This window comes from Streptomyces silvisoli, from assembly GCF_029269905.1.
Taxonomy (GTDB): Bacteria; Actinomycetota; Actinomycetes; order Streptomycetales; family Streptomycetaceae; genus Streptantibioticus_A; species Streptantibioticus_A silvisoli_A.
This window is the reverse complement of record NZ_JARJBC010000007.1, coordinates 1-55,374: the sequence shown is the minus strand read 5'-3', so window position 1 is coordinate 55,374 and position 55,374 is coordinate 1. Positions and strand designations below refer to the sequence as shown.

The 55,374-nt window shown below is 71.1% G+C and carries 55 protein-coding genes and 4 pseudogenes (1 of these 59 only partly in view); 30 read left to right on the top strand and 29 right to left on the bottom strand.

Annotated features, from left to right (window positions below):
- Positions 1–343: the 3' end of a geranylgeranyl reductase family protein gene (locus tag P3G67_RS13490; protein WP_269856299.1), read on the top strand. Its footprint begins 884 nt before the window's first position; the window shows 343 of its 1,227 coding nt (coding positions 885–1,227); the start codon falls outside the window, past its left edge; the stop codon is at positions 341–343.
- A gap of 155 nt (positions 344–498) precedes the next feature.
- Here P3G67_RS13490 and P3G67_RS13485 read toward each other — a convergent pair whose 3' ends face one another.
- A complete protein-coding gene (locus P3G67_RS13485; RefSeq protein WP_276093685.1) occupies positions 499–951 on the bottom strand; it encodes a nitroreductase family deazaflavin-dependent oxidoreductase in 453 nt (150 codons plus the stop codon).
- Positions 952–1,099: 148 nt separating this feature from the next.
- Between P3G67_RS13485 and P3G67_RS13480 the strand changes: the two genes are divergently transcribed.
- From P3G67_RS13480 to P3G67_RS13470, 3 genes are all read left to right on the top strand, one after another.
- Positions 1,100–1,792, top strand: a complete 693-nt coding sequence (locus tag P3G67_RS13480) for a TetR/AcrR family transcriptional regulator (protein WP_269856301.1) — start codon at positions 1,100–1,102, stop codon at positions 1,790–1,792.
- A 92-nt stretch (positions 1,793–1,884) separates the two neighbouring features.
- Positions 1,885–3,147, top strand: coding sequence for a sensor histidine kinase (locus P3G67_RS13475; protein ID WP_276093684.1), 1,263 nt, complete (start codon positions 1,885–1,887; stop codon positions 3,145–3,147).
- Positions 3,144–3,809 carry a response regulator transcription factor gene (locus P3G67_RS13470; RefSeq protein ID WP_276093683.1) on the top strand — a complete coding sequence of 222 codons (666 nt, stop codon included), beginning with the start codon at positions 3,144–3,146 and terminating at the stop codon, positions 3,807–3,809. The genes P3G67_RS13475 and P3G67_RS13470 overlap by 4 nt, the downstream gene beginning before the upstream one ends.
- An 11-nt stretch (positions 3,810–3,820) precedes the next feature.
- Here P3G67_RS13470 and P3G67_RS13465 read toward each other — a convergent pair whose 3' ends face one another.
- Both P3G67_RS13465 and P3G67_RS13460 read right to left on the bottom strand, forming a co-directional pair.
- Entirely contained in the window at positions 3,821–4,579 is a 759-nt protein-coding gene (locus tag P3G67_RS13465) for a maleylpyruvate isomerase family mycothiol-dependent enzyme (RefSeq protein WP_276093682.1), read from the bottom strand.
- Positions 4,580–4,625: 46 nt separating this feature from the next.
- Entirely contained in the window at positions 4,626–5,840 is a 1,215-nt protein-coding gene (locus P3G67_RS13460; RefSeq protein WP_276093681.1) for an MFS transporter, read from the bottom strand.
- Between the two features lie 17 nt (positions 5,841–5,857).
- On the opposite strand from P3G67_RS13460, the gene P3G67_RS13455 reads away from it, so the two are divergent.
- The 4 genes and pseudogenes from P3G67_RS13455 to P3G67_RS36315 form a co-directional block, all read left to right on the top strand.
- Entirely contained in the window at positions 5,858–7,081 is a 1,224-nt protein-coding gene (locus P3G67_RS13455) for an ROK family protein (RefSeq protein ID WP_276093680.1), read from the top strand.
- A 168-nt stretch (positions 7,082–7,249) separates the two neighbouring features.
- The gene (locus tag P3G67_RS13450; protein ID WP_276093867.1) at positions 7,250–7,531 is read left to right on the top strand and encodes an SHOCT domain-containing protein; all 282 of its coding nucleotides are present in this window, start codon (positions 7,250–7,252) and stop codon (positions 7,529–7,531) included.
- A gap of 68 nt (positions 7,532–7,599) precedes the next feature.
- A pseudogene (locus P3G67_RS13445) lies at positions 7,600–8,288 on the top strand (ABC transporter ATP-binding protein); the annotation flags it as partial.
- 506 nt (positions 8,289–8,794) lie between these two features.
- Positions 8,795–10,010: pseudogene (locus P3G67_RS36315) on the top strand (FtsX-like permease family protein); the annotation flags it as partial.
- On the opposite strand, the gene P3G67_RS13435 reads toward P3G67_RS36315, so the two are convergent.
- A complete protein-coding gene (locus P3G67_RS13435) occupies positions 9,892–10,392 on the bottom strand; it encodes an ATP-binding protein (RefSeq protein WP_269856415.1) in 501 nt (166 codons plus the stop codon). The pseudogene P3G67_RS36315 and the gene P3G67_RS13435 overlap by 119 nt on opposite strands.
- A 392-nt stretch (positions 10,393–10,784) precedes the next feature.
- On the opposite strand from P3G67_RS13435, the gene P3G67_RS13430 reads away from it, so the two are divergent.
- Positions 10,785–11,873 (top strand): PLP-dependent cysteine synthase family protein, encoded by a 1,089-nt coding sequence (locus P3G67_RS13430; RefSeq protein WP_276093866.1) that lies wholly within the window; start codon positions 10,785–10,787, stop codon positions 11,871–11,873.
- A 97-nt stretch (positions 11,874–11,970) separates the two neighbouring features.
- Positions 11,971–13,290, top strand: coding sequence for a hypothetical protein (locus P3G67_RS13425; protein WP_276093678.1), 1,320 nt, complete (start codon positions 11,971–11,973; stop codon positions 13,288–13,290).
- 4 nt (positions 13,291–13,294) lie between these two features.
- Here P3G67_RS13425 and P3G67_RS13420 read toward each other — a convergent pair whose 3' ends face one another.
- From P3G67_RS13420 to P3G67_RS13395, 6 genes are all read right to left on the bottom strand, one after another.
- Positions 13,295–13,777 (bottom strand): SRPBCC family protein, encoded by a 483-nt coding sequence (locus P3G67_RS13420; RefSeq protein WP_276093677.1) that lies wholly within the window; start codon positions 13,775–13,777, stop codon positions 13,295–13,297.
- A gap of 57 nt (positions 13,778–13,834) precedes the next feature.
- Positions 13,835–14,689: a DeoR/GlpR family DNA-binding transcription regulator gene (locus P3G67_RS13415; protein ID WP_276093676.1), complete on the bottom strand. Its 855-nt coding sequence runs from the start codon at positions 14,687–14,689 to the stop codon at positions 13,835–13,837.
- A gap of 80 nt (positions 14,690–14,769) precedes the next feature.
- Complete coding sequence (locus P3G67_RS13410; RefSeq protein ID WP_276093675.1) at positions 14,770–17,211, bottom strand: right-handed parallel beta-helix repeat-containing protein; 2,442 nt, start codon at positions 17,209–17,211, stop codon at positions 14,770–14,772.
- A gap of 193 nt (positions 17,212–17,404) precedes the next feature.
- A complete protein-coding gene (locus tag P3G67_RS13405) occupies positions 17,405–18,007 on the bottom strand; it encodes an Rv1733c family protein (protein ID WP_276093674.1) in 603 nt (200 codons plus the stop codon).
- A gap of 120 nt (positions 18,008–18,127) precedes the next feature.
- Positions 18,128–18,952: an MOSC domain-containing protein gene (locus tag P3G67_RS13400; RefSeq protein WP_276093673.1), complete on the bottom strand. Its 825-nt coding sequence runs from the start codon at positions 18,950–18,952 to the stop codon at positions 18,128–18,130.
- Between the two features lie 64 nt (positions 18,953–19,016).
- Positions 19,017–19,502, bottom strand: a complete 486-nt coding sequence (locus tag P3G67_RS13395; RefSeq protein ID WP_276093672.1) for a DUF6643 family protein — start codon at positions 19,500–19,502, stop codon at positions 19,017–19,019.
- A gap of 196 nt (positions 19,503–19,698) precedes the next feature.
- On the opposite strand from P3G67_RS13395, the gene P3G67_RS13390 reads away from it, so the two are divergent.
- Positions 19,699–20,946 carry a TerD family protein gene (locus tag P3G67_RS13390; RefSeq protein WP_276093671.1) on the top strand — a complete coding sequence of 416 codons (1,248 nt, stop codon included), beginning with the start codon at positions 19,699–19,701 and terminating at the stop codon, positions 20,944–20,946.
- 226 nt (positions 20,947–21,172) lie between these two features.
- The gene (locus P3G67_RS13385; protein ID WP_276093670.1) at positions 21,173–21,949 is read left to right on the top strand and encodes a hypothetical protein; all 777 of its coding nucleotides are present in this window, start codon (positions 21,173–21,175) and stop codon (positions 21,947–21,949) included.
- A 112-nt stretch (positions 21,950–22,061) separates the two neighbouring features.
- Here the strand turns inward: P3G67_RS13385 and P3G67_RS13380 are convergent, their stop codons facing one another.
- On the bottom strand, positions 22,062–23,240 hold the full coding sequence (locus P3G67_RS13380) for a glycosyltransferase (protein WP_391858259.1): 1,179 nt from the start codon (positions 23,238–23,240) through the stop codon (positions 22,062–22,064).
- Positions 23,241–23,428: 188 nt separating this feature from the next.
- On the opposite strand from P3G67_RS13380, the gene P3G67_RS13375 reads away from it, so the two are divergent.
- The 3 genes from P3G67_RS13375 (at position 23,429) to P3G67_RS13365 (ending at position 25,367) form a co-directional block, all read left to right on the top strand.
- Positions 23,429–24,214, top strand: coding sequence for a glutamate racemase (locus P3G67_RS13375; protein WP_276093668.1), 786 nt, complete (start codon positions 23,429–23,431; stop codon positions 24,212–24,214).
- Positions 24,215–24,269: 55 nt separating this feature from the next.
- The gene (locus P3G67_RS13370; RefSeq protein ID WP_276093667.1) at positions 24,270–24,824 is read left to right on the top strand and encodes a hypothetical protein; all 555 of its coding nucleotides are present in this window, start codon (positions 24,270–24,272) and stop codon (positions 24,822–24,824) included.
- Between the two features lie 66 nt (positions 24,825–24,890).
- On the top strand, positions 24,891–25,367 hold the full coding sequence (locus P3G67_RS13365) for an NUDIX hydrolase (RefSeq protein ID WP_276093666.1): 477 nt from the start codon (positions 24,891–24,893) through the stop codon (positions 25,365–25,367).
- A 10-nt stretch (positions 25,368–25,377) separates the two neighbouring features.
- Here the strand turns inward: P3G67_RS13365 and P3G67_RS13360 are convergent, their stop codons facing one another.
- The 5 genes from P3G67_RS13360 to P3G67_RS13340 form a co-directional block, all read right to left on the bottom strand.
- Positions 25,378–25,782, bottom strand: coding sequence for a PTS-dependent dihydroxyacetone kinase phosphotransferase subunit DhaM (locus tag P3G67_RS13360; protein WP_276093665.1), 405 nt, complete (start codon positions 25,780–25,782; stop codon positions 25,378–25,380).
- Positions 25,779–26,450: a dihydroxyacetone kinase subunit DhaL gene (dhaL, locus tag P3G67_RS13355; RefSeq protein ID WP_276093664.1), complete on the bottom strand. Its 672-nt coding sequence runs from the start codon at positions 26,448–26,450 to the stop codon at positions 25,779–25,781. The genes P3G67_RS13360 and dhaL overlap by 4 nt, the downstream gene beginning before the upstream one ends.
- Before the next feature lie 50 nt (positions 26,451–26,500).
- Entirely contained in the window at positions 26,501–27,493 is a 993-nt protein-coding gene (gene dhaK / locus P3G67_RS13350) for a dihydroxyacetone kinase subunit DhaK (protein ID WP_276093663.1), read from the bottom strand.
- 757 nt (positions 27,494–28,250) lie between these two features.
- Positions 28,251–28,559: an SDR family NAD(P)-dependent oxidoreductase gene (locus P3G67_RS13345; RefSeq protein WP_276093662.1), complete on the bottom strand. Its 309-nt coding sequence runs from the start codon at positions 28,557–28,559 to the stop codon at positions 28,251–28,253.
- 372 nt (positions 28,560–28,931) lie between these two features.
- Positions 28,932–30,503: a Na+/H+ antiporter gene (locus tag P3G67_RS13340; protein ID WP_276093661.1), complete on the bottom strand. Its 1,572-nt coding sequence runs from the start codon at positions 30,501–30,503 to the stop codon at positions 28,932–28,934.
- A 359-nt stretch (positions 30,504–30,862) separates the two neighbouring features.
- On the opposite strand from P3G67_RS13340, the gene P3G67_RS13335 reads away from it, so the two are divergent.
- Together P3G67_RS13335 and P3G67_RS13330 are read left to right on the top strand one after the other, a co-directional pair.
- A complete protein-coding gene (locus P3G67_RS13335; RefSeq protein ID WP_269856326.1) occupies positions 30,863–31,165 on the top strand; it encodes a hypothetical protein in 303 nt (100 codons plus the stop codon).
- 113 nt (positions 31,166–31,278) lie between these two features.
- Positions 31,279–31,587 carry an ArsR/SmtB family transcription factor gene (locus P3G67_RS13330; RefSeq protein WP_269856327.1) on the top strand — a complete coding sequence of 103 codons (309 nt, stop codon included), beginning with the start codon at positions 31,279–31,281 and terminating at the stop codon, positions 31,585–31,587.
- A gap of 246 nt (positions 31,588–31,833) precedes the next feature.
- Here P3G67_RS13330 and P3G67_RS13325 read toward each other — a convergent pair whose 3' ends face one another.
- Positions 31,834–32,616 (bottom strand): SDR family NAD(P)-dependent oxidoreductase, encoded by a 783-nt coding sequence (locus P3G67_RS13325; protein WP_276093660.1) that lies wholly within the window; start codon positions 32,614–32,616, stop codon positions 31,834–31,836.
- A gap of 86 nt (positions 32,617–32,702) precedes the next feature.
- Here P3G67_RS13325 and P3G67_RS13320 point away from each other — a divergent pair, with 86 nt between their 5' ends.
- Complete coding sequence (locus P3G67_RS13320) at positions 32,703–33,554, top strand: helix-turn-helix transcriptional regulator (RefSeq protein ID WP_276093659.1); 852 nt, start codon at positions 32,703–32,705, stop codon at positions 33,552–33,554.
- 216 nt (positions 33,555–33,770) lie between these two features.
- On the opposite strand, the pseudogene P3G67_RS13315 reads toward P3G67_RS13320, so the two are convergent.
- Positions 33,771–33,985: pseudogene (locus P3G67_RS13315) on the bottom strand (telomere-associated protein Tap); the annotation flags it as partial.
- A gap of 94 nt (positions 33,986–34,079) precedes the next feature.
- Between P3G67_RS13315 and P3G67_RS13310 the strand changes: the two are divergent.
- Positions 34,080–34,439: a hypothetical protein gene (locus P3G67_RS13310; RefSeq protein WP_276093658.1), complete on the top strand. Its 360-nt coding sequence runs from the start codon at positions 34,080–34,082 to the stop codon at positions 34,437–34,439.
- Positions 34,440–34,500: 61 nt separating this feature from the next.
- Here the strand turns inward: P3G67_RS13310 and P3G67_RS13305 are convergent.
- The 4 genes and pseudogenes from P3G67_RS13305 to P3G67_RS13290 all read right to left on the bottom strand — a co-directional run.
- Positions 34,501–34,803: pseudogene (locus tag P3G67_RS13305) on the bottom strand (SCO5918 family protein); the annotation flags it as partial.
- Between the two features lie 50 nt (positions 34,804–34,853).
- The gene (locus P3G67_RS13300) at positions 34,854–35,258 is read right to left on the bottom strand and encodes a CBS domain-containing protein (RefSeq protein WP_276093656.1); all 405 of its coding nucleotides are present in this window, start codon (positions 35,256–35,258) and stop codon (positions 34,854–34,856) included.
- 45 nt (positions 35,259–35,303) lie between these two features.
- Positions 35,304–36,800 carry a DEAD/DEAH box helicase gene (locus P3G67_RS13295; RefSeq protein WP_276093655.1) on the bottom strand — a complete coding sequence of 499 codons (1,497 nt, stop codon included), beginning with the start codon at positions 36,798–36,800 and terminating at the stop codon, positions 35,304–35,306.
- Positions 36,801–37,138: 338 nt separating this feature from the next.
- On the bottom strand, positions 37,139–37,342 hold the full coding sequence (locus tag P3G67_RS13290) for a cold-shock protein (RefSeq protein ID WP_037861485.1): 204 nt from the start codon (positions 37,340–37,342) through the stop codon (positions 37,139–37,141).
- A gap of 1,129 nt (positions 37,343–38,471) precedes the next feature.
- On the opposite strand from P3G67_RS13290, the gene P3G67_RS13285 reads away from it, so the two are divergent.
- From P3G67_RS13285 to P3G67_RS13275, 3 genes are all read left to right on the top strand, one after another.
- Positions 38,472–38,816 (top strand): MerR family transcriptional regulator, encoded by a 345-nt coding sequence (locus tag P3G67_RS13285; protein WP_276093654.1) that lies wholly within the window; start codon positions 38,472–38,474, stop codon positions 38,814–38,816.
- A gap of 216 nt (positions 38,817–39,032) precedes the next feature.
- Positions 39,033–39,356, top strand: a complete 324-nt coding sequence (locus P3G67_RS13280) for an STAS domain-containing protein (protein ID WP_276093653.1) — start codon at positions 39,033–39,035, stop codon at positions 39,354–39,356.
- Between the two features lie 146 nt (positions 39,357–39,502).
- Positions 39,503–39,706, top strand: coding sequence for a hypothetical protein (locus P3G67_RS13275; protein ID WP_276093652.1), 204 nt, complete (start codon positions 39,503–39,505; stop codon positions 39,704–39,706).
- Between the two features lie 59 nt (positions 39,707–39,765).
- Here P3G67_RS13275 and P3G67_RS13270 read toward each other — a convergent pair whose 3' ends face one another.
- Together P3G67_RS13270 and P3G67_RS13260 are read right to left on the bottom strand one after the other, a co-directional pair.
- A complete protein-coding gene (locus P3G67_RS13270; RefSeq protein ID WP_276093651.1) occupies positions 39,766–40,227 on the bottom strand; it encodes an SRPBCC family protein in 462 nt (153 codons plus the stop codon).
- Between the two features lie 1,446 nt (positions 40,228–41,673).
- On the bottom strand, positions 41,674–41,949 hold the full coding sequence (locus tag P3G67_RS13260) for a helix-turn-helix domain-containing protein (RefSeq protein WP_276093649.1): 276 nt from the start codon (positions 41,947–41,949) through the stop codon (positions 41,674–41,676).
- A 60-nt stretch (positions 41,950–42,009) separates the two neighbouring features.
- Between P3G67_RS13260 and map the strand changes: the two genes are divergently transcribed.
- A complete protein-coding gene (gene map, locus P3G67_RS13255; RefSeq protein WP_276093865.1) occupies positions 42,010–42,777 on the top strand; it encodes a type I methionyl aminopeptidase in 768 nt (255 codons plus the stop codon).
- Positions 42,778–43,076: 299 nt separating this feature from the next.
- On the opposite strand, the gene P3G67_RS13250 is transcribed toward map, so the two are convergent.
- The 3 genes from P3G67_RS13250 to P3G67_RS13240 form a co-directional block, all read right to left on the bottom strand.
- Positions 43,077–43,232, bottom strand: coding sequence for a DUF6131 family protein (locus P3G67_RS13250; RefSeq protein ID WP_269856343.1), 156 nt, complete (start codon positions 43,230–43,232; stop codon positions 43,077–43,079).
- 161 nt (positions 43,233–43,393) lie between these two features.
- Positions 43,394–43,873, bottom strand: coding sequence for a hypothetical protein (locus tag P3G67_RS13245; protein ID WP_276093648.1), 480 nt, complete (start codon positions 43,871–43,873; stop codon positions 43,394–43,396).
- Between the two features lie 28 nt (positions 43,874–43,901).
- A complete protein-coding gene (locus P3G67_RS13240; protein ID WP_276093647.1) occupies positions 43,902–44,459 on the bottom strand; it encodes a hypothetical protein in 558 nt (185 codons plus the stop codon).
- Between the two features lie 560 nt (positions 44,460–45,019).
- Here P3G67_RS13240 and P3G67_RS13235 point away from each other — a divergent pair.
- Together P3G67_RS13235 and P3G67_RS13230 are read left to right on the top strand one after the other, a co-directional pair.
- On the top strand, positions 45,020–45,679 hold the full coding sequence (locus P3G67_RS13235) for a hypothetical protein (protein ID WP_276093646.1): 660 nt from the start codon (positions 45,020–45,022) through the stop codon (positions 45,677–45,679).
- A 270-nt stretch (positions 45,680–45,949) separates the two neighbouring features.
- Complete coding sequence (locus P3G67_RS13230) at positions 45,950–46,621, top strand: Pr6Pr family membrane protein (RefSeq protein ID WP_276093645.1); 672 nt, start codon at positions 45,950–45,952, stop codon at positions 46,619–46,621.
- Here P3G67_RS13230 and P3G67_RS13225 read toward each other — a convergent pair.
- Together P3G67_RS13225 and P3G67_RS13220 are read right to left on the bottom strand one after the other, a co-directional pair.
- Positions 46,596–47,297, bottom strand: coding sequence for a hypothetical protein (locus tag P3G67_RS13225; protein ID WP_276093644.1), 702 nt, complete (start codon positions 47,295–47,297; stop codon positions 46,596–46,598). The genes P3G67_RS13230 and P3G67_RS13225 overlap by 26 nt on opposite strands.
- Before the next feature lie 13 nt (positions 47,298–47,310).
- Positions 47,311–47,892 (bottom strand): RNA polymerase sigma factor, encoded by a 582-nt coding sequence (locus tag P3G67_RS13220; RefSeq protein WP_269856349.1) that lies wholly within the window; start codon positions 47,890–47,892, stop codon positions 47,311–47,313.
- Between the two features lie 201 nt (positions 47,893–48,093).
- On the opposite strand from P3G67_RS13220, the gene P3G67_RS13215 reads away from it, so the two are divergent.
- The 5 genes from P3G67_RS13215 (at position 48,094) to P3G67_RS13195 (ending at position 55,296) form a co-directional block, all read left to right on the top strand.
- Positions 48,094–48,921 (top strand): SAM-dependent methyltransferase, encoded by an 828-nt coding sequence (locus P3G67_RS13215; protein WP_276093643.1) that lies wholly within the window; start codon positions 48,094–48,096, stop codon positions 48,919–48,921.
- 180 nt (positions 48,922–49,101) lie between these two features.
- Entirely contained in the window at positions 49,102–50,280 is a 1,179-nt protein-coding gene (locus P3G67_RS13210; protein WP_276093642.1) for an acyl-CoA dehydrogenase family protein, read from the top strand.
- Between the two features lie 156 nt (positions 50,281–50,436).
- A complete protein-coding gene (locus P3G67_RS13205) occupies positions 50,437–52,587 on the top strand; it encodes a serine/threonine-protein kinase (protein WP_276093641.1) in 2,151 nt (716 codons plus the stop codon).
- A gap of 70 nt (positions 52,588–52,657) precedes the next feature.
- Complete coding sequence (locus tag P3G67_RS13200) at positions 52,658–53,776, top strand: NAD(P)H-dependent flavin oxidoreductase (RefSeq protein WP_276093640.1); 1,119 nt, start codon at positions 52,658–52,660, stop codon at positions 53,774–53,776.
- Positions 53,773–55,296, top strand: a complete 1,524-nt coding sequence (locus tag P3G67_RS13195) for an acyl-CoA synthetase (protein WP_276093639.1) — start codon at positions 53,773–53,775, stop codon at positions 55,294–55,296. Before P3G67_RS13200 ends, P3G67_RS13195 begins: the two co-directional genes overlap by 4 nt.
- Positions 55,297–55,374: the final 78 nt, after the last annotated feature.

Here is a 55,374-nt window from a genome sequence, read left to right as displayed (position 1 = left end):
GCCGTGGACCCGCGAGGGCATCTCGTACGCGCTGCGCTCGGGGCGGATGGCGGGTGAGTGGGCGGTCCGCATCGCCGAGGCGCAGGACGCGGTGGACGCGCGGCGCCAGGCGCTCAACTACGCGTTCGCCGTGAAGGCCGGTCTGGGTGTGGAGATGGCGGTGGGCCGCCGGATGCTGTCGGTCTTCGAGCGCCGCCCGGGTCTGCTGCACTCGGCGCTGATCTCGCTGCCGCCCGCCTGGAACGCCTTCGCCGGGATCACCAACGGTTCGACGTCGCTGGCCGAGATCGTGCGCAACCACCCCATGGCCGGGCGGCTGCTCTCCGGCCTGGGCCGCCCGTAACGTCGCCTGGGGCGACGACGCCGTGGCTCCTGGGTCGCGGGGTTCGGCGGCCTCGGGTGGGACGCTGGTGTCGACGGGTGTTGCAGGGTGGGTCAACTGGCCATTGGCTAGGTCTCGTTGGGAGGTCGTGGCCGACGGCGTCCTGGGTGGCCGGGTCAGGCTTGCTCGGTTATGCGGAAGACCGGGTGGTCGGGGGCTATGCGCAGTAGCTCCTCGTCCGAGGAGTTGGGATTGACTCCCTTGAAGAACGCTCCGACCTGCCACTGCCATCGGGCGAGGTAGGTGCGGAGCAGTTCCGGCTTCTCGGCGTCGGGCACCTCCTGCGCGGTGAACCGCTCGATGTGGTTGCCCACCCGCAGTTCGCCGCCTCCGGCCGCGCGCAGGTTGCGCACCCACTGGGTCTGGCCGCGGGGCGCGACCAGGAAGCGCTGTGCTCCGACGGTCACCGGGTTGACCGGATTGCGCCGCCACTCACCGCTTTTGCGTCCGCGCACCGCCAGTTCGCGGGAGCCCGCGATGCTGATGCCGTGCCGCGTCAGCCAGCCGACGGCGTTGTGCAGGAGCTGGACCTGGATCCGGCCGGGCTTGAGATAGCGCTGCTCAGTCATGGCGGTTCCCCATCACATTGGTGAGAGCGGTGCTCTCGTTCCAGATCAGTGTGGCAGCGCCGACGCTCCTCACGCAAGAGCACTGCTCTCATTTATGTCCTCCGATCCGGTTGTTGGCTGCCGCTCCGTGAAATGGCAGACTGTGGCCATGAGTGTGATCCGAGGGGCCAGGGAACGCGCACGCATCGAGGTAACCGCCGCCATCAAGGACGAGGCCAGGCGCCAGCTGGCCGCCGAGGGCGCCGCCCGGCTGTCCCTGCGGGCCGTGGCGCGGGAGCTGGGCATGGTCTCCTCCGCGCTCTACCGATACTTCCCGAGCCGGGACGAGTTGCTGACGGCGCTCATCATCGACGCCTACGACGCCGTCGGCGAGGCCGCCGAAGCCGCCTTGGGCGAGACCGCCGGTGACGCTCCCGTCGCACGCTGGACGGCGGTGTGCCGTGCGGTGCGAGCCTGGGCGCTGGCGCATCCGCACGAGTACGCCCTGCTGTACGGCTCGCCCGTGCCCGGATACACAGCTCCGCAGGACACCGTCGCGCCCGCCTCCAGAGTCGGTCTGGCCCTGGTGGCCATCGCCCGTGACGCCCAAGCCGCGGGCGAGTTGACCCCACCTGCCGACGAACCGCTGCCCGATGAACTGCGCACCGATGTGGAACGGTTCGCCGCCCTGCTGGCGGCCGATCTGCCGGAGCCAACGCTGGCCGGGCTGACCGCCGCGTGGTCGCAACTCTTCGGCCTGATCGGCTTCGAGGTCTTCGGTCACTTCCATCGCGTGGTGGAAGCCCGCGACGCGTTCTTCGACCACTCGTGCGCCGTGCTCGCCCGGCAGGTGGGGCTGTAGGGCACGGGGCCGCCACCTACTTCCCCGGGAGTACGGACGATCACCTCGTGCGCGGGACGCCGCGGCGGCCCCGCCCGGTCTAGCGTTGCGGCATGAGCGACGATCAGGTGCCCCGGCGCGAGTGGCCCGGTGACGCCGCACTGCGGGGTGGCCCGCCATGGGGCGTTGGCCCCTGGCTGCGGCACGGGCCGGACTCGCCGCTCCGCTGGCCCGTGCGGTCCTCGCTCGTCGTCGCCTTCATCCAGGTGATGGCCTCGACGTTCGCCAGCCGCCACGCTGTCGACCAGGTCCACCTCAACGCGCTCGGCTATGCCCTGCTGCTCGCCGGGCCAGCACTGCTCGTGCTGCGACTACGGCTGCCGCAGGTCGCGGTGTACGGAACGATGGTCACGACCCTTGGCTATCTGGCCGGCGGTTTTGCCCGGGGGCCGTTCTTCCTCTGCTTCCTGGTCGCCTTCTGCTCCGCCGTCGTCCACGGCCGCCGCCGGGATGCCTGGGCCGCCGCGACCGGGCTGTACGCGGGTCACCTGCTGGTCGGCAACTGGCTCTACCGCTGGCTGCCGCCCGCCGGCCAACCTGCCCAGGGCTGGGGCCAGGAGTTCGGGATCGCGGCCTCGCTGCTGGCGTTGGGCGCCGTCGCCGAACTGATCAGGGTGCGCCGGGAACAGTTCGTCCGGGCCCGCCGGGACCGCGCCGAGGCCGAACGGCACCGGGCCGACGAGGAGCGGCTGCGGATCGCCCGTGAGCTGCACGATGTGATCGCGCACAGCCTGTCGGTCATCAACGTCCAGGCTGGCGTGGGCCTGGCGCTGATCGACGAGCGCCCGGAGCAGGCGCGGATCGCGCTGACCACCATCAAGGCCGCGAGTAAGGAGGCGCTCGGCGAGGTGCGGCAGGTGCTCGGGACGCTGCGCTCCCCGGGCTCGGCGCCACGTACCCCCGCACCGGGCCTGGACCGGATTCCGGAACTCGCCGGGCAGGCGGCGGCTGCTGGGCTTCAGGTCAGCGTTGACATCGACGGAAGGGCACGGACGCTGCCGCCAGGCGTGGACCTCGCCGCGTTCCGGATCGTTCAGGAGGCGTTGACCAACGTGGTGCGGCACTCGGGCGCCCGTACCGCCCGGGTGCGGATCGGCTACCGGCCGCGGGAGGTGGAGTTGCGGATCGACGATGATGGGCCCGCCACCGGGGGCGGCGACTCCGGAGGCGGCAACGGACTGATCGGTATGCGCGAGCGGGCGGCGGCCCTCGGCGGCAGCGTCGAGGCCGGTCCGCGCGGTGACGGCGGATTCCGGGTGGTCGCCACGCTTCCGGTGACCGGGCTGGACGGCGTGGTGACGGAGGAGGACCGATGACACGGGTGGTGCTGGCGGACGACCAGGTGCTGGTGCGTGCCGGATTCCGTGCGCTGCTGGACGCGCAACCCGATATCGAGGTGGTCGGCGAAGCTGCCGACGGCCAGGAGGCGTTGCGTCAGGTCGCCCGGCTCAAACCAGATGTCGTGCTGATGGACATCCGCATGCCGGTGCTCGACGGGCTCGCCGCCACCCGCCGGATCACCGGCGATCCGGCGCTGGCCGACGTCAAGGTCGTCATCCTCACCACCTTCGAGCTGGACGAGTACGTCTTCGAGGCGATCCGCTCCGGCGCCACCGGGTTCCTGGTCAAGGACACCGAACCGGACGAACTGCTGCGGGCGGTACAGGCCGCGGTGGCCGGGGACGCCCTGCTGTCGCCCGGCGTGACACGGCGGCTGATCGCCGAGTTCGCCGCCCGCTCCAAGGAGCCGGCGGCGGCCGAGGGCATGGAGCAACTCACCGAGCGCGAGCGTGAGGTGATGGCGCTGGTCGGCATCGGGCTGTCCAACGACGAGATCGCCCGCCGCCTGGTGGTCAGCCCGCTCACCGCCAAGACGCATGTGAGCCGGGCCATGGTCAAGCTCGGCGCCCGGGACCGCGCCCAACTCGTCGTGCTGGCCTATGAGTCCGGCCTGGTGCGGCCCGGCTGGCTTGGCTGAGCCGACATGGCTCAGGTGACCGACGAGGCGTCGCGCAACAGCTCGGCCAGCGAGCCGTCGCCGGTCACCTCGATGCCGTCGTACGGTCCCCGGTTCCACAGTGCGAGGTAGAGCGCGGTGGCCGGGCCGCTGAAGGCGCAGTCGGGCGTTCCGATGCCGACGGGCGGCGCGCCGTCCGTACGCTCCACGCGCGGCGGGTCCTGGGACAGCCGAAGCCACCAGTCGACCGGGCCGGAGGGGCCGTCCGCCGCTCGTATTCGCAGCACCCGCGGCGTCTGGCAGCGCAGTCGGCTGCGGGATCCGGCCAGGAAGCCGGTCAGCAACTCGTCGATGCCATCGAGGGCGAAGTCGGTGCGGTACGGGGAGTGGCCCTTGCCCAGCGCGGCCTCCGCGTCGAAGCGGTGGATCGCCGTCTCGTGCGCCTGGCGACGGGCCCAGAACTCCAGCGGGGAAGGGGCGGGCAGGAAGGCCCAGCACTCCAGGTCGGCCGGGGCCGCGGTGAGCCGGTCCAGCAACTGCCGGTGGCCGTCCCTGTACCAGGAGGCGAGCGCCTCGTCCGGCGGGGCGTCGACCACCAGCCGCGCGGGCTGCGTCGCCCCCGCGACGAAGCCGGTCGCCCAACGGTGCACGCCGCCCAAGTGCGCGACCAGGTCGCGTACCCGCCAGTCGGGACACGGCGGCACGGGCGCGTCCCACCCGGCCGCCTCCGCCGCGTCCGCCAACAACTCGCCGTCCTGGCGGAGGATTTCGATGAACTCGGCTGTTTCCATGACCACATGGTGGCACCGGGGTCTGACAACGGCCCTCGGGGTGGCGTCACGCCGTGCGTGGCTCCGCGTTGCGCACCGTGAAGGCGATCAGGGCGGCGGCCGCCGCCAGCAGCGCCACCGTGGTCAGCGCCAGTGGCAGCCCCACCGCCTCGGCGAGGAAGCCGATCGAGGGCGGCCCGAGCAGCATGCCGCCGTAGCCGAGCGTGGACGCGGCGGCGACCCCGCCGGGTCCGGCCAGTGCCCCGGCCCGAGCGATGGCGACCGGGAAGATGTTGGCCAGGCCCAGGCCGGTCACCGCGAACCCGGTCAGCGCCAGCCACGGCAGTGGGGCGAGCGCTCCCAGCAGCATCCCGGACGCGGCGGTCAGCCCGCCGAGGACCAGGGTGCGGGTTTGACCGAAACACTCCAGCAGTGCGGTGCCCGACAGCCGTCCCACGGCCATGGCCAGCGCGAACGGCGCGTAGGCCGCCGCCGCGAGACCGGGTCCGCTGTCCAGGTCCTGGGTCAGGTGCAGCGCGCTCCAGTCGGCCAGCGCCCCCTCCCCGTACGCGGTGCACAGGGCGATCAGGCCGAACACGCCGACGAGCCAGCGGGTTCCGGTACCGGCGCGCGGGCGCACAGGCGCCGATTCCACCGCCTGGGTGCGGGGCGCCGGGTGCCGCAGCAGTACCCGGCCCGCGACCGCCGACACCACCAGGGCGACCGGGGTGAGCAGGAGCAGGTGCCGGGTCGGGGACAGGTGCGGCGCGACCAGTCCGCCGAGCCCGGCGCCCACCAGTCCGCCGAAGCTGAACGCCGCGTGGAAGCCTGGCATGACCGGGCGCCGTAGCGCCCTGACCAGGTCGACGGCGGCACTGTTCATGGCGACGTTCAGCCCGCCGTACGCGGCGCCGAAGACCAGCAGGACCAGTCCCAGGGCCAGCGCCGAGTGGGTGAGCGGCGGCAGCGCTACGCTGAGCGCCAGCAGCGCCGCGCACCCCACGGTGACCGGATGGCTGCCGAACCGGTGGCACAGCCGCCCGGTGATGACCATCGTGGCGACCGCCCCGGCGGACACGCCGAGCAGCGCGAGGCCCAACGCGCCTGAGGAGGCGCCCACTTGGGCCTTGATGGCAGGGATGCGGACCACCCATCCGGCGAAGACGAATCCGTCCACGGCGAAGAAGGCGGTGAGCGCGGTGCGCAGGGCGGTCAGAGGGGTACCGGACGGCCTGTGGGCGGTTCCAGTGAGGGCCGTCCGTATTTTGTTTAGCGTCGGCACAAAGTAAGAATAGGACCGTGACGCAGACTCGGACAAGGCTTGAGAGGGGGCGCGCGGCGCTGGGCCCCGCGCTGGCGCTCGTACACACCGGGCGCGCGCCCACCCGTGCGGTGCTCACCGCGGAGCTCGGGGTGACCCGGGCGACCGCCGGTGCGGTGGCCGCCGAACTCGAAACCCTCGGGCTGATCCGGGTGGACACCCGCCCCACTGTGGAGGCCGGTTCGCAGGGCCGCCCCTCGCACCGGCTCCAGGTCGCCCCCGACGGGCCGGTGGTCCTTGCCGCCCAGGTGCACGCCGACGGCTTCCGGGCAGCCCTGGTCGGCCTCGGCGGGCGCATCATCGCCACCACGCCCGGCTGCATGACGGTGCCCGCCGACCCGGCACACGTACTCGGTCTGGTCGTCGAGGCCGGGGTGGAACTGCTGAAGTCCTCCGGACGCGACTGCGTCGGCGCCGGACTCGCCGTGCCGTCCGCGGTGGCCGAGCCCGAGGGCACCGCGCTCAACCCGCTCCACGTCGCCTGGCCCGCCGGTGCGCCGGTGAGAGATGTCTTCGCCGAGCAGATCAGGGCACACGGTGTCACCAGCCCGAGCGGCGCTCCGGTGGCTTCCTTCGTGGGTAACGATGTCAACGTGGCCGCGCTAGCCGAGCACCGGCACGGCGCGGGACGCGGTGCCCAGCACCTGCTCGTGGTCGCCACCGGGCACCGTGGTGTGGGCGGCGCCCTGGTGCTCGACGGCCGGCTGCACACCGGCAGTTCAGGCCTCGCCCTGGAGGTCGGCCACCTCACCGTCCACCCCGAGGGACGCCCCTGCCACTGCGGCAGCCGCGGCTGCCTGGACGTCGAGGTCGACCCGGTGGCCTTCCTTGAGGCCGCCGGACGGCCGACGAGCCCCGAGGTGTCGCTGCTGGACAGCTCGGCCCGACTGCTGCGCACGGAGTACGACGATCCGCTGGTGCGCTCCGCCGCCGAGGCGCTCATCGACCGGCTCGGTTTGGGACTCGCCGGACTGGTTAATGTGCTCAACCCCGACCGCATCGCCCTGGGTGGACTGCACCGGTACCTGTTCGAGGCCGATCCGGAGCGGCTGCGCGCCGTCGTCGCCGACCGAAGCCTGTGGGGGCGCAGCGGCTCGGTGCCGATCCTGAGCTGCTCGCTGGACCACAACAGCCTGGTCGGCGCCGCGGAGCTGGCCTGGCAGCCGGTGCTCGACGACCCGCTGGAGGCACTCGCCGGGTAGCAGCCGCAGCCGATGCCGGTACTTCTGGCGGAGTACGCACACTGGCGCCTGCCATACGACGACCAGAACTGCCCGACGCGCGACGCTCGATGGTGTCCGCGACCACCCATGGCCGCGGACCGGAAACCGGTCAACGAACGGACCGGTGGCATCGAGGAGTTGAACGTCATGAACCTCCTGGCAGCCCCCTGGCACGAGGGTGGACCCGGCCCCTGGATCCTGCTGTTCCCACTGGTGTGGACGGCGGGGGTTATCGGCGTGGTGACGGTGCTGCGGCGCACCGTGTGGCGGGGCCGGGGCGGCCCTTGGGCGCGGCCGTTCCCGCCGCGGTCGGACGAGCAGTCACCGGTGGCCGTGCTCGGGCGCCGGTTCGCGGCCGGTGAGATCGACGAGGACGAGTACTGGCGCAGGCTGTCCGTGCTGGACGAGCGGTTCGGCGGTGCGCGATGACCGCCGCCAGCGCGGTACGTACCGTCGCGCACGCCGCCCAAGTTCGCGACGGGTGAAGGTTTAAGGGCATCTGCGACACAGAGGCGCGGGCACTCGACGGAGTGATCGTGGGGCTTCCCCGGATGCGCTTCACCACGACCACGGGACCCTCGGGCTCCGGCAAGTCCACGCTGATGCGCTGCGCGGCCGGGGCTCGGCATCCTCACCTCCGGCTCCGGGTACATCGGCGACCGAGAGCTGGGGGTCGCCGATCGACGGCCAGTTGACGCTGCTGCGGTGGGAACGCGTCGGGTTCGGCTTCCGGTCGTTCAATCTGGTGCCCGCCCTCACTGTCGCTGAGAACATCACCCTGCCGCTGGACCTCGCCGAAAAACCCGGCCCGAGCCCGGCCTGAACGACGAGTTGGTCAACATCCATCGGGCTGCGCGACCGACTGCGGCACCGCCCCAGCCAGCTCTCCGGCGGCCAGCAGCAACCCGCCGCGGTGGACCGGCCGTTGGCCGGATGGCCCGAGGCGGTCTTCGCCGACGAGCCGATCGGCAACCTCCACTCGCGCTCCGGCGCGGAGGTGCGCGCACTGCTCGGCGATGCCGCGCACAAGTTGGCCGCACCGTGGTGGTGGTCACCGCGCCCCCGGTGGCCACCGGTCAGGCGACGTGATGTTGTTCCTCGCCGACGGACGGCTGGTCGACTGCATGTAACGCCCCACCTCGGCCGGGTAGTTGACCGGATGAAGGCGTTTGACGGGCCGCCGCGACAGAGGCACGCTCATGACCGTCACCAACGGCGGCCGGGTCGGCCTGAGGCTGAGCCTCGCCTCGTTGCGGACGTACAAGCGCCGGTTCGCCGGAACGCTCCCCGCGGTACTGCTCGGGGTGTCGGTCCACTGGGGCCGGGACGCCACGTCCGCAGCTCGAACGTCGTCGCCGTGGCCGGAAGAGCCAGGGTGTTCGGCAGCCGGTGGACACCGCGCCCGTGCGCACGGTCCTCGGTGTGCCAGGGGTCGCCGCCGCCGAGCCCGGCATTGAGGGCGCCGGGTAGTTGATCGGCGATATGCGCTCGGCGTGTCCAGCAGCCAGGTCATCGGCTCGACGCTGGGTGAGGCGCTGGACGTCGCCGTGGTCACATCAACCGCCGGGCTGTTCGGCGGAACCGCAGTGTGGCCGGGTCGCAGGCGCTGTTTCCTGGTCATCGCGGTCGGGGCGACGGCCACGGGGGAGGGGGCCGCGTTCATCGTCGTGATATCCGGTCTCGGTCGGCTAAGCCGTTCGGGTACTCGGCGCCGCGCTCGCCCGGCTGCGCGGCGTCACGCGGGCGCTGGCCCGGTGCAACGCGCTGCGCGGCCCCAAACGGACGGCGGCCACCGCGACCGCGCTGCTGACCGGGGTGGCTGTGGTGACCCTGTTCACGGTGTTCGGCGCCACGCCGAAGGCCACCTTGCACCAGACCGTCTCGCGGTCCTTCGCGGGCGATGTGGCGGTCTGCGCACCGGCGTTCGGCGCGGGCGGCAGCGGACTGAGCCCGCGGCGGGCCCCGCCCTCGCGAGGCTTCCGCAGGTAGCCACCGCCGTCGGGCTCGGCAAGGGGACGGCCCAGGTGAACGGCGCCGGTGCGCAGTTGACGGTCGCGGATACGGCCGGGGCTCAGGTGGGTGCCGGACCTCGGGAAGGCCGACGGCGCACTCAACGAGCTGGGCGCGCGGAGCATCGCGGTATGTGGCGATCAGGCCGTCAAACATGGTTGGCGGGTCGGTTCCAGTACGACATCGCTGTTCACCGACGGCAGCGCGCAGCGGTTCACGGTCGGCGCGATCTACCAACACGCCGATCGCATGGGCGACTACGTGATCCCACCTCAGACGTGGGAGCCGCACCGTACCCAGGACAGACACACTCGGCGCGGTCTCCCTCCGGCCCGGGGTTGTTCGTGTCCGATGGCAAGGCCGTGGTGACACGCGTCGCCGCCGGGCACGGGAACCCCACGGTGCGGACCCGCGCCGAGAACGCCAAGTCCTCGGCGTCCGGCATCGACACCATGGCCGCCCTGATCCACGCGCTGCTGGCACTGGCCGTCCTCATCGCGCTGCTCGGCATCACCAACGCGCTCACCCTCGCGGTGCACGAGCGGACACGGAAAGGGGGCTGCTGCGCGCGGTCGAGCAGACCCGGGCGCACCCGCGGGCGGTGGTCCGCTGGCAGTCGGTGCCGGTGGCCGCGTTCGGCACGGTCGGCGGTCCGGGGCTCGGCGCGTACCTGCGCAGGGCGCTGGTGCGTGGCGCCGACTCCTCGGGAGTCAGCGCCTTTTCGGTACCGCCGGTGCGGTCGGCGGCGCCCACGCCACCGGTGGCCCCGTCGGTGGCCTCTACGCCAGCGAAGCCGCGATCGGCACGCCGCGTTTACCAATCGGTAGCACCGTTGCGGTGTGGACCGGTGCCGCCGTGCGGACCCGTGGGGTGGTGGGGGCACGTTTGGCGAGGGTGAACCAGACGACCTTGCCGCCGCCTTCGCCGTTGGGCCGTGTACCCCAGCCGTCGCTGAGGGCGGCCAGCATGGCCAGCCCGCGGCCCGAGGTGTCCAACGCGTCCGCCCCCAGGGCGATCGAGGGCGGGCGCGGATCGTTGTCGGTGACCGACACGGTCAGTCGGCCCCGGTCGTAGGACAGCTCTACGGTGCACTGCTTGTCGGGCTGGGCATGGCGGTGCACATTGGCGAGCAGCTCGGTGATGCCGAGCAGCGTGGTGTCGAGGAGCGGTTCCAGATCCCAGTACCGAAGCTGTGCTGAAACGATTCGGCGGACCTGTCCGATCCGATGCGGCAGTGCCTCCAGTCGTACGGCGCACCGCAGGCTGTGCTGGGTAGAGATCACGGCTGCGACTCCCTCCGCGGTGGGGCCGACCTCCGGGACCGTGCCCCGTCCCGCTCGATTGGGAAAGCCTGTGCGGGAACACTCAGAGTGACCGTTTCTGTACTCCGTGTGCGGGACCAGGTTCGCCCCGGGAGGCGCATTCCGCAACTCCCGCAGCGCGCTCCCTCGCCATTCCGGTGGCGTGCACCCCGTATGGTGCGTACCCCGGACCACCCGGCGCCGTCGCGTCGACGTGCCGCGGCGCGCCCGTCGGTCAGCGGCTGCCTATGATCGACGAGTGCCCGGCAGCGTGGCCGGGAACGGCTACGAGCGGGAGGCGGAGGCCAGTGGACACCGTCGAACACACCGGCAGCGGTGGTGCCGACAGCCCCCGCGAGCCCCTTCCCACCATGGACGTGGACCGCTCCGACCAGCAATACCGCATCTGGCTCAAAGAAGCCGTCCGCCAGGTCCAAGCCGACGCCAACCGCAGCGCGGACACCCATCTGCTGCGCTTCCCGCTCCCCGAACACTGGGGAATCGACCTGTACTTGAAGGACGAGTCCACCCACCCCACCGGCAGCCTCAAGCACCGGCTGGCCCGCTCGCTTTTCCTGTACGGGCTGTGCAACGGCTGGATCCGGCCCGGCCGTCCGGTGATCGAGGCGTCCAGCGGATCCACGGCGGTCTCCGAGGCCTACTTCGCCAAGCTGACCGGCGTGCCGTTCGTCGCGGTGATGCCGCGTACCACCAGCCGCGAGAAGCAGCGGCTCATCGAGTTCCATGGCGGCCGGTGCCATCTGGTGGACGACCCGCGCACGATGTACGAGGTCTCCGCGCGGCTCGCGCAGGAGACCGGCGGCCACTACATGGACCAGTTCACCTACGCCGAACGCGCCACCGACTGGCGGGGCAACAACAACATCGCCGAATCGATCTACCAACAGCTGCGCAGGGAACGCTATCCGGAACCCGCCTGGGTCGTGGCCACCGCGGGCACCGGCGGCACCTCGGCGACCATCGCCCGCTATGTGCACTACATGCAGTACGACACCAGGGTGTGCGTCGCCGACCCGGAGAACTCCTGCTTCTTCGACGGCTGGGTCAGCGGCGACCCCGACGTCTCCTGTGAGCGGGGCTCCCGCATCGAGGGCATCGGCCGTCCCCGGATGGAGCCGAGCTTCGTACCGGGCGCGATCGACCGGATGATGAAGGTGCCCGACGCCGCCTCGGTGGCGGCGGTACGCGCGCTGGAGCAGGCGATCGGCCGGAAGGCGGGCGGCTCCACCGGCACCGGACTGTGGGGCGCGCTGCGCATCGTCGCCGAGATGCTGGCCGAGGGCCGCACCGGAAGCGTGGTCACGTTGCTGTGCGATCCCGGTGACCGCTACCTCGACAAGTACTACTCCGACGACTGGCTGGCCCAAGAGGGCCTGGACATCCTCCCGTACACGGCGGCGATCGACACCTTCCTGGCCACCGGCGCCTGGCCGAGCTGAACTCCCGCCGCCTCCGGGGCGGTTCCGTGACATGCGGGACATCCGGAGCCCCCAGGAACGTCACCCTCCGTACGACCGGCGCCCCTAGCGTCCCGGCATGACTCACGGCCGAAGGCGACTGTCCCGGCTGACCGGGCCGGTGCGACTGATCGTCCAGGCCGCGGCGGCGCTGCTCGCCGTCGGCGCCCTGTGCGCCGCCGCCGTGCTCGGCTTCGGCACGGCGCGCGACGGCACCGCGGCGCTGCGCCGGGCGGTGGTGGACCGGGCCGCGGCCGCCGCCGAACTCCACTTCGCGCTGGCCGATCTGGACGCCGAGCGCGCCGACGAACTCATCCCCGGTCACGCCCCGGGCCGGCCCGACGTCCCGGTCGGCGACCAGGTACTGGCGCTGATCACCGCCAACCAGCGCCGCACCGAGATCAGCGGACTGCTGCGGCAGCTCGGCGGTGATCCCGCCCAAGCCGCCAGGGTGCGGGCGGTGTTCGACGCACTGGGCCGGTACGACGAACTCAGCGGGCAGGTGGAGTACGCCGACGACCAGGACGCCGACCCGGCGGCGGGCCATCCGCCGACCCCGGCGGTCGACCTGTCCGCGCAGGCGGGCGCGGTGATGCGGGACCAACTGCTGCCCGTGGTAGACGAGTTGAGTCAGACCTACCAACGGCAGGCGGCCACACTGCGCGTCCGGGCGCGGGACGCGCAGCGGTGGTACGCCGTCGCGCTGGGCGTCTTCGGGGTGCTGGCGCTGGTCGTGCTGGTGTGGTGGCAGCGGGACCTGGCCGTGCGGTACCGGCGACGGATCAACCCGGCACTGGTGGCGGCCTCGCTCGCCGTGCTGACCGTCACGGTGGTCGGGGCGACGGGTTTGCTGGCGGCCGCGGGCGAACTGGGCCGGGCGGCCGAACGGGGCTTGGGGCCGTGGGCGCGGCTCGCGGAGGCCCGTACGGCGGCGGCCGACGCGGCGGCCGCGGAAAGCCGCTGGTTCGTCCAGGACCCCGGGGCGGGCACCGCCTACCGTGACGACTACGAGGCCCAGATGCGGCGCCTTGACGGCCTGCTCAGCCCCGACACGGGCACCAGCGCGGCCGAACTGCCGCAGTACGCGGCGGCCTTGAAGCCGTTGGCCGCCTTCCGGTCCGATGACGCGACGCTGCGTCGGCTGCTCGCCGCCGGGCGACTCGACGAGGCGGCCGTCGTCCTCACCGATGTGGGACGCGACCATGTGGCCTTCGACTACTGGGACTTCGCCACCCGCCTCGACGGCCTGGAGCAGGCCCGGCGCGCCGACTTCGAGGCGCGGATGGCGTCGGCCGGGCACGCGCTGGACGGCTGGCCCGCGATCCCGACCGGAACGCTGGCGGGCGCCGCGGCACTCGTCCTGGTCGGGGTACGGCCGCGGCTCGCCGAGTACCGGTAGTGGTTCAGGCGGTGGTCCGGGTGACCGCCAGGCGTCGGTCCAGGGTGCGCATCGCGTCCCGGAAGGCATGGCCGAACCCCGGGCGCGCGTACCGCAGCAGCACGCGCACGGACGCCGGCGCGTCCACGGCGAAGGTCCACTGCACCCTGGTGCCGCCGGAGGCCAGCGGAGTGACCCGCCACTCCTCGACCATCGCCTCGACGGCGGGCACGTTCGTCTCGTCCACGCGGTACACGTACCGCTCGTCCGGCCGCGCCTCCAGTATGGTCTCGGCGAAGCGAACGCCGCCGATCAGCCTGATGTTCCGCCCGCCGTCGGTCGGCAGCGCCGAGACCACTGAACGGAACCAGCTCGTCCATCCCTCGGTGTCCTCCGCCAACGCCCGGTAGACGGCCGGGGTTTCGGCCCTTGTTCCGGCCGCGAAGACCAGCCGCACCTGGGCCGAAGCGATGAAGTCCAGCCCCACGGGACGGAGTCGGCGCGCCATGGCGGTACCTCCAGACAGGAAGCGGTCGTTGGCCCCGACACGATACCTGACGCGATATCACATGTCTGGTCGGTCCCGCGCGTCCGGATCGCCCGCGAACACCAGGTCCGCCAGATGCTCGGAGAGCTCGGCGCGCAGCACCTCCGGTATGCCGGCGTCCGTCACCAGCGTGTCGACCTCCTCCAGGGTGGCGAACGAACTCAGGCCCACCGTGCCCCACTTGGTGTGGTCCGCGATCACCACCACCCGGCGCGCCGACCGGACGAACTGCCGGTTGGTCTCGGCCTCCGCAAGGTTCGGCGTGGACAGGCCCGCCTCCACCGACAGCCCGTGCACGCCCAGGAACAGCACGTCGAAGTGGAGCGACCGGATCGCCCGGTCCGCCACCGGACCCACCAGCGAGTCCGACGGAGTGCGCACCCCGCCGGTCAGCACCACCGTCGCGGCGCCCGGGCGCGCCGCCGACTGGGCGCCGCCGCCGACCCGGCGCTGACCGGAGTGGAACACGTCCGCCACCCGCACGGAGTTCGTCACCACGGTCAGGTCCGGCACGTCCAGCAGATGGTGCGCCAGCGCGTACGTCGTCGTGCCACCGGACAGGGCGATCGCGCTGCCCGGCACCACCATGGCGGCGGCCGCCCTGGCAATGGCCTCCTTGGCGCCCTGCTCCAGACCGGACTTCGCCTCGAACCCCGGCTCGTGGGTGCTCGCCTCAGCCACCGGGACCGCGCCGCCGTGCACCTTCTCCACCACGCCCTGGTGGGCCAGCGCGTCCAGATCACGGCGCACGGTCATGTCCGAGACGTTCAGCTTGCGGGTCAGCTCGTTGACCCGTACCCCGCCGCGCCGCCTGACCTCGTCAAGGATCAGGGCGCGCCGCTGCTCGGCCAGGAGGTTCTGGTTGTCGCCCACCTGTTCCCCCGTCCCTTCCATCGATCCGCTGTTCCGCCGACCCGCGGCAGGGCCATCTTCGCACGTGGCGGGTACCGGGCTCAGGGCAGTTCCGGGAGATCTTCCGCGTAGAGCAACTGCAGGTCGTCGTGGGTAGGGGCGGCGAGCTGGGCCACCCGTCCGGCGTGCCGCTCGACCATCGCCTCGAAGGTCAGCCGGGCGGTGCGGCCGTTGCCGAACGTCGGCCCCTTGGGCAGCGCGGTGAAGTACTTCAGCAGCGCCTCGTCGGCGCCCTCGGCCAGCCGGTACTCGTGCTCGTCCGCCTGCGTGCCGACGATCCGCAGCAGTTCCTCAGGGGTGTAGTCGCCGAACGCGATGGTGCGCGAGAAGCGCGAGGCCACACCGGGGTTGGCGGCCATGAAGCGCTCCATCTCGGCGGTGTACCCGGCGACGATCACCACCACCGCGTCGCGGTGGTCCTCCATCAGCTTGACCAGGGTGTCGATGGCCTCCCGGCCGAAGTCGCGCCCGGCGTCCTCCGGCGCGAGCGCGTACGCCTCGTCGATGAACAGCACTCCGCCACGGGCCCGCTCGAATGCCTCCTGGGTGCGGATGGCCGTCGACCCGATGTGCTCGCCGACCAGGTCCACCCGGGAGACCTCCACCAGGTGCCCGGTCTCCAGCACCTCCAAGGCGGCCAGGATCTCGCCGTACAGCCGGGCGACCGTGGTCTTGCCGGTGCCGGGGGAGCCGGTGAAGACCAGATGGCGGCGGAGCGACGGGGCCTTGAGGCCCGCCTCCTGGCGGCGGCGGCCGACCGCGATCAGATCGATCAGCGCCCGTACCTCCCGCTTGACGCTCTCCAGGCCGACCAGAGCGTCGAGTTCGCCGAGCACGTCCTGCGAGGGGCGGGTGCCGGCCCGCGGCGCGGGTGGTTCCGGCCGGCGCGGTTCGGGGATGCCGCCGAGCAGCCCGTAAGAGCGTACGGCGGTCGCCGGTGCGGTGGCCGGGGGTGTGGCGGGGTGCGGAGGGAGGCCGTCGGCGGTGCCCGCGGCGGCGTCCGGGGCGGGGCGCCGTTCGGCGCTCTCGTCGCTGGTGCAGCCCTCGGCGACCGGGCCCGGCTCGGAGAACTCGTAACCGCCACGGGCGCAGCGCTCGGTGCGGCACCGGGTCACGGTGGACCGGCAGCCGTCGATGACGTGGAACCCGTAGCCCCGGCTGCCGGTGACGGTGCAGCCGGTGAAGGTGCCTCGGCCGCCCGCCGAGACGTAGAAGCCGGACTCCGTGGGGTTGTTCACGGTGCACCGCTCGATGGCCGGGTCGGCGCCCTTGGTGACGATCACCCCGGTCGCCGTCTCGTCGATGGTGCACGCGGCGAGTGTGCCCCCGCTGCCGTGGTCGCGGAACCAGGCGCCGGTGGCGGCCTCGCGGATCCGGCAGTCGTCCAACTGGACCGTCGCGCCGTCGCTCACCGACACCGCGGTGTTGCGGACCTGCGAGATATCACTGTCGACAACATCGGCGCGGGAACCGCGGTCCAGCACGAACAGCGCGTCCGGCACGTCACGCACCCGGCAGGAGTCGAAGACCGCGGCGGCCCCGTCGCTGATCCACACCGCCGGATAGTCGCCGGTGCTGTCGTGGATCTCGCACCGGTTGGCGTCCGCCCTGGTGCCCGGGTCCCACACCGACAGGCCGTTGCGGCCGAAGCGGCGCACGGTGGAGCGGGTCAGCGTGAGCACCGAGCGGGAGCGCAGGTCGATCGCGTTCTCCGGCACGTCGTGCACATCGCAGTCGGCCATGGTGAGCACCGCGTCGGTGTCCAGCGTCACTCCGTCGCCGGTGGTGCGGTGCACCTGGCAGTCGGTCAGATAGCCGGTGGCGCGGGCGGCGACCTGGACACCGGTGCCCTTGATCTCGTAGACCTCGCAGCCGACAGCCTCGACCGTGGTGCCGTCACCGGTCACGGTCAGGCCCGCGCCGGTGGCGTGGTGCACCCGGCAGCGCTCCAGGCGCGGCGAGGCGCCACCGCGCACCGAGAAACCGGACTGCCCGGCCGCGATCACCTCGCACTCCTCGAACACTCCGCCGGAGCCGTCGAGCACGCTCACCCCGAGCCCGGCCGGATTGTCGACCGTGCAGCGCTTGACCGTCGGCCGGGCGCCGTCCCGCACCTCTATGCCGACCGCGGAGTGGGTGACCACTCGCAGGTCCTGCAACTCCGGTGCGCAGCCCTCGACCAGCAGCGCGGCGGCGGAGCTGTCCTGGCCCTCGATGTGCAGGTCCTGCACCGTGGCGGAGGCACGGACGGTCAGGGCGACACCGCCGGGCGGGGCGATCCGCACCGAGCCGGGCCCCTCGGCGCCGCGCAGCGTCACCGCCCGCTGGACCACCAGGTTCTCCCGGTAGGTGCCCGGGGTGATCGCCACGACGTCGCCGTCGCCCGCCGCCTCCAGGGCCGCGGCGAGGGTCTCGTACTCGCCGGTGCGGCGCCGCCACCGCGACGTGCTGGTGTGCGTCACCTGAGCCACGCCCTGTGCCATGGTGCTGCTCTGCCCCCCACCTTCTTGCCCTGGGATCCGTCCCCGCGACCGGTGCTCCACCGTAGCGCGCGCCGGAGGTGCCGACGTACGCGGAGAGGCTTGGGAATCAGCACAGTTGGGCGGGTTCGGGTGGACAACGCAGGTCCTCTTCCGCCCTCGGAACGCATGTGATCGCGACGACGTTCCCGTCGCGTCAACCGCCCGCGCCCGCCCGGCCCCAGTCCTCGCTCACCCGGGTCCACTCGCGCGCCCAGTCGGCCAGCCGTCTGCGCATGATCCGCCAGCCCAGCAACTGCCGTGCCCCGCAGACGAGCGCCGCCGCCGCGCCGGCCACGCCGAAGCCCGCGGCGACCGCGTTGGTGGTCGCCGTCGACTCGTCCATCGGGCGCTCGGTGAGCCGCCCGCGCCGATCGGTCCACACCGCCAGCGGATCGCCCACCACGTGCCGGGCCTCGATCCGCACCACACCGGTGCGCGACTCCCCGTCAGGCGTTCGCCAACGCACCAGCGCCACGCGGGTGCCGTCCTGCCCGTGCGCGGCCTCGGAGTCGACCACCGGGGCGCGGTGCCGGTCGACGGTGACCACATGCGCGGTGGTGCGGTGCCGCTCGGCCCGCTGCCGCTGCACGGTGCGCTGGAGGTCGGAGCCCACGCTCTGGCCCGCCGCCAGCCCGGCCAGGGGCGCCCCGACGGCCACCAGGCCCACGGTGACCAGGCTCGCCCACGCCTCGACCACATCGCTGCGGCGCCGTAGCGGATTGCGCCGCCAGCGCCACAGTCCCGGAACCGATCGCATCGCACCACACCCCCTTCGCACGTCCAAGTACCGCACACGGCACGGCGTACGCGCGGGGCGGGCCGCAAGTCGGCCGAAACACCCCACTAAGGGGCGTGACCGCAGCACCGCCTTGACGCGTCACTCCAGCACCGAGAACGGGTCATCCACCCGAACGGTTCCGGGGTGCTCCGGGATCAGGTTCTGTCCGAAGACCAACTTGTCGCCGAACCGGCGGTGTTCGGCGAGGGTGCGCAGCGGTTCCCGGCCGCGCCTCGCGGTCCGCTGGTCGGTGGTGGTCACGATGCAGCGCGAGCACGGTTTGACGACGCGGAAGGAGACCTCGCCGATCCGCACCCGGCGCCAGCCGTCCTCCGCCCAGGGCTCGGTGCCGGTCACGACCGCGTTCGGCCGGAACCGGTCCATGGGCAGCGGCCCCTCGTCGGGGAACCGGCCCCCGGATATGAGCGTGTTGAGGGCGTCCAGCGACGCGGTCGAGGTGAGCAGCAGCGGGTAGCCGTCCGCGAAGCTCACCGTCTCGCCGGGGCGTGCGTAGTCGGGGTCGATCGGGCGGCGGCGCGCCGGATCGTCGAGGTGCACCAGCGCCACCTGGCTGTCCAGGAACGTGCTGAACCAGGCGCCCGCCTCCGGTGCGGCGGGCACCGCCTCCACCTTGTCGCGCCAGATCTGCACCGCGGCGGTGCCGACCGGCTCGGGCACGGCGACCTCCAGCGGCGCCATGCCGGGCGCGCTCACCCGGACCCCGCCGTCCGGCAGCGACTCGGCCTGGATCAGCGTCAGCCGCGGTAGCTGGCGCTGGGTGAGGAACCGGCCCGTGCCGTCCACCAGCAGCCATCGCCGGTCACCGGCGAGCCCCCACGGCTCGACGGCCGCTTCGCCCAGGGTCAGCCCACCGACCGACTTGACCGGGTAGATGTGCAGGGCGCTCAGGTGTGGTGTCCTCATGCGGCCATGGTGCCAGCAGCCGCCGACAGTACGGATGCCACCCGAGCGTGTTCGTGGGACGGGTTCAGTACCCCTGACCGTTGTACGGGCGGCGGTACTGGTACCCGTCGTCCCCGAAGCCGCCGGGAACCTGACGCGGAGGCACCGGGCGCGGTACGACCGGCCGCACCGCCTCGTACCCGGTCGGGGCGGGACCCTGCTGCGGGCCCTGGGCCGGATATCCGCCGGGGTACCCGCGCGGGGCGGTCGCCTGCTGCGGGATGTACGGCGCCGGCGCGGGCTGCTGGGGCTGGTACGCGGCGGGCGGCGTGTTCGGCAGGTAGCCGGTGTACGCGCCCTGCGGGGGTGTGTGGGTGGACGGCCCGGAGGGAAGGGCCGGGAGTGCCGTGAGCGCGGGCAGGTAACTGCCGGAGTCGTACGGCGACGGGACCCGGATGGGTGCGATCTGAGGGGTGCCCCGCTCTGCGACCAGGCTGTCGTAGATGGGGGTGTCCGGGAAGGACGACGAGGCGTAGTAGCCGCCGCCGTAGGTGCCGCGGGGGGTGGTCATGCTCCATAAGTTAAGCCCACGATGTGCTGGATGGGGAGTCCGGTAAGAGGGTTGTTTGAGGCTCCGCGAGTGAACGTTGATCCCCAATGCGATCGAAACTGTGAAAATCGGTCGCGGGGCGGCGTTCTGATCGTGTAAACGCCAGCCTTTAAGGGGAGTTGCCGGGGGTGTCCCGGGCTGTACGAAGGGGGAGTTCATGTCCATGCCCAAGGGGTCCAACGTGCCCGTACCCGCGCGGCCGCTGCGGGTGGAGTTCGGTTGGCGCACGGGCCCCGGTGCGCCGCGCACCGAAGCCTGCGCGCTGCTGCTGGCCGACGGGCGGGCGGACGTCGTCGGGTACGGCCGGGCGCATCCGTCCGGAGGTGTCCGCCACGAGGGCGCGCGGCCGGTGGACGGGGAGCGGGTGGACAGCCTGCTGGTGGATCTGACACGCGTTGAGCAGGGCCTGGACAGGGTCGTGCTGGTCGCCTCCGTGGACGGTGGAACGTTCGGCCAACTGCCCGGAGCGCGCGTCCGGGTGACGGACGCGGTGGCGGGCGAAGAGGTCGCGCACTTCGAGTGCGCCGACACCACCGTGGAGTCGGCGCTGGTGCTGGGGGAGTTGTACCGGCGCGCCGGGCAGTGGCGCTTCCGGGCCGTCGGCCAGGGGTACGACACCGGGCTGGCCGGGCTGGCGGCCGACTTCGGGATACCGGCGGACGCGTTCGTGCCGTCCGAGCCCCAGGTGGCGCCCGAGCCTGTGCCCGCGCCCCCCGCCACCTCTCCGCAACCCCTGACGCCTCCCGCGCCCTCCGCGCCCCCCGTGCGGCTCACAAAGGTCACCCTGACGAAGGACGCCCCCTCCGTCTCCTTGACCAAGCAGGGCGGTACCTCGGGCGCCATGCGGGTCAATCTCAACTGGCGGATGCGCGAGCAGCCGAGGGGCTGGCTGCGCAAGGCCGGGCTGATGGGCTCACAGGCCGCCGAGATCGACCTCGACCTGTGCGCCCTGTACGAACTCACCGACGGCACCAGGGGAGTTGTGCAGGCGCTGGGGAACGCCTTCGGTGCGGTCGACCGGCCCCCGTACATCCAGTTGGACGGAGACGACCGCACTGGCGCGGTCGACAGCGGCGAGAACCTCACCATCAACCTCGACCACCGGCACGCCTTCCGGCGGATCCTGGTCTTCGTCACCATCTACGAGGGCGCCCGCAGCTTCGCGGGTCTGCACGCCACCACCACGCTGCGGCCGGAAAGCGGCGCGCCGGTCGAGTTCTTCCTGGACGAGTGCACGGTGCCGTCCACCGTCTGCGCCCTGGCCCTGATCAGCAACGATGGCGGGGAACTGGTGGTGCGTCGGGAGGCCCGGTACCTCGTGCCGCGACCGGGCGTGAGCCCGCAGCGCACCGTCGACCAGGCGTACGGATGGGGCATGAACTGGACCCCGGGGCGCAAGCACTAGTCCATCTGGTGTGCCGTCAGAGAAATTTCTGACGGCGCTTTAGTGCGCCTTTGAGCAGGGGAAATGTCATGTTTTAGAGGTGAGTGCCAGATCTTCTTCACTCTTATGCCGATCTTAAGTGGCGGGTCGTCAGGTGCCTACATATCGTCAGATATGACGGGGCGTAGTTATCTGGCTACGCAGGCGGTATGGGTCTGCGGCTGCGCCCGGGAATCGGAGATCACACATGCGCACTATGCGCCTGGCAACCGCAGCCCTCGTGGGCGCGGCCTCAGTCATCAGCCTCACGGCTCCCGCGTCGTTCGCAACCGGCGACGACAACGACCATCACCGGCGTGCTCACATCCGGGTCCACCCCAAGGTCGCGTGGTCGGGCGAGCGGGTCCACGTCCGGGTCCGCTGCCCCAGGGCCCAGGCCGACGACGTCCGTACCATCCGCGCCTTCTCCGAGGCGTTCCGCCGCGACCACATCACGCTCCACCGCGACGGCATCTTCCGCGACCACGACCACCACGACGGGCGCAACCGTGACGAGCGGCTGTACGTGGGGTCCGGCAAGGTCGAGTACAAGCACTGGGGCCACCGTCGCGAGGCCGACCGCGACGACCGCTGGGGCGGCTGGACCGGCCCCAAGCGTCACCACCGTCACCACCGTCACCACCGTCGTCACCGCAGGCACTTCCTGATCACCGGTCGGTGCCCGCACGACGGCTTCTTCCGCACCCACATCCAGGTCATCGAGCGGCGTCACCACCGTCGTCACCACCACCACCACGGCGGTGGCGGTTACGGCGGCGGCTACAACGGTGGCGGCTACAACGGTGGCGGCTACAACGGGGGCAAGCGCAGTGGCGGCAGCTACCCCAGCGGCGGCGTCAAGGCCGGTGAGGGTGGCTCGGTGAACAACGGCAACGCGCTGGAGACCGGTGCGGGCGGTGCTCTCGCCGCCGCGGCCATCGGTGGTGGCGCCTGGGCGCTGCGCCGTCGCCGTACAGGCGAGTGAGTCCTGGGTAACGACAGGACGGCACGCCTGACGAACCGTTTCCTCCGGCATCCATGAAACGTGGCCGCCCCGGACCTCTGGTCCGTGGGCGGCCACGTGCCGTGTTCCGGCCCTATCCCCGCTGGTCGGGTACCGCAGCGGGGTCGGGGCGCGGGTAGGTACGGCCCTTCCAGGCGGCGCCCCGCCCCCGGTAGTGCTGCACCGCCGAGTCGGCCGTCATCGCCGCGTACAGCAGCGCCGTCAACGGCAACAGCGGTGCCAGCCACAGCGGTTGCCGGTAGTAGCGCAGCATCGGCAGATAGCTGGCCGTCATCAGCACCCACGCCCCGAGGCCCGCCGCGTACACCGCCGCGTTCCCCGCCGCCGCGCCGCCGACCGCCGCGACCGGCGGCACCAGGTAGACCAGCAGCAGACCGGCGAGCGTGCCGGCCAACAGCAGCGGGTTGTGCCGCAGTTGGGCGTACGCGCTGCGGGAGACCATCCGCCACAGCTGCGACAGCCGCGGATACGGGCGTACGCTGTCCACCCGGTCGGCAAGCCCCAGCCAGAGGCGGCCACCCGACCGCTTCACCGCGCGGGCCAGCGCCACGTCGTCGATCACCGCCTGGCGGATCGCCTCCGGGATCCCCGCCCGCTCGGCCGCGGCGCGCCGGACCAGTACGCACCCCCCGGCCGCCGCCGCGGTGCGGCCGGACCGGTTCACCCAGCGGAACGGGTACAGCTGGGCGAAGAAGTACACGAACGCCGGAACGATCAGCCGTTCCCAGGCCGTCGCCACCCGCAACCGCGCCATCTGCGAGACAACGTCCAGGTCCGAGCCGACCGCACCAGCCACCAACTCCCTCAGCGAGGACGGCTCATGGGCGATGTCGGCGTCCGTCAGCAGCAGGTACTCCGCCCGGTACGCGGCGGACGCGGTCGCCATCCCGTGCCGTACCGCCCACAGCTTGCCGGTCCAGCCCGCGGGCGGCTCGCCCGGCGAGGTCACGGTCAGCGGCAGCCCGCCGTGCTCGTCGGCGAGGGCGCGGGCCAGCGCGCCCGTGCCGTCCGAGCTGCCGTCGTCGACCAGGAACACCTCCGCCCGGCCCGGATACTGCTGCGCGAGCAGTGAGGGCAGGCTGACCGGCAACACATGGGCCTCGTCCCGCGCCGGCACCACCACGGCCACCGTCGGCCACGTGTCCGGTTCCGCGGCGGGTGGCAGGCGCACGTCGGTGCGCCAGAAGAATCCCTGTGCGAGCAGTAGCCACAGCCAGCAGAGCAGTGAGACAACAGCGATCACGGTCCACAAGGTCACCGGCGCAGTCTGCCCCACTCCGGTCCGCTCCCGCGCCCACGGCGGGCGGACCCGCGCCTGCGAGGCGGGCCATGAGCAGACAAGACGATCTATTAGAGTTGCCGGGGCGCTGTCCGGCCGGACGGCCCCTGATGGCCAGGTCGGACCGCAGCGACAACACGACACCGGGAGGCACGCCGACAGTGAAGATCGCGCTCATGGACTCCGGTATCGGTCTGCTGGCGGCGGCCGCGGCGCTGCGCCGACTTCGTCCCGACGCCGACCTGGTGCTGTCCTCCGCCCCCGCGAGCATGCCGTGGGGTCCGCGTACCCCGCAATATGTCACCGAGCACGCGCTGGCCTGCGCGAAAGCCGCCGCCGCGGAGCGGCCGGACGCGTTGATCGTGGCCTGCAACACCGCTTCCGTGCACGCCCTGCCCGCGCTGCGGCAGCACTTGGAGCCGGACATTCCGGTCATCGGCACGGTTCCGGCCGTCAAGCCCGCCGCGGCGGCGGGCGGCCCGGTGGCGATCTGGGCCACCCCGGCCACCACCGGCAGCGACTACCAGCGCGCTCTGATCGCCGAGTTCGCCGACGGGGTACGGGTCACCGAGGTGGCCTGCCCCGGCCTCGCCGACGCCCTGCAGAACGCCGACGACACCGCGATCGACGCCGCCATCGCCTCCGCCGCCCAGCGCACCCCCGGCGACGTGCGCTCCGTCGTGCTCGGCTGCACCCACTACGAACTGGTCACCGACCGTATCCGTGCCGCCGTCCAGCCGCCGACCGCGCCCGAGATCGTCATGTACGGTTCGGCCGACGCGGTCGCGGCCCAGGCGCTGCGCCGGATCGGTGCCGCCCCCGCGCCCGACGCCGAGCCCACCGGCGGCCTCACCGTCCTCCTCAACGGTCGCCCGGAACCGCTGGAGGCCGCGGCACTGGCCTACGCCGAGGGCCGCGAGCTCGCCGGGGCGGCCGCCACGCACTGAGCGCGGTTCCGCACACTGAGTGCCGAACCGCCGCACTCCGAGTACGCTCCGAGACATGGACGACTCCCGCAGCGCAGGAGCCGCTGGCCCCGTGCCTGAGGTGTGGACCGGACACGCCACCAACCGGGTCCAGTGGCTGCTCGCCGCCGCGGGCGCCGGGTGCGTGGCCCTGGGCATCGAGCTGGCCGTCGACTCGGCCTGGACCTCGGGGATCGCACCGCTCGCCATGTCGGTGGTCGGCTGCCTGGCGGCCGGGCTGCTGGTGCTGTTTGGGACGATCGCGTTCACCCATGTGCGGGTACGGGTGGACCGCGAATGCCTTGAGGTGCGGTGCGGCCACATCGGCCTGCCACGCCGCCGCATCCCGCTGGACCAGGTGGACTCCGCTCATCTCGCGCCGTCGATCAGCCCGCGGCACTGGGGCGGCTGGGGGTACCGCTGGCGGCCCGAGATGGGCACCGCCGTAGTGGTGCGGCGCGGGCCCGGCCTGGTGCTCGATCTCGGCGACGGCCGCCGGTTCACCGTGACGGTGGACCACCCGGAAGACGCACTGCTGGCGATCCGCGCCCGGTTGCGGAACCCCGCCTCGCGGGCACTCGGCGACGTCTGAACCGCCACCACCCGTCGGCCATCCGCATGTCGGCTTCCTGACAGCTACTCCTCTTATGCTCGGCGGGTGGCCATACCTGAATTCCTGCGCGAACTGAGGGCCAGCATCGGCCAGAAGCTGGTTTTCCTGCCCGGCGTCTCCGCCGTTGTCCTGGACGACCGGCGGCGGGTTCTGCTGGTGCGCCGATCGGACAACGGTCAGTGGACGATCGTCGGCGGCATCCCCGAGCCCGGCGAGCAGCCCGCCCAGGCGGTGGTGCGCGAGGTGTACGAGGAGACGGCGGTGCGCGCGGTGCCCGAGCGGGTGATCAGTGTGTTCGCCGAGGAACCCACCGTCTATCCGCACGGCGACCAGGTGCAGTTCATGACGATCTCGTTCCGCTGCCGCGCGGTGGGCGGCGAGGCGAGGGTCAACGACGACGAGTCCATCGACGTCGGCTGGTTCGGCCTCAACGAGCTGCCGCCGCTCGGCGACGGATGCCTCACGCGCATCCGGATGGCGTTGGGCGACGAGCCGACGTGGTTCGACAAGCCGGTCGGCTAGCGGTCGTCCGTCACGTCTTGCGGTAGCCGTAGGCCTCCTCGGCCGCCGCGGTGACCGCCTCGCTGTCACCGCCCGCCGAGGCGGTGACCACGGCGCCCACCGCACCCTCCAGGAAGGGCGCGTCGGCCAGCCGGGTGCCGTCCGGCAGCTCCTTGTCCTCCAGCAGGGCCTTGACGGTCAGTACCGCGCTGCCCAGATCGGCGATGACCACCACGCCCGCGCCCGTATCGACCGCGCGGACCGCCCGCTTGATCAGCTCCGCGCTGGTTCCGATGCCGCCGTCCTCGGTGCCGCCCGCCGCCGCCACCGCGGCCGTGGCGCCACCTGTCGCCAGACAGCGGGCCATCTGCGCGACCGACGTGGCGACCTCCGCGCTGTGCGACACCAGGACCACACCCACCTGTCGCCCCGTCATGCCGCCCCCGCCTCCGCCGCCTCGGCGAACGCGGCGATGAGCAGCGCCGCCGACGTCGCACCGGGATCCTGGTGGCCGATGCTGCGCTCGCCCAGGTAACTCGCCCGCCCCTTGCGCGCCAGTAGCGGCACCGTCGCCGCGGCGCCCTCGTCCGCCGCCGTACGGGCCGCCGCCAGCGCCGCCAGCAGCCCGGCACCGGAACCGAGTGCGAACCCCATCGCCTCGACCGCCGGGTACAGGGAGTCCAGCATCGTCTTGTCACCCCGCTCGGAGCGGCCGAGCTGGGCCACCGCGTCCACCCCGGACCGCAGGGCGACGCACAACTCCTCGGGGGTGGCGGTCGGTTGGTCGCCCAGAGCCTTGCCCGCCCGGCGCAGCAGCGTGCCGTACAGCGGACCGGCGGCGCCGCCCACCGAGCTGATCAGCTGCCGCCCCACATGGGTGAGGACCTCGCCGGGGGTGTTCGACGGCTCCTTCTCGACGGCGGCGGACGCGGCGGCGAAACCGCGCTGCATGTTGGTGCCGTGGTCGGCGTCGCCGATCGCGGAGTCCAGTTCGGTGAGCCAGCCGGACTTGCGCTCGATCGCCGACGTCGCCAGGCTCAGCCAGCGTCGTACGAACGCGGTGTCGACCAGCGGATCGGGGGTGCCAGCTGCGGATGTGTTCATTTCCGGATGCGTCCCTCCTGTTGTACGGGATCGGTCGTGCCAGAGGTGTCTCAACAGCCCCAGCGCAGCGCGGGCGTACGCACCGGCGAGTCCCACAGCCGCAGCAACTCGTCGTCGGCACGGCACAGGGTGACCGAGGCGCCCGCCATGTCGAGCGAGGTGACGTAGTTGCCGACGAGGGTACGCACCACCGGCACCCCGCGCTCGCCCAGCGCCCGCCGCACCTCGGCGTTGAACCCGTACAGCTCCAGCAGCGGGGTTCCACCCATCCCGTTGACCAGGAGGAACACCGGGCCGTCCGGCCGCAGGTCGGTCACCACGGCGTCGACGGCGGCGTCCGCGATCTCCCCCGAGGTCATCATCGCGCGCCGCTCGCGGCCCGGCTCGCCGTGGATGCCGATGCCCAACTCCAGCTCGCCGGGCGGCAGATCGAAGGTCGGTCCGCCCTTGGCCGGGGTGGAGCAGGCGCTCAGCGCCACGCCGAAGCTGCGGCAGCCGTCGTTGACCCGCTGGGCGAGGGCGGCCACCCGGTCCAGCGGCGCGCCCTCCTCGGCGGCGGCGCCCGCCAGCCGCTCCACGAACAGCGTGCCGCCGGTGCCGCGCCGCCCCGCCGTGTAGAGGCTGTCGGTGACCGCGACATCGTCGTTGACGATGACCTTGGCGACCTGTACGCCCTCGTCCTCGGCGAGTTCCGCGGCCATGTCGAAGTTGAGCACGTCACCGGTGTAGTTCTTGATCACGAACAGCACCCCGGCCCCGCTGTCCACGGCCGCCGCGGCACGCGCCATCTGGTCGGGGACCGGAGAGGTGAAGACCTCGCCGGGGCACGCGGCGTCCAGCATCCCCCGGCCCACGAACCCCGAGTGCAGCGGCTCGTGGCCGCTGCCCCCACCGGAGACCAGCGCCACCTTGCCCTCGACGGGCGCGTCCCGCCGGACCACGACGCGGTTCTCCACGTCCACCGTCAACTCCGGATGCGCCGCGGCCAGCCCCCGCAGCGCGTCGGTGACCACCGTCTCCGGCACGTTGATCAGCATCTTCATGTGGGCCTCCACCTAGCTCGGGGACCGCGGCCGTGACTAGCGTCTTCGCAGGTCGTGGTCTGTTTTTGGGGTTCGTGGTCTTGGCGGTCCGCCGTGCCCTGACGCGCCCTCCGGCAGGGCCGGTGCTGACTCAGTGCCTGACTTGCCGACAATCCATCAGGTGCTGGTGTGCGGTCAAGGAACCTTCACACGTGTGGCTACAGACAGGGGCGGCACGTGCTCACCTCCAGGGTAGGCAGGGAGTGCCGGGGAGCACGCTCCGCGGACCCGCGTGCACCGGTTGGACGACGAGGGGGAAGCCAGGGCGGAGCTGACGATGAGGTGGCCGTGACTCTCGGACCACTGCCGCTCCCTGGTGGTGAGGAACAAGATCCACGAACCGGATGCCGCCGTTCGCCCCTACAGGTTCGCCTCCTCCGGGGCGCTGCGGGTGGCGGATACGAACAACCGGCGGCGAATTGTTCCGCTACGCGGGTGCAGCCCGGCCGCCATGAGGAGGGCCAACTCCAGCCCGTGCCGGGGACTATGGCCACTATCTGACCCTGAAAGCGCAGGGCCGGAGCAACTCCTGCATGCGCGGGAGAGCCGCTGCGACTCCCTCGATCGGATGCCGTCGTCATTCGCAGGCAGGTACCGTGGCCGAGGGCGCCGTGCGTAAGAAGTCGGCATTCTGCCGACCCCTTACTGGCGTTGGGGGTGTGGCTGGGCAGCGCCATGCGCAGAGGTGGACGCCTCGACGCCGAGATCCTCGGTGGCGTCAAGGTTCCGGGAAGACTGCCTCACCGGGCGTTCCTTCGGTGCCGGCGTTGTCGAGGGCGACATCGAGTCGCCCGAACCGCTCGACCGCACGGTCGACGAGGTTCTCCACATCGCCGTCCGAGCGGACGTCGGCACGCACGAACTCGGCTTGCGCGCCGAGGTCGCCAAGCTCCCTGGCGAGCTGCTCGCCGACGTCATCGTGACGGCCGGAAACGACGAGATTCGCGCCCTGACGGGCATAGGCCAACGCAGTTGAGCGGCCGATACCGGTGAGCGCGCCCGTAATGAGGACGACGGGAACAGGCACGTGCGAAGGTCCTTCCTGCGAGCAGACAAGTGAACGGCAGTCGAGCGGTCAGCAGCCCGCACCGGGCTCTCTTCCGGCCGGGGCGTACCCGTGTGAGGAAGCTGTCCCCGCCCGACGGTGGTCATAGGGGAGGCGGCTATGGCACCCCTCGAAAGGCCGCACTTGATGCCCCATATGCCCCATGGGGGCCACACTTTGTTCGCCGTGCAACCAGGCGGGGAGCAAGAGCACGTGCGGCCGATTGCCACCACGCTTGCCCCCTCCACCAGCGAGGTCGAGGTCCGCAACCGCACGCCACCGTGCGTAGGGGTGGCAGCGTGCCGCGCCGGTGCTTCCTCGCGCGCCGTGGTACCGGGCGTCGTACCGGGGGAGTCAGCCGCCGAGGCTGGCTTCCTCCAGGTCGAGTGCGCGTTGGAGGCGGCGACGGGTGGTGTTGCTGATCTTGTTCGCCTCGTACAGACGCTGGAGTTCGGCCGTTTCGACGGCGATCAGGGCGCGGCGTATCTCACGGTAGGCGTCGGCGGGTCGGGTCGCTGTGTCGTCCGTGTCGCCGTCGGTGCTGCTGTCGTCGTTGGCTTGTTGGATGCGGGCTTCGAGGTGGCGATGGAGCTGTTTGAGGGCGATCTGCGGTGCGGCGTCGGCGGTTTCGATCTGTTCCAGCTCCGCGAGGGCGGCCCGGGCGAGGTGGTGTCGTGCCTGGGCTTCTTCGCGAGCGGTGTGTTGGGGCTCCAGGGCGATGCCGGAGCGGCGAACGACGGGCGCGAGCGTGAAGCCCTGGACGACAAGGGTCAGCGCGATGGTGCCGGTGGTCAGTGTCAGGATCAGCGCCCGGTGCGGCAGCGGGGCGCCGGAGTGGGTGGTCAGCGGGATGGACAGCGCCGCGGCCAGGGGCATCACGCCGCGGGTGCCGGCCCAGGACAGGACGGCCGGAACCCGCCAGGAGATGCGATTGTTGCCGCGCCGGTACTGCATGAGCGCGGAGAGCGGGAAGACCCACAGCAGGCGGAGCGCCAGCACGGTGAAGGCCACCGCGGGCACCCACAGCGGCCAGCCGCGCTCATCGGCGGCGAGCTCGCGAACCTGGGTGGGAAGTTGCAGGCCGATGACGGCGAAGACGACGCTCTCCAGCAGGAAGACGACGGTGTCGTAGACGGCGTGGATCTGCAGCCGTATGGGGGCGTTGGTGAGTTTGTGGCCGGTGCTGCCGAGTATGACCCCGGCGACGATGACCGCGGTCACCCCGGAGGTGTGCAGGTCCTCGGCCAGCACGTACGACGCGTACGGAGTGACCAGTGCGATGACCGTCTCCAGCACCGGGTCCTCGGTACGCCTGCGAACGAGCACCACCACCGCGGCGACGGCGCCGCCGATGAGGGCCCCGCCACCGCCGAGCACGACGAACTGCCCGGCGGCCGAGGGGATGGACACCGCACTCGCGGTCACCGCCGTGGCCACCGCGACCTTGTACAGCACCAGCGAGGTGGCGTCGTTGAACAGACTCTCGGCCTGCACCATCGCCTGAACACGCGGCGGCAGCGACAGACGGCGCCCCAGTGCCGTCACGGCCACGGGGTCCGTGCTGGCCAGGATCGCGCCCAGGACGAACGCGGTCGCGGGGGACAGCGGAGTGAGGGCCGAGGCGATCATGCCGACCGCTGCCGCCGAGGCCAGGACGAGGCCGAAGACCAGCACGGTCACCGGCCGCCACACCGCCCGCAGCTCCCGGCTGGACATCTCCTCGGCCGAGGCGTACAGCAGCGGCGGCAGCACCAAGACGCTGATCACTTCGGGCGCGACGTGGATGTTCGGCACCCACGGCAGGAGTCCGATCCCGAGTCCGGCGACGACCAGCAGTGACGGGGCGGGAAGCCTCCAGTGCCGGGCCCCTGTCGCGACCGCCGTGGCCAGCACCACGAGCAGCAGGACGATGGTCAGGCCGGTCATTGAACTCCCCCGTCGGTTACGCCGTATAGCTCTTTACCGACCAGACTTCCCGGCACACCGATAAGAACCTTATAGGACTTTAACGGCCCTGACCTCTCGTGTTCCCGAAAGCACGTATCCGCACGTACGTTCGGTCAAGCTGCGGCCAAGGTCCTTGACGGGCGGCTGCGGACCGGAAGGCGCGGCGGGTGGGGGTGGGGCATCCGGGGGAGCGTCGAACGCCCGAAGGCCGATGCCGCACTTGTCAATACATGCAGACATAGCTATATGCTTAATCATGAATCCGCAGCGAGCCGCCATCTCGCCGTTGGGCCTACGTCTCACGGTCGGTGTGGCGCATATAGGAGAGGGGGTCCCCGATGTCTGCCGCAACGCTGCACCGCACCCACGAAGACCACCCCCACGCCCACGGAGAGGGCTGCGGGCACGTCGCCATCCCCCACGGCGATCACGTGGACTACGTGCACGACGCCCACATCCACCGGGTGCACGGTGATCATGTCGACGAGTGCGCGTCCGCTGAGCACGCCGTCCACGAAGGCCACGAACACCGCCACGAGGCGGGGTGCGGTCACGTGGCCGTGCCGCACGAGGACCACGTCGACTACATCCACGATGGGCACCGCCACGCCAGCCACGGCGACCACTGGGATGACCACTGACGGACACAGCACGACAGGGGCGGGCCGGGGTCGATCACCCCGGGCCGCCCTCGTGTCATCTGGGCCTCGCCGAAGGGCAACTGAACTCCATTGCCATGTACTAAGGTATGCATATGGCGATGGATCCGGACTTCGGGGAACCGCTGGCCGATCTGCGGGCGGCCAGCGAACTGCTGCGCGCGCTGGCCGCCCCCGTCCGCCTGGGGATCGTGCGCGAACTCTCCACCGGCCACCGGCGGGTCCACGAACTTGTCAACGCTCTCGGGGTGAGCCAGCCCCTGGTATCCCAGCACCTGCGGGTGCTGCGCACCTCGCGGATCGTCACTGCCCACCGCAAAGCCCGTGAGATCGAGTACTCCCTCACCGACGAACACATCGCCCACATCGTCCTGGACGCCATCCGCCACGCCGCCGAGAACTGAAGCGCTCCCGGTCCTCGATCCGTCTCGCGGCAGGCGCACGCCAGGGAGTAGGCGACCGACGGGATTCGCTGACCTGCTGAAACGCTTCTCACGCCGTGCGGGAATCCCGTGTTGAGGTGTGCGGATTCCCCGTGAGGGCGCGAGGACGTTTCCATCGGATACGGCGACGCCGCGCGGAGGGCCTCGACGGCAGCGGTTCCACCCTCGCCTCTGGGCGGCCATCGTCGACCGCCTCGGCTCTCCCTTTCAGGCGCCGGCGCCGCCGTCGACCGGCACGATCGCGCCGGTCACCATCGAGGCACGGTCGCTGAGCAGCCACGCGGCCACCTCGGCCACCTCGCGGGGCTTGGCCATGCGGCCGAGTGGGGTCGCCGCGTTGTTGCGCTCGATGATGCCCGGGGACACGGCCTCCCACGCGTCGATCATCTCTGTGGCGGTTCCGCCGGGGGTTATGCCGTTCACTCGGATGCCCTGACGGCCCCAGGTCACGGCCGCGGTCTCGGTGATGCTGTTGAGCGCGCGCTTCATGGCGCCATATGCGGGGAGGGCGGGGTTCGCGCGGCGGCTGCCGATGCTCGAGGTGTTGACGATCGCCCCGCCGCCGTTCCGTCGCATGAGTGCGGCCTCGGCGGTCATGGCGGTCCAGTGCGAGCGGAAGTTCACGGCGAACTGCTCGTCGATGTCCTCCTCGCTCGTGGTGTCGAGCGGGCCGGGCTGCTGGATCGCCGCGCCGTTGTTGAAGGCGCCGTCGAGCCGTCCGTGCAGCTCCTCGACGCGGTCGACCGCCGCGCGGATGCTCGCACGGTCGGCGAGGTCCAGGGCGACGGCGTCGGCGACGCCTCCGTCGGCGCGGACCTCGGTGACGATCCGCTGGAGGGCGTCCGAGCTGCGGGCGGCGAGCACGACGGCGGCGCCCTCGGAAGCGAACAGCCGGGCCGCGGCCGCCCCGATGCCGCGGCTGGCGCCGGTGATGAACACAACCTTGCCGGTGAGCAGGCCGATGGGTGCGCTGTCGATGTCGTTCGTCATGCCGACACTGTGCATCCGGTCTCCAGGCCGGATGCAGGCACAGGCGGTACCAGGATCCGTCGCCGCGCAGCGTGCAGACTTGGGCTATGGACAAGCAGGAGCTCGGGGCGTTCCTCCGGAGCCGCCGTGAGCGGCTCCGGCCGGAGGACGTCGGCCTCCCCTCCGGACCGCGACGCCGGACACCGGGCCTTCGCCGTGAGGAGGCCGCGGTCCTCGCGCACATCTCCACGGAGTACTACGTCCGGCTCGAACAGGGCAGGGCGCCGCGGCCGTCGGGCGAGGTCCTCGCCGGGGTCGCACGCGCGCTGCGGCTCACCGACGCCGAGTCCGACCACCTCCACGTCCTCGCGGGTACCGCTCCGACCCGTACCCGGGTGCACCGGCGCGACGTCCGCCCGAGCATCCTCGCGCTCCTCGAGCGGCTGCCGCAGACGGCCGCTTTGGTCATGTCCGCCGCTTTCGAGGTGCTCGCGTGGAACGACCTGGCGGCCGCGCTACTGGAGGACTTTGGCGGGCTCGCCCCCAAGGACCGCAATCTCGCGCGCCGGGCATTCCTCGGGCCGAGGCGACCTGACGCGACGCAGTACGGGATCTCCGACGCCGCCGAGTTCCGGCACCATGTCGTCATGGAGCTCCGTGCCACCCTCGCCCGCTACCCGACGGACCCGGCGGTGACCGGCCTCGTCGACGAACTCCGCGACGCCAGCCCCGACTTCGCCCGCCTCTGGGAGCGGCATGACGTGCAGGCCGCGCCGATGCTCACGAAGACCTTCCGCCACCCGGTCGTCGGGGAGATCACCGTCGACTGCGACGCGCTCGCGCTCACGGACCGCGACCAGCACCTCGTGCTCTACAGCGCGCCGCCAGGATCTTCTGGAGCCGAGGCTCTGGCACTTCTGAACGTACTTGGAACCGAGGCTGGTGATTATCTGCGGTAGCGCCGCAGTCAGCCACGGCGAACTGTCGTGAGCCCGGGGTGACTTGCTGGTCCGGTCGGCCGGGGCCTACTCGCCCAGCACCGGCCCTGCGGGTCGCGCAGTCACCGGAGGCGTCGTCGACCCATCGTTCGAAGGCGACGCGGTAGACGGCAAGGCGGGCCTCGGCGGCCGGACCCGCCTCCGGGCCACCGACACCACGCCGCCAGCGTTCCCCGGCCACAGGCCGAACCCACGTTGCGTCAACTTCCACTTCGCGCGCCCGCGATCTGCTTGACCACCGAGTGGCCCTCCGGCAGACGCAGGAAGCGGCACTGCTCGTGGTCCTCCCGGCGCTTCGGCAGGCCGAGTTCCACGGCCGCGGACGCGGTGAACGCGATCAGCGGGTCGGAGTCCTTGCCGTGGCGGTGCAGACGCGGCGCACCGAGACCCGCCGGGCCTCCGGCGTCAAGACCGTATGCGCCCGTCTTGCCCGATAGTGCCAACGCCCATGACGCCCGGACGGGCCGTTGCATAGAATTCGATCTCATGCCGAAGCCTGACGAGCTGATCGTTGACATCGCCGCCCTTGTGGAGTCCGGGCGGAGCAGTCAGATGTCCCTGACCGTGGTCACCGGTGGTGCTGTCATCACCGGTCGCCTGGCTCCCGAAGCCGTGTGGAGGCAGAGGGTGTCGGAGGTGCTGGCGGATTCCGCCCGCCTGGGCGAGTTCGCCGCTGTCTTCGACCCTCCCGCGAAGAAGGACGGGCCGCCCACGCATCTGCACTTCCATGTCGCCCGGATCCTGCAGGGCACGGTGGGGATCCCGGGGACGGGCGGGATGTACCGCGTCGCGATCGAGGACGTAAGTGCCTGGACCGTGGGGGACTTCAGCTACTCCGACCACTGACCCCCGACTCGCCGCGCCGAGAAACCGTCCTGTCCGGCTCGCGCCTGTCCGTCGGCCAGACGGACAGGGGAGTGCCGAGCATTGCGGAAGCCCGCTGGTATGGGCTGGCCATGGGCGCAGGTGTGGCTTCGGGGCTGGTGCGGCAGGTGAAGCCGAGTTGGGCCATGGCCCTCAGGACTTCGCCGGTGGTGAAATCACGCCGGTCCTGGCGGGTGATGACCTGGCCGACTTGCTTGGCGGGGTAGTGGCGTCGTCCGATGATGACGCACTCACCGGTGACCGGCTCGGGCTTGACGCCCTTCATGGATTCCAGCACGCCGCTCTTGGTCAGGTCGAACGGGAAGCGGGCGATGACGCAGCGCATGATGCCTCACAGGGAGAAGAGAAGTCGGGGCCGGATGTACTGAGGGCGGTTCAGCGGGAGAGGGCGAGCACATCCGGAGCGGTGCTGTGTTCTTCGGCCACGGGCAGGGTCCCGGGCGGCCGGTGGCACATCGTGTGCTCGGCCTCGGCCGACGTGTTCAGCGGGGATGCGAAGGACCCCAAGCCGTCGGCGATGTCGCGCAGGCGGAGCTGGTCCGTGTATCCGGAGCTGTCACGGACGGCGGTAAGCCGGGCCAGGGTGACCAGGCCGGTGCACTGGCCGTCCTCGTCGCAGATGACCAGGTGCCCCGTACGGGCGGCGGCCATGACGGACAGCGCCACCTCGACGGTCATCGCGTCCCAGACCTGCGGGCCGACCGCTTCCATGGCGTCGACTGCCGTCCTGTTCATTGGGCTTGTGTCCGCCGAGCTGGGGTGCGTCTGGACCAGCGTCAAGAGGTGCCTCCTACAGTGATGGTCAACTTCCTGATGACGAAAGTTCTAGGCTGCCGCGTCGGAGACGGACCGCCGTACGGGCGCGCGCCGGGCCGCCGCAGCGGGGCGGCGTCGGACGCGTGAGGCGGCGCCGCGCTTGTTGGGACGTTCGGCCACCGGTGCGGCGATGACGACCGGGATGCCGGAGGGGGCCTGGGCTCCGGTGATGCGGTGCAGGACCTCTTCGCCGGAACGGACCTGGGTGGTCTGCGGGACGATGCCAGCCGCTGCCATGAGGCGCGTCATACCGCGCCGCTGGTTCGGGGTGACCAGGGTGACGACGCTGCCGGACTCGCCGGCGCGGGCCGTGCGGCCGCCGCGGTGGAGGTAGTCCTTGGCGTCGGTCGGTGGATCGACGTTGACGACGAGGTCGAGGCTGTCGACGTGGATCCCGCGCGCAGCGACGTTGGTCGCCACCAGCACGCTGACGTGCCCGGACTTGAACTGCGCCAGCGTGCGGGTGCGCTGCGGCTGCGACTTCCCGCCGTGCAGGGCGGCGGCCCGCACCCCGCTGCTCAGGAGATGCTCAGTGAGGCGGTCGACGGCGTGTTTGGTGTCGAGGAACATGATCACGCGGCCGTCGCGTGCGGCGATCTCGGTGGTTGCCGCGCGCTTGTCGGCGTCCTGGACGTGGAGCACATGGTGCTCCATCGTCGTGACCGCGCCAGCCGAGGGGTCGACGGAGTGCACGACGGGATCGCTGAGGTAGCGGCGCACGAGCAGGTCGACGTTGCGGTCGAGGGTGGCGGAGAACAGCATGCGCTGCCCGTCGGGGCGGACCTGGTCGAGCAGGGCGGTGACCTGCGGCATGAACCCCATGTCAGTCATCTGGTCGGCCTCGTCGAGGACGGTGATGGCGACCTGGTCCAACTGGCAGTCAGCGCGGTCGATGAGGTCCTTGAGGCGCCCGGGTGTGGCGACGACGACCTCCGCGCCGCCGCGCAGCACGCCCGCCTGCTTGCCGATCGACACCCCGCCCACGACCGTGGCCAGCCGCAGCTTCACGGAGCGGGCGTACGGAGCGAGCGCGTCAGTGACCTGCTGCGCCAGCTCACGCGTCGGTACGAGGATCAGTCCCAGCGGCTGCCTGGCCTCGGCATGCTGCCCGGCGGTGCGGGCCAGGAGCGCCAGCCCGAAGGCGAGGGTCTTGCCGGAGCCGGTGCGTCCCCGGCCCAGGACGTCGCGGCCGGCGAGGGAGTTCGGCAGCGTCGCGGCCTGGATCGGGAACGGCACGGTCACGCCCTGCCAGCCGAGCGCGGCCAGCAGTTCCCTGGGCATGTCGAGATCGGCGAAGCCCTCCACAGCGGGAAGCGCGGGGGTGATCGTCGTGGGGAGTGCAAACTCACCGTGCAATGCGGCGCGTCGGCGGCTGTAACCGCCGGAACGGGCCGGTCCGCCGGAGCGACTCGGGGCCGACGAGCCGAATCGGCTGCCGCTCTTTCCGGAGTCGGCACTGCCGTTACGGGTGCGGGCGAAGCGGTTGTTCGCGCGTGTGCGGTTCATGCGGAACCTTCCTCGATGCGGCACATATAGGGGAATTCCCGCAGCGGTGATCCGCACGGAGAATTGCAAGAATGAGCCGAATGGAACGCGAGAGAGAATCTGGTCGCGTGCAGTCTGCGCAGGCGCCGGTATCGAGAAGGGCGACCGCGATGTGGATGCAGTGTTCGGAGCCTCGGCCGCCGCGCGGCCAGTGCGTGCATCTGCGTCCCTGATCCCAGAGCGGCGAGTACGGATTCCTCGGGGGTTTCCCCAGTTGAAACCGTCACCGTGAGGGGTATGCGGCTGGGGCCCGCACCCCGAAGGATGCGGGCCCCAGCTACGAGTGCGCGTCAGTCGCGTCAGGCAGGAACGATGTTCTCGGCCGTCGGGCCCTTCTGGCCCTGCGCGATGTCGAAGTTCACCTTCTGGCCTTCGAGCAGCTCGCGGAAGCCCTGGGCGGCGATGTTCGAGTAGTGGGCGAACACGTCGGCGCCGCCACCCTCCTGCTCGATAAAGCCGAAACCCTTTTCCGCGTTGAACCACTTCACGGTGCCAGTAGCCATGTCATTTCTCCTTCGGGGCAGTTCACCGGTATCCGCACCGTGCGGACGCCGTGTCGCCGCGATGATTACCCCGCCCGGAGAAGACCGGAATTACAAAAGTACTTCCAGTGGCACAGAAGCCGACCGGAACGCACGAAGTTTCGGGAACCACAACCGCAACTGGGACCGACAGTAGCACGTCGCAACGGCCTGTGCGTGTTGAATAATTCCACTTCGGCCCTTGCGGCAATAAATCTGTGTGCAGGTCGCGTTGAACTCTCACTCCGCGGGCACAGATATTGATGCCGTCTGGTCGCAGTATTGCAGGAAGAGCGTTGCTGCGCTCGGCGCGGTCTTGCTGAGGCAGAGCCACCGGCGAACAGCGCCTCCAGGCCACCCGCGAACGCCGCGCCGCCGACCGCACCATCGCGACCTGGGGCCGCCACAACACGACCAGCCGCCGACGACCGCCCACTCGAGTTGAGGTCGCTGACGGCGACGGTCACCGCCTCGACGGTGGCGCCGAGTTCGAGGGTGTGGCGGCCTCCGCTGTGGCGCAGGGCGTTGGTGGCGAGTTCGCAGACCATGAGTGCAAGGGCGCGCCGCCCCCCGCTCTGGATCGGGTGTGGCCCCAGGCTCAGCGTGTGCCCGTCGAGCCGGGATTCGACCCCGGGAACCACTACTTCCGAGGGCAGCGGCGACAGAAGTCCACGCATCGGTAGCGGAGAAAAACTGTCACGGCGACAGTAGACATTGCCCCGTCGCAGGGTTACTGTTTAGTCGTACCCAGGAAGTCGAGAGGGCACGGCAGACACGAACTGCCGTGCAAGCAGGTCAAGTAGGACGTCCCCACGGGGACCGCAAGCAGTACCCGCGGTATCCAGCAGTACATCCAAGTAACCGAAAGTAAGGAGCAGAACGCCATCAGGATCGCCCGGGCGAGGAAGCCAGTCCGCCCGGGTACCGCAGGCCCCGGATTGGAAGGTGGTCCCCGGTCACGCATCCGCGATCCCCGCAGTCCCGCCCTCCCAGGCGGAACCTGCGGACAAAGAAGGCCGGCACAGACAGCCGGTAGATGGTGTTGAAAGCTCGGGGCCCGGGTGCCAGACGGCACCCGGGCCCCCCGACGCGTCCCCGAAAGAAGAGGTCTATGCCCCCTGCCAGTTCCCGAGCCGTCGACAACCTCGACGACGACGACTACCCCGCCTACACCATGGGGCGGGCCGCCGAGATGCTCGGCACCACCCCCGCCTTCCTCCGCGCCCTTGGCGAACACCGCCTGATCACCCCCCTCCGCTCGGAGGGCGGCCACCGCCGCTACTCCCGCTACCAGCTGCGCATCGCCGCACGTGCCCGCGAACTCGTCGACCAGGGCACCCCAATAGAGGCCGCCTGCCGCATCATCATCCTCGAAGACCAGCTCGAAGAAGCCCAGCGCATCAACCAGCAACTGCGCACAGCGGGCCGCCAGTCGCCGCCGAAGACCTCAGCCTGATCAGAACGCCTGCCCCGAGGTGAACACCGACCGCCCTGACGCCCGGCCCGCCGCGCATAGTGACCGGAGCATCCAAGCCCCGCTGCCGCGCGGGCCCTGCCGAACCGGCTGCCGGGCCCGCTCGGTCCGCGCCCACGGGCTTGACCTGGGTGGACACTGCGGCTGGTACCGGCGTTTCCTGGAGAGAAGGCGCACCGCACCTGTGAGGGAGCGCGCGTGCTCGACGCATTCCGCGTCGAGGTCCAGGACTCTGGGCCCGACGACTGCCAGGTGTTCGTGACCGGGGAACTGGACATCGCCACCGCCCCGGATCTGCGCATGACCTTGTACTCGGCGGTTACCACATACCAGCGGATCAGCGTCGATCTGTCGAACCTGCAGTTTTGCGACTGCGCCGGGCTCAATGCCTTGATCGGCGCGGTTCGCCGCGCTCAGGCCCACGGTTGCGACCTGCGCCTTCGCGCCGTTCCGCAGGTCCTTGCCCGACTTCTCCGGCTGACCCACACGCGCGGCACCTTCACCCTCGAAACGAACCCTTGACCGGACGCCGCGGAACACGAGCCCGCCCGTGCCCGTCCCCGATCTACCTTCCGGGGCGATTCACGGCTGCCAGCGGGCCGCCTGCCAGGCCTGCTGGACCGCCGCGCCAGCCTGCGGCGGCCACCCACTGGGCGCACGATGGGTCCATGCAGAACGCGCCTCTCGTGGTGCACCCGCTCCAGGATGCCGGGCGGCTGATGACGATCCTCAACGAGCCCGTCGGCGTCGCCCGGTCGCTGCGTGATGTCGAGGACGTCCTACAGCGGGCCGGGCTCAACCCGGACGAGATCGCCATGGATGACCCGGACCTGATCGAATGGCGCGGCGGCGGACCCGACGTGTGGGCCTAGAGACGCCCGGACCAGCGCCTGAGCCGCTCGATGCCGGGAGCTGAACGATCGCACGCGGTTCAGTCCCCTGGCCGGATCCGGCCTCGCCAGGCTCCCGTCTCGCCACCGCGGTGCTCGATGTACTCCTTGAAGCGCCGCATGTCGCCCTTGACGCGCCGGTCGATGGTGCCGGTCAGGTCGGCGGCCTTCTCCGCGGCCCCGCTCGGCTCGACGTCCATCACCAACTCCACGCGCGTGTGCACCTCGTCCACGGGCTGGAAGCGCACCATGCCCTTCTGCTGGGTGTCGCCACCGACCGTTCGCCAGGTGATCCGCTCGTCGGGGAGCTGGTCGACGATTTCGGTGTCGAACTCCCGCCGTACGCCACCGATCTTGGTGGTCCAGTGATTGTGGCGGTCGTCGACCTGCCGGACCTCCTCGACGCCTTCCATGAAGTTCGGGAACTCCTCGAACTGCGTCCACTGGTTGTAGGCGGTGTGGAGGGGCACGTCGACCTCTACCGACTCTTTCACCGTGGTCATCAGGGGCTCCTCACTGTCGTCCCGGCAGCGCGGCGGTGCGGCCGCCGCACTGGACACACACTGGTGCGGGTACCCGTTCACGCTCGTTTATGCGCGAGGGCCGAAAGGCGATCAGGTGACCGGAGGACGGTGCGCACGACTTCCGCGACCGGGAGCGAAGGCGCATTGGGCGCAGCCACAACCGGACGGCAGCAACGGTCACGGTGCCTGGTAGGCATACGCCCGTTTGTCAAAGCGCGTGATCGTCACATACTTGATCCACTCTCACTCCTTCTAGGAGACGTCTCACCCATCCGGTCGATTGCTGGTGGCGCCACCAACCAGGACATTGGAATGGCCATCGAGGTAGACATGGCACGGGGTGGAGGGGTCTTCCCCGCCGCCTCTCCTCCTGCACAGCCTGCAGGGGACTGAGGCCGACACTGTAGACGGGTGTCGGCCTCACTACGCGCAGGAACCGACCCCGGACGAGGGCACCTGGAGGCGGTCGATCTTCTCGATCGCGTAGAGCTGCGCATCGCCGCACGCTTCGAGCGCCTTGCGAACTCGCTCAGCCTCCCCACGGGTTGCATACCGGCCCACGCGGTAGCCGCTGCCGTTGCTCTCCTGCCGGATGAGGGCCCATCTCAGCTCTAACCATCCGCTGCTATCCGAGGACGAGGCTATTCGCATATGCCGGAGGGTACGCCGCGGCAGGGTCCTCGTTGCCATCTGCGGAACCAATCCCCTCGATCCGGTGGACTGTTGGCGAAGCAGATTTTGCCCGCGCGCCCCGCCGGAGACGGGCGGGTCGAGTAAGTGCGGTCCATGACGGGGACGTTGCTGACCGTGGTGGACGAACGGCCAGGCCGCCCAAGCGCCGGGGCAGCCAGGTGTGCCAGGTCGGTGTCTTGACGATCCGTGACACGCAACGGGCCGCCGACTGAAGCGGACGTCAAAGGCGAAGCTACGGGGGGAAAGTGAGGCGCGCCCGCGGGCTGACGCCAGCGCGGCGCAAGAGCCCCTCGACATCGCCCAGCGACTTCGCGACGTCGACCGGCTCCCTGGCGGGGCGCCGCCCCGCCGCCCCGGTACTTTCCCCGGGCGGGTCACCCGGCCGTGATCGGGCCGACGTAGGTGCCAACGGAGGCGTCGATGATCTGGCCGGTCACCCAGCGGCCCTGCGGGCCCGCCAGGAAGCCCACCACATCCACAGCTTCCACAGGCACGGCCGAAACCCATCGCCGCCCAGTAGCGCGCAACCGCTCCGCCGAGCCCAATACCACCGCCACAACGCACAGCGCGCGGTCATCAGCCTCATCTGGGTGGCGTAGGCGGGCGGCGGGTGGGTCGCGATGCAGGTCCAACCGCCCGATCTTCGCGTGGGAGGCGACGGTGGCCGCGAGGCCCGGCCACCGGTCCAGCACCGTGCCGCCAGCAGCCGGGCCCCGAACCCGGTTCTGGCGGCTACGCCGACATGGTCTGCTCGCCGCCTTCGGCGTCTTCCGCGCAGGCGGCGGCGAGGTCGTCCAGGGACAGGTTCAGCGCGTGGGCCAGGGCTGCCACGGTGAAGAAGGCCGGGGTCGGGGCCCGGCCTGTTTCGATCTTGCGGAGGGTTTCAGCGGATACCCCGGCGGCTGCTGCCACGTCGACCATGCTGCGGTCACCGCGTGCCTGGCGAAGCAGGAGCCCGAAGCGCTCTCCGCGTTGCCGCTCCTGCGGACTCAAGGGAACTCTCACCATGCCTGTGATACTAATACCGGTATAAGTATTGGGTAGCGTCGCATGGCAGGAGTCACCAACATGGTGGAGATCAAGACCGACACGGCACTGGAGGCGATGCGAGAAGCCGGTCGCGTCGTGGCCCACGCACTCGCGGCCGCCCGCGCGGCTGCAGCTGTGGGAGTTCGTCTGCGCGAACTCGACGAAGCCGCTCGCGCCGTTCTCACCAAGGCCGGAGCACGTTCTCCGTTCCTGGGCTACAAGCCCTCCTTCGCCCCGACCCCCTTCCCCGCCGTGATCTGCGCGTCCGTCAACGACGCCGTCTCGCACGGCATCCCCGACGACTACTGCCTGCGCGACGGCGACCTGGTCAGCATCGACTGCGGAGCCGAACTCGACGGCTGGACCGGCGACGCCGCGATCAGCTTCACCGTCGGCACCCCACGCCCCGCCGACCTCGAACTCATCGCCGCCACCCAGCAGGCCCTGGATGCCGGCATCGCAGCCGCCACCGTCGGCCACCGGATCGGCGACATCTCCCATGCCATCAGCACGGTCGCCCGCAAGGCCGACTGCGGCATGCCAGCCGACTTCGGCGGCCACGGCATCGGCCGCCAGATGCACGAAGACCCCCATGTCCCCAACCACGGACGTCCCGGCCGCGGCTTCCCCCTGCGCCACGGCCTCGCCCTCGCCATCGAACCCATGCTCATGGCCGGAGGACGCAACGACTACTACACCGATTCCGACGGATGGACCCTGCGCACGATCGACGCCAGCCGAGCCGCCCACATCGAACACACCATCGCCATCACCGAGGACGGCCCCCGCATCCTCACCCTGCCCTGACCTCGGATCCGGTCCCGCCCGGAAGTCAGACGCATCAGCCAAGCCCTTGCACGCGGAGCGGACGGCGCGTGTGCGCGGGGTGGTTGACCGTCCCGAACCGATCACCCCGAGATCGGCCGTGCCCCTTCGTGTCGACGGCCCGAGCCGTGTCGCTCACCTTGACCGCCTCCGAGCGCCAGCTTGTTCTCGATAACGGGCACCCGCTGGAAATCGACTTCGGCCCACTTCGGCAGCGTCACCGGATCTCGCGCCTGGGCACATCCTCCCTTCGCCGGCCGACGACCGCTCGTGCTCCTTCGCTACCAGTAGTGCCGTCGGCCGCCGATAGCGTGCCCAACGGAGCCCAGGAGCCAAAGGATCGCCCCGATCACCACAAGGATGATCCCGATCGTCCACAGAATGGCGATCTTGAGCAGGAATCCCACGATGAGGCAAATGATGCCGAGGATGATCACAGCAACCTCCGACCTCTCGGACAAGCCCTTTTTTCCACGATGATCCCGCGGACTTTCAGCGGCGCCCTTCGCCAGGTGGCACCCGCTCCGGCCGCGCCCGAACGAGCGCTGTCAGAGGGCGGCCACGTGCACCGCGGCCGGAGGCGCCGACCCTCATTCCGCTACGTGCCGAGGAGGCGGTTGAAGAACGCACGGTAGTGCCGCAGGGCAAGGCGTAGGTCTTCCGTGCCCACCTCTCCGCCTCGGTGCCACTGCTCCTCCAGACCCTCCTTGTGCTTGGCGAAGCGTGCGGCGAGCGTTCGCATGACATCGGCGACCAGCCCGTCGGCCGCGTGTACGGCGTCACGCGGGTCGTCGACGAAGTCCCCCTGGATTTTCTGCCAGCGGTCGCGGAATTCCTCCGCGTCCTCGCCGGTGAGCAGCGCAGGGGTTTCCTCCTCTGCTGCGGTAGTGGTCTCCGCCTCTTCGTTTTCGGTGCGTCCTGTCTCCTCCGTTTCGGCGGTCCCCGGCGTCGCTCCCGTGCTTTCGCCAGGAAGCGTGGGAGCCTCCGCCTCGGTCTCATCGCCTCCCGCTGGGGCGCGGACAAGATCCTCGGTCGACAGTTCGCCGCCGCCGGACTCGGATGGTCCTTCGCGCTGCATGCCTTCTCCTCCTTCCCGTTGTGATCACTCAGGCTCGGGCGTGCCGGGTCTGGCCGCCGTCGGAGAGCAGTTCGTCGAAGAGGGCGCGGTAGTGCACCATGGCGCTACGCAACTGCTCGGTGGTCGCCTGGTGCCGGGTACTGAGTTCGTCGACCTTGTGGGCGGCTCGGTAGTGCTCAAGCGTCTGGCTGTGCTCTACGGAGAGGTCTTTGAGCTGTTGCTCGAAGTCCTCGGTGGGGTAGCCGCGCTCATGCATCAGCGAGGTCACGAGGCGATCGGCGTCATGCACGGCGTTTTCGGGCCGGTCGACGAACTCTTCCTGGACGCTGCCCCATTCTCGCGCGTAGCGGTCCCGGACGTCGCTCGGCAATGGCTTGATGTCCAATGCGTCGTGGCGCTTTTCACGTGCGCTGAGTTCGCGCTCTGCCGCCATGCGGCTGTCGGCCCTTTCAACCGTCCGGTCGTACTCCGGGCCGAAGCGCTCGCGTAGACGGCGGCGGCGTAGGACGAGTGATGAGGCCACCGCGATCAAGGCGATCACCACCACAACGGGGATGATGATCGCTAGAAGTGTCCCTGTCGACATCAGGTCAACCCCTTGCTCTACATAACATCCGATAAGCCGTTTACCCGTATTAATTGCCTGGAAACGGCCAACGTAAGGCCGCCGAGCTGACCGAGCCGTGGGCGCGGCCGCAATTTCGTTACGGATCTTGTAGGGGATTCCATGTGGCCCGGCTGAGGTGCGCCCCGTCCCGCCCCCGCCCGCCAGGGCCTCCCGGGCGAGGGTCGTAACCGATCGTCCCCCACAGCGCGTGCGCGCAGCAGCGTTGTCGGCCCGGTGTGCCGGGTGGGACGTGGTCGTGGGCTCCGGCTTGTTGATCGAGACAGGGATCTTCGGGCGGGGGAACACAGAACGTGGTGCCCCGTTGCCGGGTGTGTTCAAGGGGGGTGGGTGGCAATGCTCCGGTGTCGATTGTCGTGACGTGTATGGCGTTACGCCACGGGGCTGTAACAGGCGCCGACTTGGACTGTTGTACATGCCAAAGTCATTGCAGCCGCTGGTGGTTGCGTCCGTCCAGGGGCGAAATCGGAGTCATCGCCACCGGATGCGGGGCGACATCGTCGAAGTGAAAGAGGGACACCATGCGTACCAGGGCTGCTCGTTGGGGTCTGTCGACTGCCGTGCTCGTCGCCGCAGGTCTGGCACTGACCGCGTGCGGACCCAACGACGCGACCTCCGCCGCCGGATCCTCCACCAGTTCGTCCGCCCCCACGAGTTCCGCACAGCCCGGCACCCAGTCCACCGCCAAGGGCAGCCAAGGCTCCGCCCACGGCACGCCGTCGGGCACTCCCAAGAAGCATGGGGTGCGCTGCACCGACCAGATCAACTACGCGGGAGACCCGCGGTCCAACGCCGAAATCAACAGCATCGGCGAGCAGACCGGCTACTGCCCGCCGGTGTCCGCCTCCGGCGGGAGCGGCGTCGCCAACGCGGGTGACCACCGCACGGTCGTCGGCAGGCTGGGGTACCTCGCGCCCGGCAAGCTGATAGTCAAGCCCCAGGGCGGCGGCACGGACCAGGCATTCCTGGTCTCCAACGCCACGCAGATCCTCGGCGCGGCCGCGATCTGCTCCGACAACACCGAAGGCCGTGTGACCATCGGCCACGACGGCTACGGCACCTCGAAGTGCACCGTGGACCAGCTGGAGACGGCTGCGAAGACCAACAGCGTGACTGTCCGCCTCACCATGAACCCCAAGTCCGGCGGTGCCGAGACGGTCGAGGAGAAGTACCACCCGTAAGCCCCCGGCACCCCGTGCCGTGCGCGCCCGCTGGACCTTTCCCCGACCTGCCGGGAGCCGGGGGAGCTGTCCTGGATGAGCGATGTTCGGCGCGCAGCGCCGCCGTAGGCGATCTTGGCAACTCGGCGCGGGCCGCCCGCTCCATGAGCGGGCGGCCCGGACGCGCTGATGGCGGGCCGAAGGGGGGAGGTCAAGGAGCCCTCATGCGTGGCGTCGACTCGATGTCGCATGACCCTCGATTCGTACTACCTGTTGTAGTAGCGTGCGCTCATGTCAGCCATGACGCGGGGCCTTGGGGCGGCCAGGGTGGCGATCGCGCTGCTCGCGGTGAGCGCGCTCGCCGTGACGTTCGACCAGGCGTTGCACATCGGTGAGGGTGCGGCCAACTGGTTCTCCTACTTCACCAACCTGTCCAACCTCTTCGGTGCCGCGGTGCTGTTGGTCGGCGGCCTGGCGCTGTTGACCGGCCGCGACCCGATCGGTGACGCGTGGCGGGGTGCCGCGGCGCTGTACCTGGCGGTGACGGGGATCGTCTACTGGACGCTGCTGGCCGGCCAGGAACGCGGCGATGTGATCGTCTGGGCCAATGTCGTGGTGCACGCCGTGATGCCGGTGGCGGCGCTGGCCGACTGGCTGGCAGGTCCGCCCGCCCGTCCGATCCGCTGGGTGGGCGGACTGCCCTGGCTCGCCTTCCCGTTGGCCTACCTCGCCTACTCGCTGTTGCGCGGTCCGTTCGCGCACTGGTACCCGTACGACTTCCTGGACCCGCGCCAGCCGGGCGGCTACCTGCATGTGACGACCTGGGCGTTGGCCGTCACGGCGGCGTTCGTCTTCCTCATGTCCCTGATCGTCGGTCTGGGCAACCGCCTCACGGGACCTGGCCCGATGCCTGTCGAGGAACTGGTGAGCGGCACCCTCACGCCGATCGATCCCCGGCCGTAGGCGAGGCGAGTCGGCCGCACAGGGTGGGGCCGGGGCGGGGGATGCGACCGAAGTCGCCCTCGGCGCAGTCGGCCTGGAGGCGGGCGATGGCGCCGCGCAGCGCCGCGGGCAGTCGCGGGGTGAGGCCGCGGTGCCACTGCACCAGTAGGTCGCGGCAAGCCGACTCCGACAGCGGCAGCGGCCCGTTGGCCCGCGCGGGTTCGGGGTTGGGCTGGGCCGCGCCCGGCGGCCGGGTGGCCTGCCCGCGCCAGTGGTCGGCGTCGCGGAACTCGCCGCGGCGGCGGTGGTCGAGGAAGAGGCAGTAGGCCGCGGTACGGCTGCCGCCGCCGGCCGCGAACCGCCACCAGAACTCGGCCGCCTCACCATGCCCGGCCAGGTGCAGCAGGGCGGCGAAGACCAGGGCGCCCTCCGGGTCGATCCGGTCGTGGTCGACCAGCCGGTCCAAACTGGCCGCCGCCTCCGGTGCGTTGAGCACCAGCGCGCAGGCCAGGTCGAGTTCGTGCCGGGCCTGCTCGTGCGCGGTGGGGCACGGCGCGGCGCCCGCGGTGGTGCTGCCCATGCTGCGGGCCACCGCCTCCCGGGCGGCGACCGGATCGTAGTCCTCGTACTCGTGCGCCAGCACCTCGGCCGTGCCGAGCAGCGCCTCTATGCTGTCGCCGTCGCGGCGTGGACGCATCCGTCCGGCCCCCTCACTCCCGCCACGGAATCCCTAGCCGTGCGGCCAGTTTCCTCCTCGCGATGCTCACATGCGACCGTACGGTGCTTTCCTCCACGCCCAACAGCGCGGCGATGAACGGGTCGTCGTAACCCAGTGCGAAGCGCAGCACGATCACGTCGCACTGCCGCTCGGGTAACTCGGCGATGGCCGAGTACAGTCCGATCCTGCTCTCCAGGACCGCGAACTGCTCCTGGGCCTCGCGCAGTGCCCGGGAGACGGCGTCGAAGGCGGCGGTCTCGGTGAGCGCCACCGGGCGGTCGTGTGCGCTGAGCCAGTTCGCCACGTGTTCCTTCAGCACGGTCCAGGCGTAGAACGGCACCGACTCCTGGCGCAGCACATGCGGCCACGACGTGGCGAGTTGGCGCGATATGGCGCCCTCTATGCGCAGGGCGGCGGCCCGGCTTCCGGTGTGCAGATGGGCGTAGCGCAGCCACAGCAGGTGGTGGGTGTCGTGGAAGGCCTCGAAGGTGAGGGCGAGGCGGCGCACGGGCTGCCGCAGCGGAGGGCCGGACGGGCCGTCGGGCGCGGATGGGTGCGGGGGATTGGTGTTCACACGGTCCTCTGCTGGATTTCACGACCGCGCCCGTGGCTGACGGACGGCGGCGTCGGAGCGGGGGCGTTGTGCCCTCGCCTGTCAGCCAATCGGACAAACGGCCCTGGTGTGTAACGCGGCCCCGTAAAAATCTTCCGCAGCGTAATGGTATGACTACTGCAACTCCGGGTTCCCATCGGTCCGGCACGGGGAGGGGTGGTCATGGACGAGTGCGCACACGGCGCGTCCGGCGTGGACCTGCGGCTGGACCGGGCGCATTCGGCGCGCATCTACGACTACTTCCTGGGCGGCAGGACCAACTTCGCCGCCGACCGGGAGGCCGCGGCGAAGGTCCTCGGCGTCTTCCCCGCGGCCCAGCTCGCCGCCCGGGTGAACCGCGAGTTCATGCACCGCGCCACCCGCGCCCTGGCCCGTGCCGGAACGCGTCAGTGGCTGGACATCGGCACCGGCATCCCGACCTCGCCCAACCTGCACGAGGTCGCCCAGGAGGTCGCGCCCGAGGCGCGGGTCGTCTACACCGACAACGACCCCATCGTCCTCGCCCATGCCGCCGCGCTGCTGCGCAGCCATCCCGAGGGCCGTACGGCCTATGTGCAGGCCGATGTCACGGATCCGGCGGCGGTGCTGTCGGCGCCGGAACTCCTCGGCACCCTGGACCTGTCGCGACCGGTGGTGCTCAGCCTGAACGCCCTGCTGCACTTCGTCGACGACGAGCGGGGCGGCGGTGCGCACGCCGTCGTCGAGCACTTCAAGCGGGCGCTGCCGCCGGGCAGCGTACTGGCCGTCACGCACGCCACGGCGGACTTCGCCCCCGAGGCGCTGGCCGAGGTGACCGCCATCTACCGTGCGGCGGGCACCCCGGTACGGCTGCGCGACCGGGCGGAGTTCGCACGGTTCTTCGACGGCTGGGAGCTGTTGGAGCCGGGCATCACCCTCTCCCACCGGTGGCGCCCCGACGACCCGCGCGATGTCGCGGCGGTCAGCGCGGCCGAGGCGTCCTGCTACGCCGCGGTGGCCCGCAAGCCATAGCGCCTGTCCCGCGGATCCCGCGTCGTGGGCCGCGGCAGCGGCCAGTCCACCGGGCCGCGTGATCCACCCGGCAGGCGCCAAGTCGCCCTCGCCGTGCGCCCCTTCCAGGTTTCTGCAACGCGTTCTACTCTGTGCGCCGACACCGCGGGACCGCCGGGACACCAGACCTCAGGAGGGGCCGTGCACCTGGACTACACCCCCGAGCAGCAGCGCCTGCGCGACGAACTGCGCGCGTACTTCGGCACGTTGGTGCCCGACAACGCCTACGCCCGACACCACGACCCGGCGGGCCAGAAGACCTTCTACCGGGAGACCGTCCGCCGCCTCGGCGCGGACGGCTGGCTGGGCGTGGGCTGGCCCGTGGAGTACGGCGGGCGCGGTCTGACCCCCATGGAGCAGTTCGTCTTCTTCGACGAGGCCGCGCAGGCCGGAGTGCCGCTGCCACTGATGGCGCTCAACACCGTGGGACCGACGATCATGCAGTTCGGCACGGACGAACAGAAGGCGTACTTCCTGCCGAAGATCCTCTCCGGGGAGATCGACTTCGCCATCGGCTACAGCGAACCCGACGCCGGGACCGACCTGGCCTCGCTCAGGACCCGCGCCGTTCGCGACGGCGACGGCTACCTGGTCAACGGCCAGAAGATCTGGACCACCAACGGCGACACCGCCGACTGGGTGTGGCTCGCCGTGCGCACCGCCCCGGACGCCCCGCCGCACCAGGGCATCAGCATCCTGCTCGTACCGACCAGCGACCCCGGCTACTCCTGCACCGTCATCCACACCCTCGCCGGGCACGACACCACCGCCAGCTACTACGAGAACGTCCGGGTGCCCGTCACCCGCCGGGTCGGCGAGGAGAACAAGGGCTGGCGGCTGATCACCACCCAGCTCAACCACGAACGCGTCACCCTCGCCGCACACGGCACGATGGCCATCCGCGCGCTGCACGACGTACGGCGCTGGGCCGCCCTGACCAAGCTCGGCGACGGCCGCAGGGTCATCGACCTCGGCTGGGTGCGCGCCCGGCTGGCCCGCGCACACGCCAGGCTGGACGCGATGAAGCTGCTCAACTGGCAGATGGTGGACGCCCTCCAGCGCGGCACGCTCACCCCGCAGGACGCCTCCGCGGTCAAGGTCTACGGCTCGGAGGCACGACGCGACGCCTACGCCTGGCTGATGGAAGTGGCCGCGGCGGCGGGCCCGTTGAAGGAGGGATCCGCCGGGGCGCTGCTGCACGGGGAGTTGGAGCGAGGCTACCGAAGTGCGGTGATCTTCACCTTCGGCGGCGGTAACAACGAGATCCAGCGGGAGATCATCTCGTGGATCGGCCTGGGCATGCCGAGGGTCCGCCGCTGACCGGCCCTTCCCCAACGCCGCTCCCGCGAAACACGCGCTGCGCGGAGGCGGATGCGCGAACCCGGCCGTGATGCGCCGTGCCGTACCCTGCACGGCGCGGCCATACTGGAAAACGCCGGGTGACAGAAGCGAAACAACGGGGGGCGGCGGCTTGCGATGGGGGAGAACAGGCTGATTCGGGAGCGATACCGGCTGATCGAACTGATCGGTCGCGGTGGCATGGGCGAGGTGTGGCGCGCCGAGGACGAGGCGCTGGGCCGCAAGGTCGCCGTCAAGTGCCTCAAGCCGATGAAGACCTCAAGCGATCCCGCGCACACACGGGCGATGGAACTGCGGTTCCGCCGCGAGGCGCGGGTCGCCGCCTCGCTGCAACACCGCGGCATCACCGTGGTGCATGACTTCGGCGAGGACGACGGGGTGCTCTACCTCGTGATGGAACTGCTGGACGGCCGCAACCTGCTGCAACTACTGGAGGACGGACAGCGCATCCCGCTTCCGGTGCCCGACCTGCTGGACATCGCCGAGCAGGTCGCCGCGGCGCTGGCGTACACCCACGCCCAGGGGGTGGTGCACCGGGACCTGAAACCGGCCAACATCATCCGCGTGCCCGACGGCACGGTGAAGATCTGCGACTTCGGCATCGCCCGGCTCGGCCATGACATCGGCTTCACCTCCCGGCTGACCGGCACCGGCATGGCGATGGGCACCCCCCACTACATGTCGCCGGAGCAGATCGCCGGGGGCGAGATAGACCACCGCAGCGACCTGTACTCGTTCGGCTGCGTGCTCTACGAACTGGCCACCGGCGCCCCGCCGTTCGACATGGACGACGCCTGGGCGGTGCTGGTACGGCACCGGGACACCGCGCCGGAGCCGCCGCGCGAGCACCGCCCCGAACTGCCCGAGGCGCTGGAGCGGCTGGTCCTCGACCTGCTCGGCAAGGAGCCGGACGACCGCCCGCAGGACGCCCAGGTGATCGGCAAGAGGCTCGCCGCCATCCAGGCCAGTGCGGAACGTGCGGGCGAACTTCCCTTCTGGGCCCGGGCGTTGACCCTCGGCCCGCTGGCGGTCGGCCGCCGGGCGCTCCGGCCGGACGCCGGGGGCGGCATACCCGCCGGGGCCTGGTACAACGCCGCCTGGGCGGCCCGGCCGCGGCACACCGTGGATCCCGAGCTGCTGTCCGTGCTGGCCAGTAGGTACAACGCGGCCCTCAGCCTGGGCAGGCTCGGCCGCTGGGCCGAGGCGGTGGAGGTGCACCGCGCCGTCGCCCAGGCCCGCGAGGACGCGCTGGGCGCCGAGCACCCCGAGACCCTGGCCAGCCGCTACGAACTGGGCTTCGCCCTCAGCCGGCTGGGCCACGCGCAGGAGGCGCTCCACGAGTACGAGCAGGTGGTCGCGGCCCGCAGCCGGACGCTGGGCGCCGACCATCCGCAGACGCTCGCCGCCCGGCAGGAGACCGCGTTCGCCCTCGGCAGGCTCGGCCGCCACGAGGACGCCCACCGGGTCTACACCGACGTGCTGGCCGCCCGGGAGCGCACCATGGGCGCCGACCACCCCGACACCCTGCGCTGCCAGCACAACCTCGCCTTCAACCTCGGTCGGCTCGGACGGCTCCAGGAGTCCTACGAGACGGCCCGCGAGGTGGCCGCGGCCCGGGCCCGGACGCTGGGCGCCAGTCACCCGGACACGCTGGTCACCCGCTTCGAAGTCGCCTACACACTCGGCCAGTTGGGCCACTGGGAGGACGCGCTCGCCGAGTACCGGGACGTGGCCGCGGCCCGCTCCGGCAGCCTCGGCCCCGACCATCCGGACACCCTGGCCGCCCGCTACGAGGTCGGCATCTGCCTGGGCCGGCTCGGGCGCAGCGAGGAGGCGCTCAAGCTCTACCGGGAGCTGGCCGCGGTGCGCGCCAGGGTCCAGGGAGCCGACCACCCGGAGACGCTGCGGGCCCGGCACGGCATGGGCGTCAACCTCGGCAGGCTCGGGCGCTGGAAGGAGGCGCTCGCCGAGGCGCGCCAGGTGTACGGGATCCGTGCCAGGGCGCTGGGCGCCGAGCACCCCGACACGCTGGTCAGCGGACGCGAAGTGGCCGTGGCCCTGGGATGGTTGGGCCGCTGGGACGAGGCCCTGAGCCTCTACCGCGCCGTCGCCGAGGGGCGGGAGCGGGCGCTCGGACCCAACCATCCGGACACCCTGACCAGTCGCAACGACGAGGCGCACTGCCTGGAGCAACTCGGCCGTGGCGCCGAGGCGGTGGACCTGTACCGGAGGGTGGCGGCGATCCGCCGGGAGTACGCCCGGTCCTGAGCCCAGCAAAACTGACGTCACGTCAGAAAATCTCTTCCCCTCGTCGGCGGCGTGCGGCATCCTGCCCCTCATGGAGACGGAGCTGAGCCAGCGGCTGGGCATCGAGCACCCCATCTTCGGCTTCACGCCGTTCCCCGCGGTCGCCGCGGCCATCAGCAAGGCGGGTGGGCTCGGCGTACTGGGCGCGGTGCGCTACGGGGCCGTCGACGACCTCGCCCGCGACCTGGACTGGCTGGACGCGCGCACCGGAGGCCGACCGTACGGGCTCGACGTGGTGATGCCCGCCAAGAAGGTCGACGGCGTCTCCGTCGCCGAGATCGAGGCGATGATCCCCGAAGGGCACCGGCAGTTCGTCAGGGACACCCTCGCCCAGCACGCCGTGCCCGAACTGCCACCCGGCGAGGAGTCCGGCTGGCGGATCACCGGCTGGATGGAGCAGGTCGCCCGCTCCCAGCTCGACGTCGCCTTCGACCACCCGGTCAAGCTGTTCGCCAACGCCCTGGGCTCACCGCCACCCGACGTCACCCAACGCGCCCATGACAACGGCGCGTTGGTGGCCGCGCTGGCCGGCAGCGCCCGGCACGCCCGACGCCACCAGGAGGCGGGCATCGACATCGTCGTCGCCCAGGGCTACGAGGCGGGGGGCCACACCGGCGAGATCACCACCATGGTGCTCACCCCGGAGGTGGTCGCCGCGGTGGCCCCGCTGCCGGTGCTCGCCGCGGGGGGCATCGGCAGTGGAGAGCAGATCGCCGCCGGGCTGGCGCTCGGCGCACAGGGCGTCTGGCTCGGCTCGATCTGGCTCACCACCCGTGAGGCCGAGCTGAACTCCCCAGCGCTGACCCGCAGGTTGCTCGCCGCCGGATCCGGCGACACCGTCCGCTCCCGCGCCCTGACCGGCAAGCCCGCCCGCCAGTTGCGCACCCGCTGGACCGAGGCATGGGACGACCCGGCGAGCCCGGACCCACTGCCGATGCCGCTCCAGGGGCTGCTGGTCGCCGAGGCGGTCTCCCGCATCCAGAAGTACGAGGTCGAACCACTGCTCGGCACTCCCGTCGGCCAGATCGTCGGCCGACTCAACTCCGAACGACCGGTCCAGGCCGTCTTCGACGACCTGGTCCGCGGCTTCGAGCGGGCCATCACCCGTGTCAACCGGATCGCCGGACGCGAAGGAGGTCGTCCCCGATGACCACGACCGTCAACGGATTCTGGGCGCAGGCCGCGCAGAACCCCGACCGGACCATGCTGGTCGCACCGGACGGCGAGCGGTGGTGCGCGAAGCGGCTGCACGCCACCGCCAACCAACTCGTGCACGGCCTTCGGGCCGCCGGGCTCGGACCCGGCGACGCCTTCGCCGTCGTACTGCCCAACGGCGTCGAGTTCTTCACCGCCTATCTCGCCGCCGCGCAGGCCGGTTTCTATCTCGTACCGGTCAACCACCATCTCGTCGGCCCGGAAATCGCCTGGATCGTCGCGGACTCCGGGGCCAAGGCGCTGATCGCGCACGAGCGGTACGCGCCGCAGGCGCGGGCCGCCGCGGAGGAGGCGGCGCTTCCGGCGAGCCACCGCTTCGCGGTGGGGGACGCGCCGGGGTTCCGGCCGTACTCCGCGCTGCTCGACGGGCAGCCCTCGGAGCCGCCGCGGGACCGCACCTCCGGTGGGGTGATGAACTACACCTCGGGAACCACCGGAAAGCCGCGTGGCATTCGGCGCCCACTGTCCGGAAAGCCTCCGGAGGAAACCCATCTCGGCGGGTTCCTCGGCTTCTTCGGCATCAAGCCGTTCGACGACAACGTGCATCTGGTGTGCTCGCCTCTCTACCACACGGCGGTGCTCCAGTTCGCCGCGGCGGCACTGCACATCGGGCATCCCGTGGTGCTGATGGACAAATGGACGCCCGAGGAAATGCTGCGGGTGATCGACGCGTACGCGTGCACGCACACGCATATGGTGCCGACACAGTTCCATCGCCTGCTGGCGCTGCCCGGCGAGGTCAAGCGGCGGTACGACGTGTCCTCCATGCGGCACGCCATCCACGGCGCCGCGCCGTGTCCCGAGCACATCAAGCGGGCGATGCTGGAGTGGTGGGGGCCGTGCGTGGAGGAGTACTACGCCGCGAGCGAGGGCGGCGGGACCTTCGCTCCCGCCGCCGAGTGGCTGAAGAAACCGGGCACCGTCGGGCGCCCCTGGCCGATCAGCGAGATCGCCATCTTCGACGACGCGGGGAACCGGCTACCGCCGGGGGAGTTGGGGACGGTGTACATGTCGATGACCACCGGCGGTTTCCGCTACCACAAGGACGAGGACAAGACGCGGAAGAACCGCATAGGAGACTTCTTCACGGTGGGCGACCTCGGGTTCCTCGACGCGGACGGCTATCTGTATCTGCGTGATCGGAAGATCGACCTCATCATCTCGGGTGGGGTCAACATCTATCCGGCGGAGGTGGAGGCCGCGCTCCTGACCCACCCCGCGGTGGCGGACGCGGCGGTGTTCGGCGTGCCGCACGAGGACTGGGGGGAGGAGGTCAAGGCGGTGGTCGAACCGGCTCCGGGGCGGGATGCGGGGCCGGAGCTGGCGGAGGAGATCCTGGCGCACTGCGGGCGGGTGCTGGCCAGGTACAAGTGCCCGAGGTCTGTTGACTTCATCGCGGAGATGCCGCGGGATCCCAACGGGAAGCTCTACAAGCGGCGGTTGCGGGCCCTCTGACGTGCGCCGCGTTGCCGGAGGGGGTGCGGGCGGGGGCGGGGGGGCCGCCCCCCCCCCGCCCCACATCCCCCGAACGGG

Excerpts from the sequence above, each read along its gene's own strand:
- P3G67_RS13330 (WP_269856327.1), top strand. The coding sequence starts at position 31,279 with ATGGCGATGGATCCGGACTTCGGGGAACCGCTGGCCGATCTGCGGGCG.
- P3G67_RS13480 (WP_269856301.1), top strand. The coding sequence starts at position 1,100 with ATGAGTGTGATCCGAGGGGCCAGGGAACGCGCACGCATCGAGGTAACC.
- P3G67_RS13420 (WP_276093677.1), bottom strand. The coding sequence starts at position 13,777 with ATGGCGCGCCGACTCCGTCCCGTGGGGCTGGACTTCATCGCTTCGGCC.
- P3G67_RS13390 (WP_276093671.1), top strand. The coding sequence starts at position 19,699 with ATGTCCATGCCCAAGGGGTCCAACGTGCCCGTACCCGCGCGGCCGCTG.
- P3G67_RS13470 (WP_276093683.1), top strand. The coding sequence starts at position 3,144 with ATGACACGGGTGGTGCTGGCGGACGACCAGGTGCTGGTGCGTGCCGGA.
- map (WP_276093865.1), top strand. The coding sequence starts at position 42,010 with ATGGTGGAGATCAAGACCGACACGGCACTGGAGGCGATGCGAGAAGCC.
- P3G67_RS13425 (WP_276093678.1), top strand. The coding sequence starts at position 11,971 with ATGACTCACGGCCGAAGGCGACTGTCCCGGCTGACCGGGCCGGTGCGA.
- P3G67_RS13215 (WP_276093643.1), top strand. The coding sequence starts at position 48,094 with ATGGACGAGTGCGCACACGGCGCGTCCGGCGTGGACCTGCGGCTGGAC.
- dhaL (WP_276093664.1), bottom strand. The coding sequence starts at position 26,450 with ATGAACACATCCGCAGCTGGCACCCCCGATCCGCTGGTCGACACCGCG.
- P3G67_RS13200 (WP_276093640.1), top strand. The coding sequence starts at position 52,658 with ATGGAGACGGAGCTGAGCCAGCGGCTGGGCATCGAGCACCCCATCTTC.
- P3G67_RS13320 (WP_276093659.1), top strand. The coding sequence starts at position 32,703 with ATGGACAAGCAGGAGCTCGGGGCGTTCCTCCGGAGCCGCCGTGAGCGG.
- P3G67_RS13340 (WP_276093661.1), bottom strand. The coding sequence starts at position 30,503 with ATGACCGGCCTGACCATCGTCCTGCTGCTCGTGGTGCTGGCCACGGCG.
- P3G67_RS13235 (WP_276093646.1), top strand. The coding sequence starts at position 45,020 with ATGCGTACCAGGGCTGCTCGTTGGGGTCTGTCGACTGCCGTGCTCGTC.
- P3G67_RS13240 (WP_276093647.1), bottom strand. The coding sequence starts at position 44,459 with ATGTCGACAGGGACACTTCTAGCGATCATCATCCCCGTTGTGGTGGTG.
- P3G67_RS13450 (WP_276093867.1), top strand. The coding sequence starts at position 7,250 with ATGAACCTCCTGGCAGCCCCCTGGCACGAGGGTGGACCCGGCCCCTGG.
- P3G67_RS13395 (WP_276093672.1), bottom strand. The coding sequence starts at position 19,502 with ATGACCACCCCCCGCGGCACCTACGGCGGCGGCTACTACGCCTCGTCG.
- P3G67_RS13485 (WP_276093685.1), bottom strand. The coding sequence starts at position 951 with ATGACTGAGCAGCGCTATCTCAAGCCCGGCCGGATCCAGGTCCAGCTC.
- P3G67_RS13360 (WP_276093665.1), bottom strand. The coding sequence starts at position 25,782 with ATGACGGGGCGACAGGTGGGTGTGGTCCTGGTGTCGCACAGCGCGGAG.
- P3G67_RS13195 (WP_276093639.1), top strand. The coding sequence starts at position 53,773 with ATGACCACGACCGTCAACGGATTCTGGGCGCAGGCCGCGCAGAACCCC.
- P3G67_RS13260 (WP_276093649.1), bottom strand. The coding sequence starts at position 41,949 with ATGGTGAGAGTTCCCTTGAGTCCGCAGGAGCGGCAACGCGGAGAGCGC.
- P3G67_RS13270 (WP_276093651.1), bottom strand. The coding sequence starts at position 40,227 with ATGACCACGGTGAAAGAGTCGGTAGAGGTCGACGTGCCCCTCCACACC.
- P3G67_RS13285 (WP_276093654.1), top strand. The coding sequence starts at position 38,472 with ATGCCCCCTGCCAGTTCCCGAGCCGTCGACAACCTCGACGACGACGAC.
- P3G67_RS13310 (WP_276093658.1), top strand. The coding sequence starts at position 34,080 with ATGCCGAAGCCTGACGAGCTGATCGTTGACATCGCCGCCCTTGTGGAG.
- P3G67_RS13325 (WP_276093660.1), bottom strand. The coding sequence starts at position 32,616 with ATGACGAACGACATCGACAGCGCACCCATCGGCCTGCTCACCGGCAAG.
- P3G67_RS13475 (WP_276093684.1), top strand. The coding sequence starts at position 1,885 with ATGAGCGACGATCAGGTGCCCCGGCGCGAGTGGCCCGGTGACGCCGCA.
- P3G67_RS13430 (WP_276093866.1), top strand. The coding sequence starts at position 10,785 with ATGGACGTGGACCGCTCCGACCAGCAATACCGCATCTGGCTCAAAGAA.
- P3G67_RS13370 (WP_276093667.1), top strand. The coding sequence starts at position 24,270 with ATGGACGACTCCCGCAGCGCAGGAGCCGCTGGCCCCGTGCCTGAGGTG.
- P3G67_RS13245 (WP_276093648.1), bottom strand. The coding sequence starts at position 43,873 with ATGCAGCGCGAAGGACCATCCGAGTCCGGCGGCGGCGAACTGTCGACC.
- P3G67_RS13400 (WP_276093673.1), bottom strand. The coding sequence starts at position 18,952 with ATGAGGACACCACACCTGAGCGCCCTGCACATCTACCCGGTCAAGTCG.
- P3G67_RS13290 (WP_037861485.1), bottom strand. The coding sequence starts at position 37,342 with ATGGCTACTGGCACCGTGAAGTGGTTCAACGCGGAAAAGGGTTTCGGC.
- dhaK (WP_276093663.1), bottom strand. The coding sequence starts at position 27,493 with ATGAAGATGCTGATCAACGTGCCGGAGACGGTGGTCACCGACGCGCTG.
- P3G67_RS13410 (WP_276093675.1), bottom strand. The coding sequence starts at position 17,211 with ATGGCACAGGGCGTGGCTCAGGTGACGCACACCAGCACGTCGCGGTGG.
- P3G67_RS13405 (WP_276093674.1), bottom strand. The coding sequence starts at position 18,007 with ATGCGATCGGTTCCGGGACTGTGGCGCTGGCGGCGCAATCCGCTACGG.
- P3G67_RS13295 (WP_276093655.1), bottom strand. The coding sequence starts at position 36,800 with ATGAACCGCACACGCGCGAACAACCGCTTCGCCCGCACCCGTAACGGC.
- P3G67_RS13275 (WP_276093652.1), top strand. The coding sequence starts at position 39,503 with ATGCAGAACGCGCCTCTCGTGGTGCACCCGCTCCAGGATGCCGGGCGG.
- P3G67_RS13230 (WP_276093645.1), top strand. The coding sequence starts at position 45,950 with ATGTCAGCCATGACGCGGGGCCTTGGGGCGGCCAGGGTGGCGATCGCG.
- P3G67_RS13335 (WP_269856326.1), top strand. The coding sequence starts at position 30,863 with ATGTCTGCCGCAACGCTGCACCGCACCCACGAAGACCACCCCCACGCC.
- P3G67_RS13205 (WP_276093641.1), top strand. The coding sequence starts at position 50,437 with ATGGGGGAGAACAGGCTGATTCGGGAGCGATACCGGCTGATCGAACTG.
- P3G67_RS13385 (WP_276093670.1), top strand. The coding sequence starts at position 21,173 with ATGCGCACTATGCGCCTGGCAACCGCAGCCCTCGTGGGCGCGGCCTCA.
- P3G67_RS13465 (WP_276093682.1), bottom strand. The coding sequence starts at position 4,579 with ATGGAAACAGCCGAGTTCATCGAAATCCTCCGCCAGGACGGCGAGTTG.
- P3G67_RS13225 (WP_276093644.1), bottom strand. The coding sequence starts at position 47,297 with ATGCGTCCACGCCGCGACGGCGACAGCATAGAGGCGCTGCTCGGCACG.